Annotated in this window: 62 protein-coding genes, 1 tRNA gene and 1 pseudogene; 14 read left to right on the top strand and 50 right to left on the bottom strand. The window is 67.0% G+C overall.

Going from position 1 to position 45,702, the window contains the following annotated elements:
* Positions 1 to 61 precede the first annotated feature (61 nt).
* From M529_RS36370 to M529_RS50735, 36 genes are all read right to left on the bottom strand, one after another.
* Positions 62 to 595: a hypothetical protein gene (locus M529_RS36370; RefSeq protein WP_021318179.1), complete on the bottom strand. Its 534-nt coding sequence runs from the start codon at positions 593 to 595 to the stop codon at positions 62 to 64.
* On the bottom strand, positions 583 to 1,485 hold the full coding sequence (locus M529_RS36365) for a Mu-like prophage major head subunit gpT family protein (protein ID WP_021318178.1): 903 nt from the start codon (positions 1,483 to 1,485) through the stop codon (positions 583 to 585). Before M529_RS36365 ends, M529_RS36370 begins: the two co-directional genes overlap by 13 nt.
* Positions 1,486 to 1,507: 22 nt before the next feature.
* The gene (locus tag M529_RS36360; protein ID WP_021318177.1) at positions 1,508 to 1,918 is read right to left on the bottom strand and encodes a hypothetical protein; all 411 of its coding nucleotides are present in this window, start codon (positions 1,916 to 1,918) and stop codon (positions 1,508 to 1,510) included.
* Positions 1,915 to 2,979, bottom strand: coding sequence for a phage protease (locus M529_RS47760; protein WP_021318176.1), 1,065 nt, complete (start codon positions 2,977 to 2,979; stop codon positions 1,915 to 1,917). The genes M529_RS36360 and M529_RS47760 overlap by 4 nt, the downstream gene beginning before the upstream one ends.
* Before the next feature lie 113 nt (positions 2,980 to 3,092).
* Positions 3,093 to 4,256: a phage head morphogenesis protein gene (locus M529_RS47755; protein ID WP_021318175.1), complete on the bottom strand. Its 1,164-nt coding sequence runs from the start codon at positions 4,254 to 4,256 to the stop codon at positions 3,093 to 3,095.
* Entirely contained in the window at positions 4,253 to 4,549 is a 297-nt protein-coding gene (locus M529_RS36355) for a hypothetical protein (RefSeq protein ID WP_021318174.1), read from the bottom strand. Before M529_RS36355 ends, M529_RS47755 begins: the two co-directional genes overlap by 4 nt.
* Positions 4,549 to 4,818 (bottom strand): hypothetical protein, encoded by a 270-nt coding sequence (locus tag M529_RS36350; RefSeq protein WP_021318173.1) that lies wholly within the window; start codon positions 4,816 to 4,818, stop codon positions 4,549 to 4,551. Before M529_RS36350 ends, M529_RS36355 begins: the two co-directional genes overlap by 1 nt.
* On the bottom strand, positions 4,815 to 6,485 hold the full coding sequence (locus M529_RS36345; protein ID WP_021318172.1) for a DUF935 domain-containing protein: 1,671 nt from the start codon (positions 6,483 to 6,485) through the stop codon (positions 4,815 to 4,817). Before M529_RS36345 ends, M529_RS36350 begins: the two co-directional genes overlap by 4 nt.
* An 18-nt stretch (positions 6,486 to 6,503) precedes the next feature.
* Complete coding sequence (locus M529_RS47750) at positions 6,504 to 8,024, bottom strand: phage terminase large subunit family protein (RefSeq protein WP_021318171.1); 1,521 nt, start codon at positions 8,022 to 8,024, stop codon at positions 6,504 to 6,506.
* Complete coding sequence (locus tag M529_RS36340) at positions 8,021 to 8,602, bottom strand: phage protein Gp27 family protein (RefSeq protein ID WP_021318170.1); 582 nt, start codon at positions 8,600 to 8,602, stop codon at positions 8,021 to 8,023. The genes M529_RS47750 and M529_RS36340 overlap by 4 nt, the downstream gene beginning before the upstream one ends.
* Before the next feature lie 4 nt (positions 8,603 to 8,606).
* Positions 8,607 to 8,909 carry a VpaChn25_0724 family phage protein gene (locus M529_RS36335; RefSeq protein WP_021318169.1) on the bottom strand — a complete coding sequence of 101 codons (303 nt, stop codon included), beginning with the start codon at positions 8,907 to 8,909 and terminating at the stop codon, positions 8,607 to 8,609.
* Positions 8,909 to 9,283 carry a hypothetical protein gene (locus M529_RS36330; protein ID WP_021318168.1) on the bottom strand — a complete coding sequence of 125 codons (375 nt, stop codon included), beginning with the start codon at positions 9,281 to 9,283 and terminating at the stop codon, positions 8,909 to 8,911. The genes M529_RS36335 and M529_RS36330 overlap by 1 nt, the downstream gene beginning before the upstream one ends.
* Positions 9,276 to 9,701: a hypothetical protein gene (locus tag M529_RS36325; RefSeq protein WP_021318167.1), complete on the bottom strand. Its 426-nt coding sequence runs from the start codon at positions 9,699 to 9,701 to the stop codon at positions 9,276 to 9,278. Before M529_RS36325 ends, M529_RS36330 begins: the two co-directional genes overlap by 8 nt.
* Positions 9,701 to 13,474 carry a PemB family protein gene (locus M529_RS36320; protein WP_021318166.1) on the bottom strand — a complete coding sequence of 1,258 codons (3,774 nt, stop codon included), beginning with the start codon at positions 13,472 to 13,474 and terminating at the stop codon, positions 9,701 to 9,703. Before M529_RS36320 ends, M529_RS36325 begins: the two co-directional genes overlap by 1 nt.
* Entirely contained in the window at positions 13,471 to 13,692 is a 222-nt protein-coding gene (locus M529_RS49255) for a hypothetical protein (protein WP_161626348.1), read from the bottom strand. Before M529_RS49255 ends, M529_RS36320 begins: the two co-directional genes overlap by 4 nt.
* Positions 13,667 to 14,056: a hypothetical protein gene (locus M529_RS49250; protein WP_021318164.1), complete on the bottom strand. Its 390-nt coding sequence runs from the start codon at positions 14,054 to 14,056 to the stop codon at positions 13,667 to 13,669. Before M529_RS49250 ends, M529_RS49255 begins: the two co-directional genes overlap by 26 nt.
* Positions 14,053 to 14,700, bottom strand: a complete 648-nt coding sequence (locus M529_RS36305) for a glycoside hydrolase family 108 protein (protein WP_021318163.1) — start codon at positions 14,698 to 14,700, stop codon at positions 14,053 to 14,055. Before M529_RS36305 ends, M529_RS49250 begins: the two co-directional genes overlap by 4 nt.
* A gap of 60 nt (positions 14,701 to 14,760) precedes the next feature.
* Complete coding sequence (locus tag M529_RS36300) at positions 14,761 to 15,144, bottom strand: hypothetical protein (protein WP_021318162.1); 384 nt, start codon at positions 15,142 to 15,144, stop codon at positions 14,761 to 14,763.
* A 1-nt stretch (position 15,145) separates the two neighbouring features.
* Positions 15,146 to 15,301 carry a hypothetical protein gene (locus M529_RS49735; protein ID WP_021318161.1) on the bottom strand — a complete coding sequence of 52 codons (156 nt, stop codon included), beginning with the start codon at positions 15,299 to 15,301 and terminating at the stop codon, positions 15,146 to 15,148.
* Positions 15,298 to 16,029, bottom strand: coding sequence for a gp16 family protein (locus tag M529_RS47745; protein ID WP_021318160.1), 732 nt, complete (start codon positions 16,027 to 16,029; stop codon positions 15,298 to 15,300). Before M529_RS47745 ends, M529_RS49735 begins: the two co-directional genes overlap by 4 nt.
* A gap of 1 nt (position 16,030) precedes the next feature.
* Positions 16,031 to 16,414, bottom strand: coding sequence for a helix-turn-helix domain-containing protein (locus M529_RS49730; protein ID WP_021318159.1), 384 nt, complete (start codon positions 16,412 to 16,414; stop codon positions 16,031 to 16,033).
* The gene (locus tag M529_RS49725; RefSeq protein ID WP_021318158.1) at positions 16,411 to 16,578 is read right to left on the bottom strand and encodes a hypothetical protein; all 168 of its coding nucleotides are present in this window, start codon (positions 16,576 to 16,578) and stop codon (positions 16,411 to 16,413) included. The genes M529_RS49730 and M529_RS49725 overlap by 4 nt, the downstream gene beginning before the upstream one ends.
* Positions 16,578 to 17,537: an AAA family ATPase gene (locus M529_RS36285; protein WP_021318157.1), complete on the bottom strand. Its 960-nt coding sequence runs from the start codon at positions 17,535 to 17,537 to the stop codon at positions 16,578 to 16,580. Before M529_RS36285 ends, M529_RS49725 begins: the two co-directional genes overlap by 1 nt.
* A 13-nt stretch (positions 17,538 to 17,550) precedes the next feature.
* Positions 17,551 to 19,524 carry a transposase domain-containing protein gene (locus M529_RS36280; protein WP_021318156.1) on the bottom strand — a complete coding sequence of 658 codons (1,974 nt, stop codon included), beginning with the start codon at positions 19,522 to 19,524 and terminating at the stop codon, positions 17,551 to 17,553.
* Entirely contained in the window at positions 19,521 to 19,979 is a 459-nt protein-coding gene (locus M529_RS36275; protein ID WP_021318155.1) for a hypothetical protein, read from the bottom strand. The genes M529_RS36280 and M529_RS36275 overlap by 4 nt, the downstream gene beginning before the upstream one ends.
* Complete coding sequence (locus M529_RS36270; protein WP_021318154.1) at positions 19,972 to 20,358, bottom strand: hypothetical protein; 387 nt, start codon at positions 20,356 to 20,358, stop codon at positions 19,972 to 19,974. Before M529_RS36270 ends, M529_RS36275 begins: the two co-directional genes overlap by 8 nt.
* Before the next feature lie 2 nt (positions 20,359 to 20,360).
* A complete protein-coding gene (locus M529_RS36265) occupies positions 20,361 to 20,603 on the bottom strand; it encodes a hypothetical protein (RefSeq protein ID WP_152522594.1) in 243 nt (80 codons plus the stop codon).
* Entirely contained in the window at positions 20,600 to 20,866 is a 267-nt protein-coding gene (locus M529_RS36260) for a hypothetical protein (protein ID WP_021318152.1), read from the bottom strand. Before M529_RS36260 ends, M529_RS36265 begins: the two co-directional genes overlap by 4 nt.
* Positions 20,863 to 21,582, bottom strand: coding sequence for a TRM11 family methyltransferase (locus M529_RS36255; protein WP_152522593.1), 720 nt, complete (start codon positions 21,580 to 21,582; stop codon positions 20,863 to 20,865). The genes M529_RS36260 and M529_RS36255 overlap by 4 nt, the downstream gene beginning before the upstream one ends.
* The gene (locus tag M529_RS36250) at positions 21,579 to 21,902 is read right to left on the bottom strand and encodes a hypothetical protein (RefSeq protein WP_021318150.1); all 324 of its coding nucleotides are present in this window, start codon (positions 21,900 to 21,902) and stop codon (positions 21,579 to 21,581) included. The genes M529_RS36255 and M529_RS36250 overlap by 4 nt, the downstream gene beginning before the upstream one ends.
* Positions 21,899 to 22,270 carry a hypothetical protein gene (locus tag M529_RS36245; RefSeq protein WP_152522592.1) on the bottom strand — a complete coding sequence of 124 codons (372 nt, stop codon included), beginning with the start codon at positions 22,268 to 22,270 and terminating at the stop codon, positions 21,899 to 21,901. The genes M529_RS36250 and M529_RS36245 overlap by 4 nt, the downstream gene beginning before the upstream one ends.
* Positions 22,267 to 22,596, bottom strand: a complete 330-nt coding sequence (locus M529_RS36240) for a hypothetical protein (protein WP_021318148.1) — start codon at positions 22,594 to 22,596, stop codon at positions 22,267 to 22,269. Before M529_RS36240 ends, M529_RS36245 begins: the two co-directional genes overlap by 4 nt.
* Complete coding sequence (locus tag M529_RS36235; protein WP_021318147.1) at positions 22,596 to 22,901, bottom strand: hypothetical protein; 306 nt, start codon at positions 22,899 to 22,901, stop codon at positions 22,596 to 22,598. The genes M529_RS36240 and M529_RS36235 overlap by 1 nt, the downstream gene beginning before the upstream one ends.
* Entirely contained in the window at positions 22,898 to 23,164 is a 267-nt protein-coding gene (locus tag M529_RS36230) for a hypothetical protein (protein ID WP_021318146.1), read from the bottom strand. Before M529_RS36230 ends, M529_RS36235 begins: the two co-directional genes overlap by 4 nt.
* Positions 23,161 to 24,411 carry a MucR family transcriptional regulator gene (locus M529_RS47740; RefSeq protein WP_021318145.1) on the bottom strand — a complete coding sequence of 417 codons (1,251 nt, stop codon included), beginning with the start codon at positions 24,409 to 24,411 and terminating at the stop codon, positions 23,161 to 23,163. Before M529_RS47740 ends, M529_RS36230 begins: the two co-directional genes overlap by 4 nt.
* A 2-nt stretch (positions 24,412 to 24,413) precedes the next feature.
* Complete coding sequence (locus tag M529_RS50735) at positions 24,414 to 24,686, bottom strand: helix-turn-helix domain-containing protein (RefSeq protein WP_021318144.1); 273 nt, start codon at positions 24,684 to 24,686, stop codon at positions 24,414 to 24,416.
* A gap of 10 nt (positions 24,687 to 24,696) precedes the next feature.
* Between M529_RS50735 and M529_RS36220 the strand changes: the two genes are divergently transcribed.
* The 5 genes from M529_RS36220 (at position 24,697) to M529_RS36205 (ending at position 26,815) form a co-directional block, all read left to right on the top strand.
* Positions 24,697 to 25,395: a helix-turn-helix domain-containing protein gene (locus M529_RS36220; RefSeq protein ID WP_161626347.1), complete on the top strand. Its 699-nt coding sequence runs from the start codon at positions 24,697 to 24,699 to the stop codon at positions 25,393 to 25,395.
* Positions 25,392 to 25,868 (top strand): hypothetical protein, encoded by a 477-nt coding sequence (locus tag M529_RS0124645; RefSeq protein ID WP_161626346.1) that lies wholly within the window; start codon positions 25,392 to 25,394, stop codon positions 25,866 to 25,868. Before M529_RS36220 ends, M529_RS0124645 begins: the two co-directional genes overlap by 4 nt.
* A 67-nt stretch (positions 25,869 to 25,935) precedes the next feature.
* Positions 25,936 to 26,175 carry a YozE family protein gene (locus M529_RS36215; protein ID WP_021318141.1) on the top strand — a complete coding sequence of 80 codons (240 nt, stop codon included), beginning with the start codon at positions 25,936 to 25,938 and terminating at the stop codon, positions 26,173 to 26,175.
* The gene (locus M529_RS36210) at positions 26,175 to 26,498 is read left to right on the top strand and encodes a hypothetical protein (RefSeq protein ID WP_021318140.1); all 324 of its coding nucleotides are present in this window, start codon (positions 26,175 to 26,177) and stop codon (positions 26,496 to 26,498) included. Before M529_RS36215 ends, M529_RS36210 begins: the two co-directional genes overlap by 1 nt.
* Positions 26,498 to 26,815, top strand: a complete 318-nt coding sequence (locus tag M529_RS36205; RefSeq protein WP_021318139.1) for a helix-turn-helix domain-containing protein — start codon at positions 26,498 to 26,500, stop codon at positions 26,813 to 26,815. The genes M529_RS36210 and M529_RS36205 overlap by 1 nt, the downstream gene beginning before the upstream one ends.
* A 523-nt stretch (positions 26,816 to 27,338) precedes the next feature.
* On the opposite strand, the gene M529_RS36200 is transcribed toward M529_RS36205, so the two are convergent.
* Entirely contained in the window at positions 27,339 to 28,238 is a 900-nt protein-coding gene (locus M529_RS36200) for a LysR family transcriptional regulator (protein ID WP_021318138.1), read from the bottom strand.
* 109 nt (positions 28,239 to 28,347) lie between these two features.
* On the opposite strand from M529_RS36200, the gene M529_RS36195 reads away from it, so the two are divergent.
* The 6 genes from M529_RS36195 (at position 28,348) to M529_RS36170 (ending at position 33,417) form a co-directional block, all read left to right on the top strand.
* Positions 28,348 to 28,421, top strand: a tRNA-Gly gene (locus M529_RS36195).
* A 106-nt stretch (positions 28,422 to 28,527) separates the two neighbouring features.
* Entirely contained in the window at positions 28,528 to 29,751 is a 1,224-nt protein-coding gene (locus M529_RS36190; RefSeq protein WP_021318137.1) for an argininosuccinate synthase, read from the top strand.
* A 71-nt stretch (positions 29,752 to 29,822) separates the two neighbouring features.
* Entirely contained in the window at positions 29,823 to 30,476 is a 654-nt protein-coding gene (locus M529_RS50665; protein ID WP_021318136.1) for a methyl-accepting chemotaxis protein, read from the top strand.
* A gap of 125 nt (positions 30,477 to 30,601) precedes the next feature.
* Positions 30,602 to 31,210: an EF-hand domain-containing protein gene (locus M529_RS36180; RefSeq protein ID WP_021318135.1), complete on the top strand. Its 609-nt coding sequence runs from the start codon at positions 30,602 to 30,604 to the stop codon at positions 31,208 to 31,210.
* Between the two features lie 138 nt (positions 31,211 to 31,348).
* On the top strand, positions 31,349 to 32,068 hold the full coding sequence (locus tag M529_RS36175) for a response regulator (protein WP_021318134.1): 720 nt from the start codon (positions 31,349 to 31,351) through the stop codon (positions 32,066 to 32,068).
* Positions 32,065 to 33,417, top strand: coding sequence for a sensor histidine kinase (locus M529_RS36170; RefSeq protein WP_021318133.1), 1,353 nt, complete (start codon positions 32,065 to 32,067; stop codon positions 33,415 to 33,417). Before M529_RS36175 ends, M529_RS36170 begins: the two co-directional genes overlap by 4 nt.
* Positions 33,418 to 33,616: 199 nt before the next feature.
* Here M529_RS36170 and M529_RS36165 read toward each other — a convergent pair whose 3' ends face one another.
* The 13 genes from M529_RS36165 to flgB form a co-directional block, all read right to left on the bottom strand.
* Positions 33,617 to 34,666, bottom strand: coding sequence for a flagellar motor protein MotB (locus M529_RS36165; protein ID WP_021318132.1), 1,050 nt, complete (start codon positions 34,664 to 34,666; stop codon positions 33,617 to 33,619).
* Positions 34,667 to 34,669: 3 nt separating this feature from the next.
* Positions 34,670 to 35,533, bottom strand: coding sequence for a flagellar motor stator protein MotA (gene motA / locus M529_RS36160; protein ID WP_021318131.1), 864 nt, complete (start codon positions 35,531 to 35,533; stop codon positions 34,670 to 34,672).
* Between the two features lie 250 nt (positions 35,534 to 35,783).
* Positions 35,784 to 36,629 carry a flagellin gene (locus M529_RS36155; protein WP_021318130.1) on the bottom strand — a complete coding sequence of 282 codons (846 nt, stop codon included), beginning with the start codon at positions 36,627 to 36,629 and terminating at the stop codon, positions 35,784 to 35,786.
* Between the two features lie 18 nt (positions 36,630 to 36,647).
* Positions 36,648 to 37,982, bottom strand: a complete 1,335-nt coding sequence (gene flgK / locus M529_RS36150; RefSeq protein ID WP_021318129.1) for a flagellar hook-associated protein FlgK — start codon at positions 37,980 to 37,982, stop codon at positions 36,648 to 36,650.
* Entirely contained in the window at positions 37,979 to 38,296 is a 318-nt protein-coding gene (locus tag M529_RS36145; protein ID WP_021318128.1) for a rod-binding protein, read from the bottom strand. Before M529_RS36145 ends, flgK begins: the two co-directional genes overlap by 4 nt.
* Positions 38,296 to 39,411, bottom strand: coding sequence for a flagellar basal body P-ring protein FlgI (locus M529_RS36140; protein ID WP_021318127.1), 1,116 nt, complete (start codon positions 39,409 to 39,411; stop codon positions 38,296 to 38,298). Before M529_RS36140 ends, M529_RS36145 begins: the two co-directional genes overlap by 1 nt.
* On the bottom strand, positions 39,411 to 40,091 hold the full coding sequence (locus tag M529_RS36135; RefSeq protein ID WP_031294995.1) for a flagellar basal body L-ring protein FlgH: 681 nt from the start codon (positions 40,089 to 40,091) through the stop codon (positions 39,411 to 39,413). Before M529_RS36135 ends, M529_RS36140 begins: the two co-directional genes overlap by 1 nt.
* 8 nt (positions 40,092 to 40,099) lie before the next feature.
* Complete coding sequence (gene flgG, locus M529_RS36130; RefSeq protein WP_021318125.1) at positions 40,100 to 40,888, bottom strand: flagellar basal-body rod protein FlgG; 789 nt, start codon at positions 40,886 to 40,888, stop codon at positions 40,100 to 40,102.
* 14 nt (positions 40,889 to 40,902) lie between these two features.
* Entirely contained in the window at positions 40,903 to 41,646 is a 744-nt protein-coding gene (gene flgF, locus M529_RS36125; protein ID WP_021318124.1) for a flagellar basal-body rod protein FlgF, read from the bottom strand.
* 17 nt (positions 41,647 to 41,663) lie between these two features.
* On the bottom strand, positions 41,664 to 42,509 hold the full coding sequence (locus M529_RS36120; protein WP_021318123.1) for a flagellar hook protein FlgE: 846 nt from the start codon (positions 42,507 to 42,509) through the stop codon (positions 41,664 to 41,666).
* 28 nt (positions 42,510 to 42,537) lie between these two features.
* Entirely contained in the window at positions 42,538 to 43,197 is a 660-nt protein-coding gene (locus M529_RS36115) for a flagellar hook assembly protein FlgD (RefSeq protein ID WP_021318122.1), read from the bottom strand.
* Positions 43,194 to 43,586 (bottom strand): flagellar basal body rod protein FlgC, encoded by a 393-nt coding sequence (gene flgC, locus M529_RS36110; protein WP_021318121.1) that lies wholly within the window; start codon positions 43,584 to 43,586, stop codon positions 43,194 to 43,196. The genes M529_RS36115 and flgC overlap by 4 nt, the downstream gene beginning before the upstream one ends.
* A gap of 35 nt (positions 43,587 to 43,621) precedes the next feature.
* Positions 43,622 to 43,987 (bottom strand): flagellar basal body rod protein FlgB, encoded by a 366-nt coding sequence (flgB, locus tag M529_RS36105; RefSeq protein ID WP_021318120.1) that lies wholly within the window; start codon positions 43,985 to 43,987, stop codon positions 43,622 to 43,624.
* Between the two features lie 252 nt (positions 43,988 to 44,239).
* On the opposite strand from flgB, the gene M529_RS36100 reads away from it, so the two are divergent.
* From M529_RS36100 to M529_RS36090, 3 genes and pseudogenes are all read left to right on the top strand, one after another.
* Positions 44,240 to 44,908: a MotA/TolQ/ExbB proton channel family protein gene (locus M529_RS36100; RefSeq protein WP_021318119.1), complete on the top strand. Its 669-nt coding sequence runs from the start codon at positions 44,240 to 44,242 to the stop codon at positions 44,906 to 44,908.
* Entirely contained in the window at positions 44,905 to 45,375 is a 471-nt protein-coding gene (locus M529_RS36095; protein WP_021318118.1) for a flagellar motor protein MotB, read from the top strand. The genes M529_RS36100 and M529_RS36095 overlap by 4 nt, the downstream gene beginning before the upstream one ends.
* A 66-nt stretch (positions 45,376 to 45,441) precedes the next feature.
* Positions 45,442 to 45,702: pseudogene (locus tag M529_RS36090) on the top strand (flagella basal body P-ring formation protein FlgA); the annotation flags it as partial.

The raw sequence follows: 45,702 nt of genomic DNA, 5'->3' as shown, positions 1-45,702 counted from the left end.
GGGCGGGGGTGGCGGCTCATGCCCGCCGACGCGGAGAGGATCGCGTCGGCGGGCACGGCAATCAGTCCGCCGACTTATCCTTCGGCTTGGCGGCGGCGGGCTTGGCCGCCTTGGCCAGGTCCGCCTCCAGCTCGGCAATGCGGGCATTGCGGGCCTCGACGTCCGCCAGTGCCGCGGCGAGCGCCGCCGCGCTGTCCTTGCCGGCATCCTGCAGCTGGACGATCTCCTCGTTGGCTCGGCGCAGCGCGGCGGCCGTCTCGTCGGCGGTTTGCCGCAGTTCGGCCAGTTCCTGCTCCGGCCCAACTGGCAGCGGCACGGCCGGCTCGATCTCGACCGGCGGAGCGGCGTCGATGAAGGCCTGCAGATCGTCGTCGCTCAGTTCCGCCTTCAGTTCGGGGACGATGACGTAGGTGCCGATATCCTGTCCGACCATCACCGTGATCTGAGGGTCTTCCAGCAGCAGGCGGAGCTGCTGGACGGTAAGGGACAGGATCGCCACGGTGAGCGGCACGCCGACCGGGAAGGCCAGGCCGGCGCGGCGGTACGGCGTCTTGGCCGCCGTCAGCAGAAGCGCGCCGCGCATCAGGCCAGCCACGCGGTCTTGAACAGACGCGCGCTCCCTTTCCAGGGGTTGGTTGCACCCGCCGCATCATTCTCGTTGATGATGAGGGTGCGGGCGTTGCTCTCCAGGCTGGGCGGGAACACCAGCAGCGGCGCCTCCCCGGTGAGCAGGCCGAGCGGCCGGCCGTAATCGCCCTTCATGCTGCCGAGCGCAGCCATAGCCGTGGCGTAGTTGGCCGCGTTCAGCGTCTGCTTGCTGCCCCAGGCGAACTGCCAGAAACCGAAGCCGACATTGTAGCGGGCATCGACGCCGTACACGAACTTCTTCCGCCAGAAGGCGTTCTCGTCGTTCAGATTGTCCTTCGCGACGAACTGCGGCTTCTTGCGGTCCTGGAAGATGATCGGCTTCATGACCCGGCTGGTGTCGATCAGGAACCAGGGCGTGCCGGACCCGCCATCGGTGTTCGCGACCGAAGTGACATTGCCGGCCGCGTCGAGCACCGGATGATCGGTGTCGAAATAATATTGCCCGTCATAGCAGGGCGTCGAGAAGCCGGCCTTGAGCAGGCCGTACACCAGCTCGTTGGGATGCGCCGCGGTCGCCCGGCCCATCTCGGTGAACAGCATGTTATACTGGCCGAGATTGTCATCCTCGATGTCGTTGCGCTCGACCTCGATCGTGTCTTCCCAGTCCTTGTTCTTGATCACGTAATCCGATTGGGTGATCTGGTTGAGCACGCGGTCGCCCAGCCATTCACGCATGCCGCGTATCTGGTTGAGCCAGCCATATTCGTTCTTGCCGGTGCTGGACGGCACGACGGTGGCGACTTCCAGATATTGCGGCGGCGCCATGCCGAGGCCGCCGCGGAACAGGCCGGAGAAGGCCGTCCCGAGCAGCTGGAGATTACCTCTGTTCAGTTCCATGTTGTGCGGTTCCTTCTTCGGCTCAGACGAAGCTGACCCAGACGCCCTCGGCGTCCACGTCCACGATCTTGCCGGCGACACTGCGCGTTCCGGTACCGTCGGTCTTCGCGACCGTCTGGTTGTCCACGATGTAGCAGTCGTCGCCGATCTCGGCTTTGGTGATGGCGTCGGCCGACGCGCTGTTTTCGAAGGGGAACACGCCCTTTTCGACGCGGATTTTCAGCGCGCCGGCCGCGCCCGCGCTGTTGTCGACGGTCTCCATGGCGACGCCGTCGGAGATCTGGCCGGTGGCGGTGGCGCCGCTTGTGGCGTTGCCCGCCGCATTCAGCATCACGATCGTGCCAGCGTAGATCTTGGTGGCGGCCATGTCGCGGACGAACTGGCGGCCATCGCGCTGGCGCGTCTTGGCTCGGGGTGTAGCGATCGCGGTCATGCGGCGGCTCCCGTCTGTGCCTTCTTTTCGGCCAGGAAGGCCTCCTGGCTCATGCCGAGGGCGGCGCAGGCGGCGACCTCTTCGGCGGTGAGAGTGTCGGCGTTGCCGCCGCCCTGGCCGTTGCCGCCCAGGGCGGCGCCGGCAGCGACGACCACGGGCGCAGCGCCGATGAAGTCGCGCCAGCCCTGCTCGTTGGTCTTGAACAGGTTGAGGCCCCAGTCCTTCAGCGCCGGGACCAGCTTGCCGCCCTCGATCGCGGCGGCGACCTCCCGCTCGGCGCGCTCGCCTTCCAGCGTGGCGAGCCGGCTGTTGACCGCTGCGACCTGCTCGACCGGCACGAATTTCGCCGGGTCAACCTGGGCGGCTTTCAACGTCGAGACCGAGGCGGCGATATCCTCGACCGATGCGTCGCCGGCCAGCCCGGCGGCGATCGCGATCGCGCTGGTGGCAGGCGTGGCGTCCGCCTTCGCCTTCAGGGTGCTGGCGGCAGCCACGCACTCCTGTTCGGTGGCGCTGGCCGCAAGGCCGAGCGCCGCCGCAATCAGAGCATAGCTCATATCGTCGTCTTCTCCGGAAAGGCCGGCGGCGATCAGCCCCGGCAGGTCAATGGCCCCGACATTGGTCAGCGCCGAATTCTTGAGATAGAGCACCTCGCCGGTGCCGCGCTTGGCCGCGAAAAGCGGGCTGATGTAGCGATATTCCTTCGCCACGATCCTGGCGGTGGCGGCCTCGGTCCAGTCGACCGTGGCATAGATGCCGTCCTCCTCGACGGTCAGCTCTTCCTTCCTGGTCCACCCGGATGCGGGCGCCTCGGAGCCGGCCTGGAGGATTTGATGGTTATAGTCCCAGTTGAAGTCCGCGCCGCCCAGCCACTTGCGGGTGGCGGCAACGACCTGCTCGGCATGGGCACGGTCGCGCAGGAGATAGGGGCCGCGCCCGTCGCGCATCTCGATCGTGCCGATCGGCAACAGCTTCACGCGCCGCGCGGGCGCGCCGTCGACCAGGCCGACTTCGGCAGCCGCCGCCGCGACGATCTCATGCTGTTGATTGCCCCGCTTCATGCCGATGCAATGGCACGGCTTCAGGGGTTCGATGACCTCAACTGGTTGAGGCGATACAGGGCCTCGGCCCCGCAACGTTCATTGCAGGTCCAGACCGTCCGCGCCAGAGGCTTCTAGCGCCCCTGTCGCGATGTCCAGCGCCACCCGTCACGGCCGATGTCGACCAGGGTGCTGATGCCGTTCGCGGTGCGGCGGTAGCGCCGCATCAGCAGCGCGCGGCCGTCCTCGCCGGTCACCCACACCCAGCGGATATCGTCGGCCTTGACGATCGCCGCGGCGATCCGGTCGATCGCGACACCGGCAGCGCCGCCAGGTAGGCGCACTTGGCCGCCCGGCGCGATGAACCAGCCGCGGCCGACCGACAGCGGCCAGCCTTCCTTGTCCTCCCAGATCGCCTCTTTCCCGGCCGCGATGCCGAACGCCTTCAGGAAGCGGTCGATCAGCGCCTGCTGCGCGCCGCTCGGCTGGGCGGCGGCGCCGACATCCTCCGGTCCTCCATTTCGATCGTCGCCGAAGCTCTCGGGCAGAGGGGCCGGCGCCAGGCCGCGCAGATATTCCTTCCCGACATTGTAATCCCAGCCCTTGCCCAGGCCCTTCTCGATCATCCCTGTCTCGCCCGTGCGGCTGTTGGTCCAGGGCACCAGGTCATTGGCGGGCGGCGGCTTCGCATCGACGGTCACGCCCATGCGATCGAGCATGCGTTGCGAGCGGGCGACGACATCGCACCGGCATTCCCAGTCGCAGGGCGGCGTGTGCGTGTCCCACCAGGGATGATCGACGGGCAGGCGGACGCCATCCCAGTCGTGATGCTCGGGCCGCTCTCGCCCGTCCATGACGGACGAATATTCCAGGAAGGGAAAGGCCTTCTTGGTGCGCTGGATGCGCTCCCACTTGCCAGCGGCATAGGCGGTGCGGACATTCGCGCGAAAAATGGTCTTCAGCCGGCGCGGGCTGCCGAGCTGGACCAGCTCGTGCTGGCCCGTCTTCGGGTCCAGCATCGTCTTCCTGCCCCACCAGCCCTTGGCCTCCAGCTTCGGCCGCAGTTCTTTCTTGAAGGTCTCCAGCGTGATGCCTTCGCGGATCGCCTTGTCCACCGCCTCGCGGATGTCCTCCAGCACGTCGCGCGACATCGCCTTGGCGACGGTGAACCAACGGGCATGCTCCTCCCGGAAGACGTCCTGCCAGCTGAAGCCGATGCGAAAGCCCTTGGCCCGGAAAAAGGCGATCGCCTCTTCCGGCAGGACATTGGCCGGGGGCAGTTCCTCGGGGCCGCTCACCAGGGCGACCTGTAGCTGCCGTCGATGATCCGGCGCAGCAGGGCGCGGGCGGTGATGTCGGTACCGCCCGCCGCCCATAGATCGTCCAGAGCCCACTCGACCGTCTCGGGATCGCTGGCCGCCACCGCCTGGGCACGGAGCGCGTCCCAGGTCGCCAGCCGCCGGTCCATGGCGACGGCCTCATTCGTGCGGATCTCCAACGAGAGCGTCATCCGCCCGATGATCAGCCGCCAGTTGTTGGAGACGACCGTCGCGCGATCCATCGTGGTTGCATGGGACTTGAAGAAGCGCATCAGCTGGGCTCCGCCCCCAGAGCTTGCCGCGCGGCCTCGATCTCGATCACGGCGCGCCTCACTTCCTCGGCCATGATCGAAAAGATAGACGGCTTGTCGCGCGGCGCGATGGCACAGTGGACGCGCATCAGGTCTTCCGCGATCGTCGCCTCTATTGCTGGCGTGCGCCGCTCGACGCCTCCCACCGGCAGCGTCCAGCTTTCGATGGTCAGCGCATCCATGGCCTCGGCCAGGTGGGCGAGTGCGTCGCCAACACGAGGCGCGCTCACTCTCCCGGCTTCCCGATCAGCCCCGCGATCCTGGCGGCGAAGCCGGCGCGCTCGCCGAGCTGCGCGATCGCAGCGACGTCCATGTCCATGATCACGTCGCCGACGCGGGTGGCGAGCAGCTCGCGAACCTCCTCCAGGCTGGCGGCCTGATCCAGCAGCTCGTCGATCGGCGCCAGCACGGCGTCCATATCGGGCTCCCAGCTGCCGAGCATGTCGTCCACCAGGCCGTCGATCGCGTCCGGCTTCCTTTCCTGCGCGGCGGCGGCGACGTCCTGCTTCCGACTGGCCTCTGAGGGCGTTTTAAGAGGGCCTAAGAGGGCGCGTGGCGAATTTTTCGGTGCCAGCGGACCTTCGGGGTCCTCCTGCCCTTCCTGCGGCGAATTTTGGGCAGGCGCGACCAGCAGGGGTTCGCCGGGTTTCGGCTCGGGGATGCCGGTGCGTTCGCGCCAGGTCGAGACGGCGATCGGCACGCCCATGCGAACGCCGCGCTCGGTCGCGTCCAGGAACTCCTTCACGTCGACCGCGTCGGGCCTGCCGATGATGATCTGTGGATAGCGCCTGCGCGGGCCACGGTTGAGCAGGACCATCGGCATAGCCAGGTCGCGGGTCAATGTGGCGCTCAGCTCCACCGCGTCGGCGTCGGCGATATCGTCGCGTACATCGCCGTGCAGGTTCGCCTGGCCGGAGCCGAGGCCGCCGGCCTTGGCGTCGGAGCTGCTCGTCTGGCCCAGCACGACCTTGCTGACCGCATCGTCGATGTAGGTCAGCATCCCCTTGAACATATCGGGGTTGGCCGCGGCGCCACCGCTCTGGATGAATTCGATGACCATCGACTGCGGGATGACGGCGCCGGCATCCGACCCGATCTGCCCGACCGCCTGGGCCAACAGACGAATATCGTCCTCGCTGGTGCCGTTCTGATATTTGCCGACGCGAAGCGGCAGGCCATAGACCTCCAGGAAGGTCATCCAGTCCTTCAGTGTGAAGTTCGCGAAGAGATAATACCAGGCAACAACGCGGATCAGGCCGCCGCGGATCGGCAGGCCCGACTTGGCGGACGTCTGATGCACGATGAACTTGTAGGGCGGCAGCGGAGCCGGCTCGCCGCTATGGCCATCGATGCCGCCGCGCAGCAGCAGCTGCTCTCCCGTCACGCGGTCATATTCGAAGAAGCGCGGATCGCGTCGCTTCAGCGCGTCGGGCAGCCACTGCTCTCCGGTGTCCCAGATGATCTCGGTCGCGCTGACCCCCTTGCCCAGCGCATCGAGTATCTCGATCAGCTCGGCCTGCAGCGTCAGCCGCTTCGTCCAGTCGCGCACCAGGGCGGCGTCGCCCTGTTCTTCCTCGCTCTCCCCGGCCGCCTCCACGCGGACGGGCAGCTGCGCCACCGCCCGCTTCCGCACGCCCAGCACGCCGTTGTAGTGCGGATATTTCTCCTCGACCTCCTCGGCCAGCTCGTGTTGCGCGGTGGCATCGCCCTCCTCGGCCGCGCGCAGCAGCCCGCCGAGCTTCGCGGGATTTAGCCCCTGCGCCGGATGGCCGGACCAGATGTTGCGCACGCCCGACATCGTCGGCCCGCCGATCTCGCGCGTCAGCGTCTCGACGGCGGCGCGCAGCGGGCGCCCGCGCGTGTCGACCAAGGGGGAAGGGACGAGGTCGTTAGCCATGCGTGGATCTCCGAAACATCACCAGGCGCCTTTCTGAAAGCGCCCCTGCGCCTGCGATCGCGCGCGCTCCGCCATGCCGCGCGGCGTGTCGTCACCGCCGCCATGCGCGGCATCCCAGCTCGTCTTGGGCACCGATTGGTAGCGGATCATCTGCGCTTCCACGCCGAGCGCGCGCCACATCAGCGCCGCCGCCCAGAAGCGGTCGGCGTGAATGGTGCCGTCGTTGACGATCCGGACGGAGCCGCTTTCCTCGCTGCCCACACGCTTGATCGCCATCAGGTCGGCGCGAAGCTTCGGGTCGCCGGCCGGGATACGGATGCGGCCGACCTGGAAGGCGGTGGCGAGGCCGAGCGCAAGGTCCAGCCTGTTGGGGCCGGTCAGCAGCACGCCTTCCACCCGATAGGTGCCGTGCAGCGCCTGCAGGTCCTCGACCACCTTCTCGCCCATGCCGGTCTGGTCGATGCAGGCGCGCAGGACGCGGCGATCGGCAAAGCGCGCGTTGAACCAGGCATCCTGGTGCGCGAAGGTCTGGCCCACCTCGTCATAGACGTCGCGAACCCAGGCGACATCGCCGACCAGCTCGGCCCCCCATTGTATCTGGCCGTCCCGGCGCCGCGCCACGTCGCGGCCGAGGCCATAGAGACCGCCCATGTAGAACTGGCCGTCGCCGGCCTCGGCATGCTCGGCGCGGATGATGTCCTCGATCGAGATCAGCGAGCCTGATCCGACCTTGGGAATGCAGTCCAGCTCCTCGGCCGCATCGTCGCCATAGGAGGCGCGGATATTGGCTTCCCATTCCTCCTTCGGCTCGATCGGGACGCCCTTGGCCTTGGCGACCAGGGCGACGCGCTCATAGAGCCCGTCCGCCATCGCCTGGGCGAAGGTGATCGTCATCACCTTTCCGCGCCGGGTTCCGGACTGAACTTCGCCGATCAGCTTGTTGAAGGGGTTGCCGATCCCGTCATGGGTGGACACGACGATGACCTGGCCGCCCCAGATCAGCAGCGCCATGGCCGACTTCAGCACCTCGTCCACATTCTTGTGGAACGCCGCTTCGTCGATGATGACGATGCCCTGCTTGCCGCGCAGTGCGCGCGGGACGCTGGGCAGCGCCGTGATGCGGAACCCGCTGGCGAAGCGGATCGAGAAAGCCTTGATGCCCTCGTTGGGGCCATCGTCCAGGACGATCTCGCCCTGGTCCACGACCGCGCAGTTGAAGGCACGCGCCCACATGGCGCACACCTCGATAAACTCCAGGGTCATGTCCTTGTCATAACCCATGTACCAGACGTTCTGGCCGCCGGCCGCCATCGACGCCGCCGCGCGCAGCACGGCATGGGACGCGAGTCCCCAGGTCAGGCCGATACGCCGGCTCTTCTCGATGACCAGGAGCGAGACGCCGGTCATCAGCAGTGCGTCGGTGCGCGCCTGGTAGCCCAGCAGGACGCCGCCCTTGGGCAGCCGCACGATCACGGACTCCGCCGCCGCGCGATCGGCGGCCCGCTCGCGCCTGGCGATTTCCTCCGGTGGCAGCTTCATGCGCCCAGCACCGCCGTCGTGATCGCTTCGCGGATCGCGGCGACGCCGTCCTTCGAAAGCCCCTGCGCCCGCGCGGCGGTGACCGCCCGCTCGGCCGCTTCTGCCGTAGCCTTCGCGGCGGCTTCCTTGCGGATGCGGAAGACGTTGTCGGTGTTGGTCTTCTTGGCGCTGGCCAGAGACTGCAGCGACTGGGACAGGAATCGCACATCCTCGGGGCCGAACATCACCGGCTGCCCGTCGCCATCGTCATTGGTTGCGGTCGTCAGGCGCAGGATCATGGAGTGCATCAGCTCGATGTTGAGGTCGGCGACGCGATCCTCCGGCGCATCGCCGACCTGGGCGACGAGGGCCTGGGCGACCTCGCGGCTGTGGCGCAGCTGCGCGCCGATCTCCTCCAGGCTCTTGACGTGCCGGCCCAGCGCCGACCGGGACACGTCGCCCTGGCCCAGCTGCAGCAGCTTCTTGCGGATCTCGTCGATCGTCCAGCCGTGGTCGATCCGCAGCTTGCCGATAAGGTCCTTGATCTCTGGGTCGAGCCTGTCGATCGACGACGGCCGACGGCGACGGGGCGGCGGCATCGCCTTACCCCTTCGGGCTGGGGCGCTGGATGCCGGGGATGGTCGACCGACCGGCCGCCAGGTCGCCGCCTCGCTCGGTCAGGGTCGCGACGATCACGCCATCCATGGGCGTGATCAGCGTCACCGCGCCGACCTCCTGCAGCCAGGACAGGTGCGCGCGCATCTGCGACCTGGTGCAGCTCAGCCCGAGCGACTCGACTGCCGTGGTCAGCACGCTGTCATTGGCCGAATAGGTCGGCTGACTGGATAGCAGGCGCAGCACCGACAGCCTTACATGGCCGTCATAGACGTTTGAAAACTCGCTCATCAGCGGCCTCCCAGCCCCTTCTCAATCAGGTAGTTCATGATGATCGACAGATTGCCTTCGACGCGGGTCATCGCTTCACCCCGAGCCTGGTGCTTCACCTCGATCAGCTCCTTGAGGGCGTTGATGTCCTCGCGGGTGACGCTCTCGCGCTCGACCTGGTCGACCTTGTTGCCCACCTCCTTCACCTCGCTCTTGAGATCGGCGACGGTGCTGCCAAGGCTAGCGACCTTGCTCGCCACCGCGCGCAACTCGGTCTCCAGCTTGCGGGTGGAGACCGGATTGGCCTGTCCGCCCTTGCGCGCCTGCACGAAGCCGACGAAGACGATGCCGCCGATGATCGTGGCAATGATGACCCACTCGAAAATGCTAGACATCGCTGCCCCCCTTGATGGTGAAGACGGCGGCGACCCGTCCGAAGAAAGCGCGTGCCTGCTCGCCGATGACTTCGAGCACCGACAGGATCGAGAAGCTGAGCCCGATCGCCATCACGAAGGTGAAGAGGATTCCCGGCCGCCGCTCGACCACCCAGGCGAGCAGCAGCAGAGCGGTCAGCGCGGTGACGCACGCCGTCTGCCAGACGTTGAGCGGCACCGGCCCCTTGGGCGCGATCGGGCGCGCCAGGACGACGCCCAGCACCGCCAGGATCGCCGACACGACCGGCACGTCGATGCCCAGCATTGCGACATGCACGATGGCCTGGCCGGTCGGCGCCTGCGCGTCGTGCACCCCGGCCGCGACCGCAGCCGACGACCAGACCGGCATGAAAAGGGCGGGCGGAATCGCGAGGCGCATCAGCTCACCCTCACAGCTTCGATGTAATCGGCGTCGGGCGTCACGAGCGTGCCGCGGATGACCTTCAGCAATCCCTGGCTTCCGCCCTTGATGATCCAGCCTGGCTTGGCGGGATCGATCGAGAATGTATCGGCGAAGGCCAGCGGCGCACTGTCGCTGCGTAGCAAGTCGGTGACAGGCAGGTGGCCGCGCGTTTTCACGCGGCCATATTCGCCCGGATAGATGTCCTCCCATGCGACGCCGGCATAGCGCGTCGCCGGATCGGTCGCGGTCATCGCGCGCACGCGCCGGTCGTCAGGGTCGTGCGCGAGTACCATCCCGCGCCGGATGACGACCGCCGAGATGTTCTTCAGGTCCGCCTCCTCGTCGATCATCCGGGGGCGGTACAATTCGCCGGGCGCGAACAGCGTCGCGGTCGCGAAGCTGCCGATCGCTGCGTTGATCGTGGCGAGGATGGTGCTGTTGCTGACGTTGGTCATGTCGGTGGAAAAGACCGCCGTCGCCGACGCGGCGCCCACCGCCACGGTCAGGGACTTGGCATCGGTCGAACAGTCTCCCAGCAATTCCCCCATGGAGCTGTTGGCCGGGCCGGTGCCCGCGGTCGCGTTGCCGCTCACCTCCTGGTCGCCATAAGCGAAGGCGGCGGCCCCGCCGGCCGCGGCGCGCCCGTGAACGACCGCCCCCAGCAGCAGGTCGGCGGCGGCCCCCGAAAAGGTGAAGCCTTCGCCCGCTGCCGTCGACAGGCTGTCAAAACGCAGGGCGCGACCGAAGTCCGATACGGTGAAGATGGCGGGCGTGTTGGAATTGCCGTGGATGCCGATCTCGGCATCGCCCGACAGCTGCTGATCCGGCGCGTTCTGAAACCACTTGTTCGCGAGGTAACGAATGTCGCCGTTGAGTGTGCAGCCCTGGATCAGCAGCGGACAGGAGAGCATGGCGCCATAAGGTTCGACGATGACCGCGTAGCCCTGGTCTGCCGTATCGTTGCGGGCCGTAATCGTGCTGTTGAGCAGGCGCACGACCACCGGCTTCGTGTGGCCGCCATTGGTGTGGTAGAGAAAGCCAGCGTAGAAGCCGATCAGCTCGCTGTTGGTCACGTCCATGCGCGATCCCGACGATGATCCGAAGCCGATCGCGCAGGTCGATTTCCAGATAGCGCCAGGGTCGCCGCCATGGGCGGCCTGCCAGGCGCGCGCGCCTTCGTTGCCAAGATGCTCCAGAAGGCAATCGTCGAAGATCTGCTGGCTGTCCCGGATAGCGGTCCCACTGTCGCTATGCACGACGTAGCGCGCGTTGCGGCACTGCATCTTGATGGACCGGAAGATGACCGGGCGATCCGCCTGAAACACCGAGTTGGCCTCGATGTCGCTCGGGTCCGCGTCATCCGGCTGAAGCAGTTGAAGCGTCGTGCGCTCCCGACCCTTGCCGTAAAGCACCACGTAGGGCGGTAATTCATAATTTGGCGTGATGTCCCACACCCCCGCCCCGATCCGCACCAGCAGCCAGTCCGTCGGCGACAGGGTCTTTACGGACTCGACCGCCGCTTCGATGGTTGTGAAATCGCCGCTACCGTCCTTTTCAACCGTCACGACGAAGGGATAGTCGTAGTGCGGGTCGAATAGCTGCAGCGCCTTTTCCGCCGCTTTCAGCCGCGTGTGATTGAAACCCCAGCAAAGGTTTTCGGCATGGGTGACGTCATCGTCGTCGATGAAGAACTGGGTATCGATCCACTCGTACCACATTTCTTCGGACACGTTGCTGCTGCTCGACAGCTGCACATAGGGCTGCATCCGGACGTCGCCGGCCTGATGCGTCCATTCGAAAATGCAGAGGCGGTAATCGGTCCCCAGCCGTACGGTCCTGACCCGCTCGTCTGTCGGTCGACGCGGTCCCCCCGTGGTCAGGACTTGCGTGACCTGTGTCAGGGTGCGCGCGAAATTGGGCGACGTCCTGATCAGGCCGGCGGCCTTGATCTTCTTGCCGACCAGGTTGACCTGACTGTCAAGGTCGAGTGACCGCTGGACCTGGGTGAAGGCTGTCGCTCCGGATTTGCCGGGCGGCACGGTGACGCCGATCTGGCGGCCGCGGGCGTCAAGCCGGCGGATCGCATCGCCGCCTTGCGACGAGGCATAGACATAGTCCAGATCCTGGCCGGTGGCGACGTCGCGAACCGCCGCCTGCCGCACATACTCGGCTTGGATCAGGTCATTGTATCGGGCCGGCGACATCGCCGCGGTCGCGACGATGCGAAATTCCAGGCGCTTCAGTTCGAAGGACCGGTTGAGCGTGTCGCTCTCGCTGTCGTTGTGGGACAGGAGCACATCCAGCCGGCGCACGTCATAGGCCGGCAACTTGACCCGCGCCTCGATCTGGCGGCGGCCGTTGGCATCGGTATAGGCGTTTATGAGGACCGTCGTCAGGTTCGCAGAGACGCCGCTTTCATTGACCGCCTGGACCAGCGGCAGCAATCGCCGCTGGCCCACGCCATAGTTGCTGCTGGCGGCGACCTCGAACCGGATGCCAAGCGACTGTTCTCGCAGGTCGCCGCGAATCGCCTTGGGCACGGCCCATTCCCAACGGCCGTAGCTGTTGGCGCCACTCTCATTGGCCGGGATGCTCACGCCCATGCGCCGCCCGCCGGCATCGAAGATATAGGACGCGCCATTGTCGGCTATGCCGGTGCCGACGAGGTCATCCCATTTCGGCCCGATCAGTCGATCGGTCTGGGCCATCGTCAGGCCTGCGAAGATCGCCAGTTCCGACGTCCGCTCGCCGGCACGCCGCGCGCCCGATGCGGCCAGGCGCACGTCGGCGGCAATGATCCGGAATGTCTCCGTTGCTTGCGCCGATCCGCCGCCCGACGAGCTGGCCCGCGCCCCAAAAAGCAAGGCATCGGACGGCACGGTGCCGCTCATCTCGATCGTCCGGCTTGTGCCGGACTGCACGTCGGACAGGACGGTCGTCTCGACGTCAGGCGTAGCATCCGTTTCCGTCACGGCGCGCAGGTTGGGCGTGATCTCGCGCCCATAGCCTGCGGTGGTGACAGCGAGCAGGCGCACGATCACCTCGCGCCCGCGCGCCCAAGGCGGCACTTCCCATCGCGGCTCGGTCTGAGACTGCAGGCCGTTGTAACCCGCCGGGATCGACCAGCCCATGATCCGCCCCATGGGGTCGGTGATCGCCGTTGCGCCGCCATTGGCTTGGCCGACCACGGGTGATGTGTCGGACAGGATGGAAACGCTGGTGGTCTTGTCGTCCACCGACTTTGTCGAGGGAAAGCTGAAGACGGGTGTCGCGGTCGTTCCATCGTTGCGATAGGCGGTCGCCTCCTGCGAGGCCGGTCCCAGCGCCTTGAAGATCGTTCCAGGGGTCGTGGCGAGTCGGCCAAGTTCGGCGGTCTCGAAAATCGGATCGTTCGCGAGTGCGACGTCGCGGGCCAGGCGCGCATCGTCGGCGATCGCATCGACATCGCCGATCATCCCGTCGACACGCTCGTTGAGGTTCCGCACCTGGACGGCCCGCGTTACGATTTCGGCGCCGAGCTGGCTGGCGACCGCGTCGGTACGGCGCACGCTGCCTTCGACAGCCTGGTTTACCGCCTGCTGCGCCGCCTCGTCGCCCGCCGCACGCTCGCCGGCCACGTTGTCGACGGCGTTCGCGGCCTGTTGGGCGTTGCTATCGACCGCCTGAGTGAGCTGGTCGATCCGCGCCTCCAGGGCGGCGAGGCGCTCGGCCAGCGCTGGGTCGGTAGTAGGACCTCCGAACATCGTCACGGGCAGCTCACCTCCATGCCACGATCGCGATGCCAGCGGCACGCGCGCGCGAGCGCGTCGCGGCAGCTGCGCCCGGCGAGCAGCGCGTCGCGATCGAAGGCGAGGCCGGCGCGGTCGAACGCCGCCCAGGCCGCATCATCGGCGCCAACCGCGGGCAGCTCCGGCGCGGCGGGCTCGGGCAGGCAGGCCAGGTCATCGGCAGGCGGGTGTGACGTCACCACGGGCGCGGGCCTGCTGCTGCAGGCGGACGCAAGAATAATAGGCGCGGCGAGCAGCCAGCGGGTCCACGGTCGCGTCCACTTCATTGTCGGTGATCCTTTCGAGGGCATCGGCCTCGGCCTCCAGCCGGGCGTCGTCGGCGCGGCGCTGGGTGGCTGCCTTGGCATCGGCGGCGCGGTCGGCCTGGGCGGTGGCGGCGGCCTGGCCCGTTTCGTGGCGGCGAATGACGGCCCGGTCGTAGAGCGCCTTGCCCAGCCACAGCAGCAGGATCGCCGCGATGATCAGCAGCCCGACGGCGAGCTGACGGGCGCGGCGCTGGGGCAGGCCGGCCGACATGAACCAGGCGGCGATCGCGCCGATCATGCGTCGCGCCCCAGCTGCTCGGCGCGGTTCAGCCAGCCGTTGAGAAAGCGCCTTTGCGACGGGTCGGCGGCGACGATCGCGCGATATCGCGCCTTGGCCGCCGCGCGATAGGCGATGATGACGGCCGGCATGCGCGCGGCCGGACGGGCGATCACCGTGTCGAGCGCCGCCCGCGTCTTCTCGCCCAGGTCGCCGTCGACCTTCAGCGGCGGCAGGGCGATCCGGTACTTGCCGAGGCACGCGTTGAGCGCCTGCTGCAGCAGCTTCTTCGCCGAGACCAGGCCGCCGTTGACGCCCTGGTCGAACAGCATTTCGCCGACCGGGCGCGGGAAGCTGTCGGCGTCGAGCCGCAGCCAGAAGCAGCGATGGAAGAGGAATTTCGCGTCGCCAGGGGTCAGCAGGCGAACGTCCACGCCGTCGATGTCGCCGTCCATGTCCAGGTCGAAATCGGCGCGGCCGTCGCCGTCCAGGTCGACCTTGCCTTCCGCGACCAGGAAGCGGAGCGAGATGCCGAATTTCGTGGTGCCGCCGCGATCGACCGGATCGTCGACCAGGCCGCCCTCGATGCCGAGCACCGCCTTTGCCGCCGCCGCATAGCGAGGGCTCCAGCCCTCGGCGATGATGTCCTGATTTTCCCCGCTCATGGGGGAAGCTATGGCCCCGACGCAGCGGATCGCTGACCTCAACTGGTTGAGGGCGAAGGCCTACCTGATCCGGGTGTTGAACAGGTCCAGCTGGCCGCCCCGCTCCTCGGCGAGGATTTTATAGACCCCGGCCTCCGTATAGTCGGTCGCCAGCGCGATCTCCTGCACGGTCATCTCCGTCGTCCGGCGCAGCTCCAGGACCCGCTCCCGACGCGACAGCCCCTTGGGTAGCGCAAGGACGGTGCGATGGAAATGGTCTGCGATCTTCGCGGCGCTTTCAGGCCCGACGGCGACGGCGATCGGATGATGTGCGCCGATCGTCGCCGGCACGTAGAGGCGGGTCCCGCCCAGCGCACGGCAGAGCTTCTCCGTCGCCTCGACGCCGATCACGTCGGCGACGGCCTGGAAAATATCCGATCCGTGGTAGGAGCCGGGGCCGCGCATGTCAGAAGCACAGCCCCAGCAGCAGGCCCGCGACGAAGGCGAGCAGGCAGAGAGGCAGGGACGGGCCACGCCGCCGCGGCGTCGACTGGACCAGCGGCAGCGATTCCCAGGCGAGATGCTTGTGCGCCTGCCGGCCCGTGAAGACGCGCCGGCTCATGGCTTCACCTCGTCAAAGGCTTCCGCGCCGCCCTTCCTGCGGAGCAGCTTCCCCAAGCCGTGGGCGATCCGGTCATATTCCTCCGTCTCGAAGCGCGCCTGGTCCGGATCGCCAAGCCGGCAAAGCTCCCAGGCGGCCTTGCCCAGCGCCCAGTGGGTCGGCGCCAGGCCGGCCCGCTTCAGCTTGAAGAGGATCGCCTCGCACAGCCGGCCCTTCAGCGCGTGGACATGGTGCACCTTGGCCAGGCCGGCGAGCGACTGGTCCCAGCCGTGTCGCTCGGCCATCGCCTTCAGCCCCTCGACCAGCCGGTCGCCCTGCGACTGGTTGGCCCACTGGAACCGCTCGCATCCCATTTGACGGCGGGCGAAGGCCTCCAGCGCCGGTTCGGACGTCTCCCGCACCGCGCAGAGCAGGCCGAGCGAGATCCACATCGCCCGTGCCTTGCGCGCCAGCGGATGGTCGGCGCGGGCGGTCCCGCGCTTGCCGGGCACGGGCTTCGCCGTGGCGCGGAAGCCCAGGCGGGTGAATTCCTGCACCAGCGCCTCCAGCTGGGCGACATCGCAATCGGCGGCGCTGATCCGGCCAGTCACGCGGTGCATGACCGCGCGGTAGCTGTCCTCGTCCAGGCCGAGCTGCTTGGGCGCGATATGCACCTTCGCGATCAGGGCGCGACGCTTGGTATCGGGCGCGAATCGCGCGGGGGCGGAAGTGCGTGCGGCGGCAGCCATCTCAATCCTCCTCGAGGTCGCGAAAATGCTGGAGCAGCCGGTCGGTCAGGCACCGGAAGGCGGGATCGCTCTGGCGCAGCTCCTTGGCGCGGCGGCGGGCGTTGTAGATGGACGAATGATCCCGTCCGCCGAAGGCCCGCCCGATCATCGGGACAGAGCCGCACCGCAGCTCCATCGCCAGCCACACGGCCGCCGCGCGTGGCCGGAAGTGCTCGTAGCGGCGGCTCGGGCCGAGAATGTCGGCGCGCCGCACGCCGGTCTGGAACGCGACCTCGCCGATGATCTCGGCGACGCGACGACCCGGCGCGAAGGCGGGCACCGGCGCCGCCAGCTGCGCGACCATCAGGTTGAGCGCCGAGCGCACGGCCATGTCCACCGCGCTCATCGCCCGGCTCCCAGGCCGAGCGTGCCGCCGACCAGGGCGACAATGACGACCAGCGCCTGGACCAGGCTGATGGCGAGCATGACGCGCTCGCCCCGCCCGATCGGCTCGCCGCTGATCGGGTTGGTCAGCAGGGCATGCAGCCCCTTCGCGATCAGCCGGCGCATCAGCGCAGCACCCGGATTTCGCGGTCCTCGACCGCCCAGCGCACATGCGCCAGCTCCAGCTTTCCGCCGTCCTCCGACGCGGCCATGCTGGCGTTCTCGATGATCTGCCGGATTTCGCGCAGCGCGCCGGAGCCGGGCATCAGCGCCACGTCCATCAGCAGCTTGCGGATGCCAGGGTCGAACAGTTTCCAGGCGTCGCAGAAGGCGGTGACATCGCCTTCCTCCGGCCGGTCCTGCACGATGCGCTTGGAAATGCGGCTGTTGAGCCGCGCCAGCGCATCGCGCTCCCGCCCGGTCGTCAGCCGGCGGATCAGCTCGACATTGCCCAGCAGGCAGATGCCGAGCCCCGTGCTGTCGCTCCAGGCGCGCAGCTGCTCCAGCGCCTCGATCGTGAGGTGGTTCGCCTCGTCGACGATCAACAGCGCGCGCTTCTTGCGCAGGAAGCGGACGATCTCCGCGCTGATGATCGAGGGCCAGTTGCGCGGGCTGCCGACGCCGATCGCGACCTCGACCTGGCGGATCATGGGACCCATCTTCGCCGACACGGCGTCGCTGGTGATCATGTAGGCCGGGCTGACCCGGCCGAGGAAATCCTCCGCCGTCTTGGTCTTCCCCAGGCCTGGGCTGAAGCCCCCGGCCGTGATGCGGCCCGTCGCGGCGATCGCCAGCAGCTCCTGGATGCGAAGCGCTGTCGGCGTGTCGAAATAGCCGGGATCGGTGGGGATGCCCTCCAGCTTTTCCTCGCGGCTCTGCTCCGCCTGGCGAAACTTGAAGATCGTCTGCGCGATGTCGTCGTTGCGGCCAGCATAGGTGCCCTTGCAGAAGGGCTGGAGCGTCCCTCCGGGTATGCCCACCAGGTCGCCGAATTCGCGCCAGGACAGCTTCTTCATCGACTTGTAGCCGTTCGCCCAGTCGCGCATCGCCGCGACGTCGACGGGCAGGGTCTCCACATGGATCATGGGTCTTGTCCTCCTATTTCTCGATCAGGCGCAGCGCGGCGCGGCCGGCGAGCTGGTCGAATTTGCGGGCTTCAACGGCCCCCTGAGAGGGCTTTGAAAGGGCTTTGAGAGCGGCGTTGCCGCGGAACCGCGTGGGCCGGACGACGGCGGGTTCCGGCACTACCGTCGCCTCAGTCTCGATGCGCATCCGGGCGGCGATCTCGTCGGCCGACAGCAGCTGCTCGATGTCGCGCGCCTTGCGCACGGTCTTCTTCAGGTCGGCGCGCAGCTTCGCGCTGCGCCTGGCGGCGGCCATGTCGTCGAAGCGGGAGGCCTCCCAGCGCGCGGCCGTGCACAGGAAATTGCCGGCATTGTCGTACACATGGACCGGCAGGCTGAGGTCGTCGGGATCGAAGCGGACGGTCAGCAGCTGCCCGGCATGGCGGCTCAGCGCCTCCGTCCAGTAGCGATTGTCGGCGATCTGGACGAAGCCCGACTTGCGCTCGGCCCTGATCTGCTCGCCCGTCAGCAGGGCGAGGCGCATGTGATCGGCCGTCGCCTTGCCGACCTGCGACACGGCATAGCTCTTCGCGAAGGTCTCGGCGAAGCTGCCGCCCCGCGTCGTTTCCGTCTGCCGGCCCGTGCGCTCATTGTGGATGCGCATGCCCTGCTCGACGATTTCCAGGAACAGGGCGAGCGGCACCGCCTTCTCGCGGTAATTTTCCGGCTTGTTGTCGACATGGTTGCCCGACCAGGCACCCGCGCAGCGCGGGTCCTTCGCGATCATGTCGGCGACGTCGCGCCAGGCGCGCTCGATCGGCTTGGACTGGCCGGAATAGGGCTGGGTCCAGCTGATGCCGATGCCGAGCGAGGGCAGCAGCCCCAGCGGCTCTTCCTCGCGGACCTTGAACCGGAAGCGGTTGAGGACGCCGCCGGATATCCACTTGGAGGCGAAGGCGCGGCCATTGTCCATGGTGCAGCGCTTGGGAATGCCCCAGCGCTTGAACAGGTCGGCGAAGGCCAGGCGGGTGAGCAGCGCGCTTTCCGTATCGCCCACGCGCCAGGCCAGCATCATGCGGCTGTAGATGTCCTGGATGCCGACCATGATCGGCCGCTCGATCACGTCCCGGCCGTTCGCGTCCTTGCCGAAATTGACGAAGACGTCGAACTTGTGGCCGTCGATGTCGACATGCTCCATCGCGTGCAGGTGGGCGACGGTGCGCTGCTGCGCCGGGACCATCGCCTTGACCGCGTCCATCCCCCTGCGCAGCGCGATGACCAGGCGGGGATCGACCTCCCGCTCCAGCTTGCGCAGCATCGTCTTTTCGCAGGGCAGGGTGATCCCGCGCGGTGCGGCATAGAGGTGGACGGTGCGCCAGTAGCAGCTGCTGAAGGTGGGGCGCTCGGGCCGCAGATAATCGGACTTCAGGAATTCCCAAGCGCCCGCATCGACCTCCGCCTCCTTGCCGCCGCCCTTGCGACGCGGCGCCAGCGCGGGCAGGCGATCGTGGCCCGGCACGCCCTTCACCTGGACCAGCCAGTTGTAGATCGTGCCGGCCGTGACCTTGTGCTGGCGTGCGGCGGCGTTGACGGCGGCGGTGCGCGGCATGCCGGTCGCCGCCAGGGCCTCGACCATGTCGATGATCGCCGCGCGGCGCTGGGCTTCCGCCTTCACCTTGTCGCTCTGCATCTCGTACCACGCCCAGCCATGGGCCTGCCGCGCGATCGACACGGCGTCCTCGTCATTGGCCGGAAGCCACGCGATTCCCCGCTTCACCAGCTCGGCCTTGGCCGCGTCGGGCAGCAGCTGCAGATGATATTCCAGCCCGCCGCCGCGTCCCTTGCGCGGGCGGGCCATCGGCACACCGTTCCCGTCGACGCGCAGTGCCCAGTTTTCCCTGTCCGCCCGCTCGTTGACCTTGCGCTTGCTGCCCGGCAAGCCCGGCAGTCCAAGCTCTGCCAGCTCGGCCGCCGTGAACCAGTTGCGCCCACCCCCCGTCTCGATCATTTGCGGCGATTCCTCTTGATGGTGGGGTGAAGGCGCTGCAGCGATTTCAGCCTCTGCTGAAGCTCGGCGATCTCGCTGGAGATGTGGCCGACCTCGGCCGCATAGATTTCGTCACCGACCAGCAGCGACGCGCCGATCGCGCGCAGCTCGCGGTCCAGCAGGTCGAAGCGGTTGGTGACCGCGACCAGGGCGAGCATGCGGGCGAAGCTGATATTATATTCGGCCTTGCCGGGGCTGGCGTAGTGGTTGAGCATGTGGGCGCTGATCTCATCGGCCAGCAGCACGGTCATCTCGGCCGCGATCACGGTGCGGTCCCGATCGTCATGCTTCAGGATTTCCGCCACCGTCCGCGCGATTCGCGCGTCCATGCCCGCAAGCTCCGCCGGCAACGTCGCCGGCTTGGGCGCGTCGAAGGTGAAGGCGAACTGGTCGGCAGGGGCGCGGGTCTTAGGCATCGGCCCCCTCGGCACACCGGAACGGGAAGCCCGCCCGGTCGGTCTCATAAAAGGTGTTGACGATGGCCTTGTCGTCTTCGAACGATCCGCCGATGACCAGCGTCACGGCCCAGCCGGTAGGCGGGCCGAACCGCTCCAGCAGCCAGAATATGGCGGGCGTGCCCGGCGCATAGATGCGCTCGACGCCGTCCGCGCCCTCGCCCATTGTCGCCTCGTGCATGATCAGGGCATCGCCGCGCCGTAGCTGGGCGATCTCCCTCCGCGACATCGGCCGCAGCATGCTGTCGTCGCGCTGGGCGTTCAGCCATTCCATGACGCGCGAGGCCATGTCGGGCGTGATCTCCAGCGGAGCGGCCTTGATATTCGATCCCTCGGCCATCCTCAGTCCCTCATCATCCACGGCGATTCCCAGCGGGCGAAGTCGCCCTGCTGCTGCGTTGGGTCGGTCATCATGTCGGCGGTGCGCTCGGCGACCTCGGCCTGCGCGCGATGGCGCAGCGCGGCCCGCGCCTCGGCCTTGCGACGGCGCAGCTCCAGGATGGTGCAGCCCGCCTCCATCGCCTCGACGAATTCCTGGCGAGCGCGGGCGAAGCGTTCTGCGTCGGTTGCCGGGGGCGCCATCATGCCGCCTCCCGCCCGTATCCGCGCGGCGTAGAGGGCCGCAGCATCAGCTCCCAGCCCTGGAATTCGCCGGTGCGGAACCGCGCGAGGGGCAGGCAGAGCCGCAGGTCGGCGCGATCGTCGGCGGTGCCATGCTGGCGGATGCGGACGCAGTCGGCATGCCAGGCGTGCCAGCCCGACCAGCCGAAACTGATGCCGTTGGCCTCCCGCTCCGCGTCAAGGTCCGCGTCACGGATTGCTGCGGCGATATCGGCGATGATCGTCATGCGGCGGCCCTTTCCTCCAGGGGTGGAAGCACGCCCACGCGCATGAGGTCGAAGGCGCGATCGGCGACCTTCTGCTCGGCGCTGCGGGGCGGAATGAGGCGGATGATGGTGTCCGGCTTGGGAATATGCCGGTCCCACACATACCAAGCGTAATCGGTGATCCCACGCCGCCAGGCGGTGGGCTTGCCGGTCCTGGGATCGCGGTCATGCAGCGCCGTGCCGGGCGGCATCGACGGGCGGTCGCAGAACTCCAGTATCTCGGCGGGCGGGAAGCGTTGGAAGAAGTCGAAACGCTTCTCTCTCACGCGCCAGCCGATCGGCAGCAGCGCGCACACCTTGCCGGATGCCAGCGACAGCGCCTGCCGCACGAAGCGATCGGCTATGTCGGGCTTGCAGCCATAGGGCGGGTTGAACACGATGCTGAGAAGCGCCCAGCGCTCCAGTATGTGCGTCTGGTCGCCGAGGAAATCGTGGGTCCCCATGAACAGGTGCGGCATGCCCAGCGTCTGCGCCGACCAGCGGTCGACCAGGTCCGTGCCGACCGCCGCGACGCCCGCCGCCGCGAACGCCTGCGGGATGGTGCCCAGGCCGCAGCACGGGTCCCACACGACATAGTCGCGGTCGAAGGCGACCATCTCCATCAGCGCGCGGGACGTCCACGTCTGCTCGACATACCAGTCCTGCGGATGCCGCTCGGGGCGCGTGGCGGCGGTCATGCCCGCGTCCATTCGATTTCATCGTCGTTGCCGACGAGGTCGCGGAGATAGTCTTCCCAAATGATCAGCTGCTCGACGGCCAGGTCGACGCCGACCTCGACATGGGGACGGTCAGCGTCGATCTCCGGCACGCGCAGGCCGACAGCGTCCCCAAAATCGTGCAGCACGGACTGCTCACGGACCTGGTCGAACAGGAATTCGATGGCATCTTGCCCCAGTGCCGTACAGACGTGGATTGCGCCGTCTGGCACCGGCTTGTCGCCGATGAACTCAATCAGCCCGCTGGCCCAGACGATCAGTTTCTGGCGATCGCTCTTCACAGCATCCGCCCCGAGAAATAGTTGAATTGCTGCGGCTGACCGCCCTCGATGTGCGGGCTGGCGAAGTCTCGCGCGTCATAGGCCACCGTCGTCATCGCCTCGGCCGATGTCGGCCGCACGGTGCGCAGGTACTCGCGGCAGTCCTGATAGGCCTGCTGGTACTCACGGTTGAGGCGATCCTGCTCCAGCCGCGGCGCGCGCGCATAGGCGGTCATCGCCGCTCGCCAGGCCGACCAGAGCCGGTCGCGCAGCGCCTTAGGCAGGCTGAAATAATGGCCCTTGCAGAACAGCTTGCCTTTGCCGATCCGCACGTCGCAGCCCTCGGCGGCGCAGTGCACATCCAGCTTGGAAAAGGTACGACGCATCATGCGGCATCTCCCCGGTTGAGATTGTCGAGCAGGCGGCGCGCAGCGCGTTCGACGGCACGCTGCGTGCCGCGGGCGTCGATCCAGCGCTGGCAATTCAGGACGTCGGCAACGTCGATCCAGCAGCCCGCGTGATCGGTCACGATTACCTGCGGCCAGTCGAGCACCGTGCGCTGCATGATGGCGCGCATCGCGCGGATGATGTCGATCGAGCGGGGGTGCGGGATCGCCTCGTGTTCCAGCCGCATCGACAGCGGCTCATAGACGATCACAAACAGCTGACCGGTCGCATCGCGCGCCAGGTCCAGATGCCATTCAGTGCGCGACATCACCGCCTCCCGATGAAAAGCTCGATCGCGAAGCGGCCCCACTGGAAGACCAGCGTCCGTCCCTCGAAATCGTCGATGGATGGATCGTCGGCGTCGTCCAGGCCGACGCTGGACGCGACGGTGATGCCGACGCGCGGCAGCCAGCTCGGCCAGCGGCGCCGCTGCGGATGGTCGCCGATGCCCAGCTTGGCGGTGATGTCCTGGCAGCTCTTGCACATGGAGATCACCGACACGCCGAACTCATGCTCCATGTCCGCCTTTGCGCTGGTCAGCTTGTTGCAGATGATGCAGGGCGCCTGTTTCACAGCATCGCCTCCCGCAGCCGCTCGATGATGTCATCGAGTGCCAAGCTCGACAGGTCGGCATGGGCATCGCACAGCGCATTGGCGGCGGCGTCGGCCTTCTCGTACCGGGGGCCTTCCTGCATGCTTTCGGGGATGCCGTCGCGATAGGCTTCTTCGTCGGAGGCGATATCGGCCACGATGTCGGCCTGCGTCTCGATCTGCTGCTGGATATCCTCCAGCATCGCGATCACGCCCTCGATCTCCTTGCGTCGGACGCGGTTCACTTCGCGCCTCCAAGCCCGAGCTTCATGGCTTGGCGGCGGCGTTCTTCGGCATAGTTTGGCGCGACCATCGGGTAATCGAGCGGCAGCGACCAACGGGCAATATACTGGCCGGGCTGGAGGCCATGGGCAGAGCGCAGATGCCGCTTCATCACCTGATGCCGCTCGCCGCATTCTAGGCAGGCGATGTGATCGGGCTTCACCGATTGGCGGATCGGCACCGCCGGTGTCGGCTTTTCCTCCGCCGGAGCGGGAGGCGGCGTTTCCGCCCCGATCCGGGCGTCCAGCGCCTCGCGCAGAGCGACGAGAGCGGCGGGCTTGAAGGTTGCGACGATATCGCCCGCGATCTGGCGCTGGTCGCCGACGGAAAGGCGGGACAGGTTCGAGATCGCGTTGTTCATGAACTTGGTCGCGCCCGTGGCCGGCGCCGGCTTCGGCGCCGACAGGCCCAGCCCCTCCAGGGCCTGCGCCAGCGTCATGTCGGGCGCTTCGATCAGCCCCTCGATGATGGCGCGTCGAGCCTCAGGCGCATAGGATGCGATCTCCCGCAGCGCCGAGGCGTTCTCCCCGACGAGCGGATGCGTGGCGAGCCCGCGCCAGAGGTCCGGAAACGGCGCGATCAGCGCGCGGTGAAGGGCGAGGTCCTTCTTGACGCTCTCGACCGACATGCCGATCGCCTCGGCGATCTCCGCCCGCCATCCATATACGCGGGTAAAGTTTACCCCCGCATGCTCGGCCTCTGCCTGGTTGAGATCATCGTCCCTCTCGACGCTGGCCGCCTTGGCCTTCATCGCGCTCCAGCGGGCACGTGCTGCGATTTCCTGCTGGCTCAGACCCTCGTGCTGGTCATTGACGCGAGCTTCCGCCGCATCCGCAAGCGCGCGCACGAAATTGGCGCGCTCCAGCGGGCTGCGGCTGCCGCGCTCGATATTCTCGGAGGCTTCGATCCGGCGCAGCGCCTTTTCGTCGCCCGACACGACGATGGCATCGATCGCGCGCAGCTGCTCTAGCCGGGCGCCTTCCAGTCGATGAAGGCCAGCGACCAGCGTCCACGGCTTTGCCGCGCGCGGCCCGTTCTTCCTGATCTTGATCGGCTCGTTCTGGCCGTCCTCGACCATCAGCCGGCCGATCGCCGCCGCCTTGACGGGCCAGAAGGCGCCGAGGCGCTCGCCAATCTCGATGTCGGCGACGGGAATTTGCAGCACGACGTCGACCTGCGCCGGCTCGGCTGTCTTGGGTGCGGTAGCCATATCTAGCGCGCCCCCTCATTTTGGCGGTGCGCTGCTACCTTTTCGGAGGTATTGTCCCGAATATGGGATTTAAACCGACCCGGAAAGAGCGCCTCGACAGTGCTGTCCAACTCCTGCGCGATTGCATGCGCGGTCTTCGCTATCGCGCGCCCACGAAGAACGTCGCGCGTGGACTGCGGGGGCAACCCGCGCGCCACCTCGAAAGCTGCCATGGAGCCATGACGCTTCCTGATCTCAGATTTTATGTCCTCGCGATGAGGAGCTTCAGCTAGCATGTCCCAATCCTTGAGCGACAATCAGATGAGTTGGGACAATATTTCCCGAAAACGGGAAATGCAACCTGAAAGTGGGATTGCGGGGTTCGCGGCTCGTTATGGCGCGCGTTTGAGCGAGCTTAAGCTCACGGATGCTGAGATTTCCCGCCAGACGGGCATCCCTTCATCGTCGCTCTCGCGCTATCGGAAGGGCGAAGGTGTCCCGAAAGCGGAGCATCTGTTTCCGTTATCGGATGTTCTTAAGGCGGACGCCCGATGGCTGGTCAGCGGGGTAACGGCGCCCGCTTCAGTGATAGATGCCGAGGACGCAGAATGGGAACAGCTTCCCTTTTTCGATCTTCGTGACCTCTCGGACACGGGGAAGGGGCGCCCACACTATTGGACGCCTTTCCGCAAGGACTGGCTCAATCGCGCGCTGGGTACATCGGTCGACCTTTACCTGGTCCGGCTGCTGTCTGATTATCACAGCCGGACTGGAGACCGCGATCTGACGGAAGGTGACCTGGTGTTCTGCCGTGAGATAACGCCGGTTGAGCTGCAGGACGGCCATGTTGTCATCTGGCGCCGGGAGCAAGGACTGAAGGTCGCCCGCTATTCGCTGCGCCCACGCGAGCGCGTCGAGGAAGATGTCATCACGCCGGAGGAAGTGGGCGACGACCAGTTCGTTCCCGTCGCGCGAATCCTCGGCAAATATCTTCAGAGAGTATGACGATGCGCCTGCCGTTCCTCATTGGTTGCGCGGCCCTTGCTGCCTGCGGTCAATCCTCGCCGGACCCCTCTGTCCGTGCTGAAGCACCCTTCGCGATGAACAAAATCGCGCAGGCATCATTTGACCAGGAGGCGAAGCCTAGAATGGCTCAAACTAGACAGGCCACTGCCGGGGAGACGGAGGATAAGCGTAAGGGTTTCCACTGCCTCAGCTCGTGGGATGGTTCCAATAGGTCATTGGTTTCGCAGGTGAAGGAAGGCCTTCGCAACCCTAGCTCATTCGAGCATGCTGACACTGAGATCGGGCCGGAGGTCCGCACGGGATTTCACCCTTTGAAGATGAAGTATCGCGCAGAAAATGGCTTTGGAGGAATGAACGTCGAGGAGGTCGTCGCGGCTGTAGATCACGAGACCTGCAGGGCGACCATCATCACCTCGGTCGAGCAAATGAACGCGCTGCTTCCGGCAGCCTGATTGACTCTTTTGTTCTCCTAATGTTCTCATTCATTCGCCGACCCGAGTCGGCGGAAGGAGGACAATCATGGAACACCCAAACCCAGCCCAGTTCGCTCAACAGCGCCAGCCCTTCGGCACCTGGCTGCTCGCTCAGATCAAGCGCGACGACCAGGTCGGAGAACTCGCCAGGGTCGCATTCACCGATCCGCGATTCCCGAAGGCGGGCGACTACAAGGCGGTCTCGAAGCATCTGAACAGCGTCAGCGCATCGGTCGAGATGCACGAGGCGCTGGACGAAGCCGAGACGGATTGGCTCGCCCTGTGATGGCACTGCGTCGTCGCGACCCGGCCTTTTGCTTTGGCGTGGCCGGCATAGCCAAGGCGCCATGGCGCCCCACGGAAGAACAGGCGCAGGTCGATGCGATCGATGCCGGCTTCGCCAGCTGGGATGAGCATGCGCCGGAGCCTGGCAAGAGCCGGCGCATCTATCTTCATCCGCTCGCCGAGATATGGACCACGCACGATCTGGTGCCGGTACTCCCGCGAGCGGTCGATCCGCCTCGATCGGCGCCGGCCGCGACTGACGACATGGAAGGGCTCTCCCGGATCGAGCGGATCATCGCCAGGCGCGAAGGAAGGATACGCTGATGGCTCGCAGCCGACACAAGGGCGCCACGCCCGTCGACAAGGCCAAGTTCTACATTCCCTATGGTCCGGGCCATCCGGTCGAGGACATGATCCGCACTGGCTCCGACTGGTTCTACGCCTGGCACTCGCAGAACGGCTTCAATCTCGACCGGCTCGCTAAGGTGACGGGCATAGCCATGGGCCGCATCAACGCGCTGTCGCGCGGCGACGTTGTCCGCGAAAGCGAGGTCTCCGCGCTTGCCGCCGCCTATGGCGTCCAGCCGTCCGACATCATCGCCTCGCTGCCCGGACCCGAACACCTGGTAAGGGGGAAATGAGGGGCGAGTGGCCGGCGGAAAATTCGGCCCAGTTAGGAGCGGGCAGCTTCCGCCTGCCGATCACGGCCGTGGCGCCGAAAAGCCGAAATTCCGCGCCTTTTGTGAAAGTGGGACCTCTCGACGAAAGTGGGACCCGCACGGTCCCACTTTCCCATTGCGATTCCGTCGTCAGCGGCGGACGCGACCCGCGGCTCTGTCCCGATTAAGAGGGCAGGAACGCCCGTTTAGAAGCCTTTTAGAGGCATCGGCGCCGCCACCTTCGTAAAGGCTCTTAGAGCGCGCCGACTCCGAAAGCTCTGGTCCCAGCATATCTAAAACCGCGATCATTCTAGACACACCGGGAAGCGCCCCAGGCGAAGGCCCAATTTTTGATGCGCCCTGCGGAAAGCCCCGATTTCCGTGGGTTTCGTCCCACATAATCCCGCAAGATGCCGGTTTATCCCGCCTTTCGGCCCAATTTTTGGAGCCCCAAACCCCTCTAAAACCTAGTGTCCCCTTTCACGTGGCGAATACGGCCCGACGTTCAGAGGAAAAGATAATCGGCGAGCGCATGCGCCGGGGCGTCGTCCTCCAGTCCCGGGCGCATCGCCTGTCGCACGGTGACGGGCGGAAAGGGCGAATCGAGCGCGAGCCGCCGCACGCCTGCCATCCGTCCCAGATCCCGGCCCATGGGGCCGAAGGCGGCGAAAGTGCCTGCGCCGTTGCGCAGCGCGTCGACGATGTCGAACAGGGTGTCGGTCTCCAGCACTGGCGGGGGAGCGTCCAGCCCGCCCTGTTCCAGCGCGGCGTCGATGATGCGTCGCAGGCCGTTTGAGCGGTCCATCGCCAGCCGCGGCGTGATCGCCAGGTCGCGCCGCGACACGCTGTCCAGCCGCGCGACTGGATGGTCGGCCCCGGCGTAGAGGCTGATCTGCTCCGACCAGGCATAGCGCGACGGAAAGGGCGGCTCCCCAAGCGTATAGAAATAGGCGATATCGGCGCGGTTCCGCCGCAGGGCGGTCGATGCCTCCTCGGCGGTCTGCACCGTCAGGTCCAGCGTGATGGCGATGTCGTCATTGGCTTCCTCGAACGCCGCGAGCGCCTCCTGCAAATGGCCGAAGACGGGAGCCGGCGCCGCCAGCATAATCGCCTTGCGCGCCGGGGCCGTGGGCGCAAGGCGCTCTTCCCGGGGCGACGGCGGGGCAGGCGGCTCGTCCATGTCGAGCAGGGTCAGCGCCTCGGCGGTGCGGCGCCCGGCAGCGGTCAGGCGCACGTCGTCGCCCTCCTCCGCGAACAGACGGTAGCCCAGCCGCATCTCCAGCGACCGGATATCGCGCCGCACCTGCTCCTCCGACAGGCCCAGCCCGACCGCGCAGCGCACCATGTTCCCCGACGCCGCCAGCTGCGCGAAAATGTCGAGCTGGCGCAGGGAAGGCGTGGTCATGATGCCTGATAGTCGATCGGAGGCGCGGGGTTAAGGCCGATCTTCGCCCGCGCCTCACATGCGATATTGACGAAGCACCGCATATGATGGCAGTGCGCTGCGCCTGCGGGCGGGTATAGCTCAATGGTAGAGCACTAGCCTTCCAAGCTTGTGATGCGGGTTCGATCCCCGCTACCCGCTCCAGCCTCTACCTTGCTCAGACTGGACAGCCGCGGTTGCGCTCCGGGCGCTTGCCTGATACCCGCGCGCCCGTCATCCGCCTCCTCAACAGGGAAGAGTCGCTCCACCCATGTCCACGCCCGACAAGATCAACCGCATCGTCCTCGCCTTTTCCGGGGGGCTGGACACCAGCGTGATCCTGAAATGGCTGCAGCAGACCTACCAGTGCGAGGTGGTGACCTTCACCGCCGATCTCGGTCAGGGCGAGGAACTGGAGCCCGCGCGCGCCAAGGCGCGCCTGATGGGCGTCAAGGAAGAGCATATCTTCATCGACGACCTTCGCGAGGAATTCGTGAAGGACTATGTCTTCCCCATGATGCGCGCCAACGCGCTCTATGAGGGGCTGTACCTGCTCGGCACCTCGATCGCCCGGCCGCTGATCGCCAAGCGCCAGATCGAAATCGCGCGCCAGGTCGGCGCCGACGCCGTTTCCCACGGCGCGACCGGCAAGGGCAACGACCAGGTCCGCTTCGAGCTCGGCTATTACGGCCTAGCCCCCGACATCAAGGTCATCGCGCCCTGGCGCGAATGGGACCTGACCAGCCGCACCCGGCTGATCGAGTTCGCCGAGAAGCACCAGATCCCGATCCCGCGCGACAAGCGGGGCGAGGCGCCCTTCTCGACCGACGCGAACATGCTGCACACCTCGTCCGAGGGGAAGGTGCTGGAGGATCCGTGGGAGGAGACCCCGGACTTCGTATATTCGCGCACGGTGAATCCGGAGGACGCGCCCGATGCGCCCGAATATATCACCGTCGACTTCGAGCGCGGCGATGGCGTTGCGATCAACGGCGTCGGCATGTCGCCCGCGACCCTGCTCGAAACGCTCAACGACTATGGCCGCAAGCATGGCATCGGCCGGCTCGACCTCGTCGAAAACCGCTTCGTCGGCATGAAGTCGCGCGGCATGTACGAGACGCCGGGCGGCACCATCTATCACCTCGCTCATCGCGGCATCGAGCAGCTGACGCTCGACCGCGGCGCTGCGCACCTCAAGGACGAGCTGGCGCCCAAATATGCCGAGCTGATCTACAATGGCTTCTGGTTCTCGCCGGAGCGTGAGATGCTCCAGGCCGCGATCGACCACAGCCAGGAAAAGGTGACCGGCACCGTCCGGCTGAAGCTCTACAAGGGCGGTGTCTATGTCGTCGGCCGCAAGTCGCCCTATTCGCTCTACAGCGAGAAGGTCGTGACCTTCGAGGACGATGCGGGCGCCTACGACCAGCGCGACGCGGCGGGCTTCATCAAGCTGAATGCCCTTCGCCTTCGCCTGCTGGGACGGCGTGACCGGTAACGGTCGCGCGGAGCGTAGGTTAGCGACCCGTTAACCTTACGGCGATATGCCTCCGAAATGGAGGTACTGGAATGCAAGGAATTGAAGTCGAAGCTGATTCATTCTGGCGCGCGATCGACCGATCGACTGCCATCGTCACCTTCGACTGCAATTGCTGCCTGACCGGCGCTAACGACAATTTCCTCAACCTGTTCGGCTACAGCTTCGAACAGGTTGTCGGTCGCCATCATCGGCTCTTCTGCGAGCCCGATTATGCTCGCTCCGCCGACTATCGCGCCTTCTGGGACCGCCTGCTCTCGGGCCAGTTCGACACCGGCGCATACAGCCGGCTGGACGCGCAGGGCCGGGAGATATGGATCCGTGGCAGCTACAACCCGATATTCGGTGACAATGGCGAACAACTCGGCGTCATCAAGTTTGCCCATGACATCAGCGAGGAGCGGCGCGCCATCGCGGCCCGCGAGGATGCGGAGCAGCGGTTGCACCAGCAGGAAAGCCACCGCCGCGCTGGGGTCGAGCAGGTGCTGGCCGAAGTCAGCGCCATCGTCGATACCATAGCCGGCATCGCACGCCAGACGAACCTGCTTGCCCTCAACGCCTCGATCGAGGCGGCGCGGGCGGGGGAGGCGGGGCAGGGCTTTTCCGTCGTCGCCGCGGAGGTCAAGAAGCTGGCGGTCGATACGCAGCAGGCCACCGCCCGCGCACGCGGGATGATCGCCGCCTGACGTCGGCCGATTACACTTTGCGACACATTCCCGCGTGACATGACAAAGTTGCGGGACAAGTCTTGCCGATAAGTGGCTCCAGGGACGGCACCGCCGTCCGTAAAGACACTGGAAGGAAGACTGGAATGATCCGCAAATTTTTTGGCACGGTAGCGCTGGGATCGCTGTTCGTCGGCGGCCTCGCTGCCTCGCACCTCGCCTTCGCCCAGCCTGAAGGGCCGGGTGGTGCGCGCGGCATGCGCGGCGGCCCGATGATGATGGCTGATGCCAACAAGGACGGCACCATCACCAAGGCGGAACTGACCGCCGCGCTCGACGCCCGCTTCGCGAAGATGGACGTCAACAAGGACGGCAAGCTGACCAAGGAAGACCGGGAGCAGGCGCGCGCCCAGCGGCTCGACGCCCGCTTCGCTCGGCTGGATGCCGACAATAGCGGCCAGATCAGCAAGGCGGAGTTCACCGCCGCTGCCAATGCGCGCCAGGACGGCGCATCCGCAGGCAAGCGCTGGGGCGCCCGCCGCCACGGGGGCCGGCCCATGGGCATGATGGGAACCCGCCAGGCGATGGCAGACGGCACCGTCACCCGCGACGAGTTCATGGCCCGCCCGCTGGCGATGTTCGACAAGGCGGACGCCAACCACGACGGCAGCGTGACGGCCGACGAGATGAAGACCGCACGCGACGCGATGCGCAGCCAGTGGCAGAACCGCAAGGCGGAAAAGCCCGTGAGCTGACAAGGAAGTGGTCGCCGCCCCGCGCTGTTTTCCTCCCCCTGGACAGCGCCGGCCGGCGGCGGCCCGTCATGGAAGGGCGAAGGCTGCCCCCGCCTTCGCCCTTCCAACTCCCGCCAAGGCGTGACAGAAAAGCCTCCTATGAGCGAACGTCCCCATCTGCTGCTCGTCGATGACGAGCGCTCGATCCGCGAGCCGCTGGCGCAATATCTCTCGCGCAACGGCTTTCGGGTGACGGCGGTCGACAATGCCGCCGACGCGCGGCTGCGCCTGAGCGCCAGCGCCATCGACCTCGTCGTACTCGACATCATGATGCCGGGCGAGGACGGGCTGTCGCTCTGCCGCCATATTCGCGAGACCAGCGAGATCCCGGTCATCCTGCTCACCGCCAAGTCGGAGGAAACGGACCGGATTGTCGGGCTTGAGATGGGCGCGGACGACTATGTGCTGAAGCCCTTTTCTCCGCGCGAGCTGGTCGCGCGGATCAAGGTCATCTTCCGCCGCGTCGCCACCGGCGGGCAGCGGGTGACCGCGCCCGACGGCGCCACCTACGCTTTCGCCGGCTGGCTGCTCAAGACGCAGGAGCGCACCCTGGTCGATGCAGAGGGGGTAGGGCTGCCGCTGTCGACGGCGGAATACAACCTCATGATGGCCTTCGCCACGCGGCCTAACCAGGTGCTGAGCCGCGACCAGCTGCTCGACATCACCCAGGGGCGGGAGGCCAACGCCTTCGACCGCGCGATCGACAACCAGATCAGCCGCCTGCGCAAGAAGATCGAGCCCGATCCCAAGAACCCGACGCTGATCAAGACGGTATGGGGCGGCGGCTACACGCTCGCCGCAGAGGTCCGCAAGCTGTGAGGCGACTGCGCCTGTGGCCGCAGAGTCTGGTCGGCCAGATCATCCTGCTGGTCGCCATCGCGCTGTTCGTCGCGCAGGCGATCAACTTCGCCTTCCTGCTGCGGGAACGCAACCGGCTGGAGCTGACGGGGCAGACCGCCCCGGCGGTCTACCGGATCGTCGACGCGCTCGACAATCGGCCGTCGCGCCCGGAAAAGGCCGACAGCGACCGCCCCCGCGCGCGCTTCGTCACGGGCACGCCCTCGCTGACGGGACAGCCCCGCCCCGACGTCGCGCGCCGCGCCAGGGCCATGTTCGAGGATATCGGCCTCCGCATCCTCTCCGTGCGCGTAGCGCAGGACGACAAGCCGCTGCCGCTGCGCCGCTGGGAACGGGTCCGCCTGCGCGCCTATGGCGAGGTGCGCCGCGAATATCAGCCCACGCGCCTGATGATGGCGGCCGAATTTGAGCCCGGCAAATGGGTGGTGACGCAGGTACGCACCGGCGGCCCGCCGCCGCGCTTCGGCGGCTGGCTGATGGGGCAGACGGTGATCCTTTACGTCATCGTCCTGCTGCCGCTGCTCTGGGTCGGCCGCCGGCTGGCGCGGCCGCTCAAGCAGCTGACCGGCTCCGCGCGGCAGTTCGCCGAGACCGGCGCGGCCGACCCGGTGGACGAGCGCGGCCCGGGCGACGTGCGTGAGCTCACCACCGCCTTCAACGCCATGCGCTCGCGCATCTTCGCGATGCTTAACGAGAAGGACCGCATGCTGGGCGCGATCGGCCACGACCTGCGCACCCCGCTCGCCTCGCTGCGCGTCCGGGCGGAATCGGTGGAGGACGAAGGCGAGCGCGCCCGCATGTCCGAAACGATCGACGAGATGAACCGCATGCTCGAGGATATATTGTCGCTCGCACGCGCCGGGCGGAACACGGAAACGGCGCAGAAGGTCGATCTCTCCTCGCTCGCGGACGCGGTGGTGGAGGATTTCATCGAGCTGGGCTCGCCCGTCGACATGGAGGATGCCGACCGGGCCGTCGCCAATGTCCGCCCGCAGCAGATCCGCCGCGCGCTGCGCAACCTCATCGAAAACGCCATCGTCTATGGCGACCGCGCCCATGTGCGGGTGGAGAAAGAGGAGGCCGAGGTGCGGCTCGTCGTCGCGGACGAAGGCCCGGGCATCGACGAGAGCCGCATGGCCGAGATGATGGAACCCTTCACCCGCCTGGAAGGCTCGCGCAACCGTGAGACCGGCGGCGCGGGCCTCGGCCTCGCGCTGGTCCGCGCGATCATGGCCGAGCATCATGGCGAACTGCGGCTCGCAAACCGCGCCGGCGGCGGGCTGGAGGCGAGCCTGGTGCTGCCGGCCTGAGTTCCCCATCGATTCCGGATTGCCCTCCACACCGTCGTCACCCTGAACTTGTTTCAGGGTCCATTTCTCCGGATCAAGCTACCGCTCCCGGGGGAAGGATGGATGCTGAAACAAGTTCAGCATGACAAAGGGGCAATGATGGGAGCCCCAGCCGACACTATCCCATGCCAGGCATCACAAGCAACGGCACCGCCATGTCTCAATGCTTGCCCGGCTTGTTCGACGTCCCCGGCGCCGTCGGGTTGATCAGCGCGGCTCCCGCGGGAAGGCCGGTGCCGCCCATGTCGAGCCTCTGCGCTTCTTCCCTCGCCACCCGGCGCGGCTCGTCGCGTTCGCGGATCGCCGCCTTCGTCTCCGCGTCCATGCCGCTGTCGTCGCCGGGCGTCCCGCCACGCGTCCAGCCCAGGATGATCGACATGCGCCGGTTGCGCGGGTCATAGGCGTCGCCCTTCACGAAAGGCTCGCGGTCGGCGACGCCCTCGATCCGGGCAAAGCGCTCATTGCCCACGCCGGTTTCGGCCAGCGCCTTGCGCGTCGCCTCGGCGCGGGCGGAAGACAGCATCCAGTTGTTCATCGTCCGCCCCGCCGCATAGGGCAGCCCGTCGGTATGACCGCGCACGATCAGCGGGTTGGGCATGGTCTGGACGACCTGCGCCACCTCGGCCACCAGCGCGCGGGCCTGCGGCACCAGCCGGTCGGTGCCCATCGCGAACATCGCGAAATCGGCCTCGTCGATCAGGTCGATGCGCAGCCCCTCGCGCGTCTCGGTAAAGCGGACGTTCTTGCGCAGCTTCGCCATGCCCTTGCGGGTCATGCGCGCTTCCAGATCCTTCTTGATCGATTCGAACTTCTGCCGGTCGGCCGCCCGCATCGCCTTGCCGCCCTGGTCCTTGGTGCCGGTGGCGTCGCGCGGGATGGTGATGGACAGCGTGCCCTGGCCGCCGGTGGTGGGATAATTCTCCTTGGCCATCAGGCTGTCGCCGCCCATCAGGCCGGTCGCGCCGGCGGACGCCATCTTCAGCTCCACCAGCGTCGGCGTGAAATAGTCGGCCAGCGCCTTGCGCTGCTTCTCGGTCGTCGCGCCGAGCAGCCACATCAGCAGGAAGAAGGCCATCATCGCCGTCACGAAGTCGGCATAGGCGACCTTCCAGGCGCCGCCATGATGGCCGCCATGCCCCTCGACGACGATCTTCTTGACGATGATCGGCCGGGGCTCGGGCTCGTTCGCCCCGCGCTTCTTTTCCGCCATGGCTTATTTGCCCCGCATGCCGTCGAACACTTCGGCGAAGGCCGGCTGGTTCGCGTGGGTCAGGCTGGAACGTGCGGCCTCGATCACCAGCGGCTGGGGATGGCCGTGCAGCGACGCAATGATGATCTGCTTGACGACATGGTACATCGCGCCGTCCGCCTCAATCACGCTGCGGCAGCGGTTGGCGAAGGGGTTGACCATGCCATAGGCCAGCAGCACGCCCAGGAAGGTTCCGACCAGCGCGGACCCGATCATCGCGCCCAGGATGGCGGGGGGCTGGTCGATCGACCCCATGGTCTTCACCACGCCCAGCACCGCCGCGACGATGCCCAGCGCGGGGAGGGCGTCGGCCAGCCCCTGCAGGTTGTCTGCCGGCCGCAGCGCTTCGTGATGGTGGGTCTTCAGGCTGTTGTCCATGACCTCCTCCACCGCATGCGGATCGAGCGTGCCGGACGACACGACGACCAGGCGCAGCGTGTCGCTGATCAGGTGGATCAGCGTCTTGTCGCCCATCAGGCGCGGATATTCGGTGAAGATGGTGGAACTGGCGGGATCCTCGATATGCGGTTCCAGCGCCACCGGCCCCTCGACGCGCAGCGTCTTCATCAGGCGGCTCACCAGGAAGATGCAGTCGAGAAAGTCCTGCTTCTTGTATTTGGGGCCCTTGAACACCTTGCCCAGGCCGCCGGCCAGCGCCTTCAGGTCGGCGCCCGAATTGCCGATGATCAGCGCGCCGACGGCGGCGCCGCCGATGATGATCATTTCGTGCGGCAAAGCGTGCAGCACCGGGCCGATGTCGCCCCCGGTGAAGATGAACCCGCCGAACACCATGCCCAGAAGGACGACAAGGCCGATGACTGCGAACATGGATATCCCCGAAATTCTGCCCTTGGGCGTCAACTTGTTGGGCGTCGCCAGCGACGCTTCGTCAGTTGGTTAATACGGCTTGGTTAGCGGGTGGTTTAGGACGGCGGGATTTTTGTGGGTGAGCCCATATTTCCCCTTCGTGCTGAGTAGGGGCTGAGCTTGTCGAAGACCCGTATCCAGGCATGCTTCGATACGCCCCTTCGACAGGCCCAGCGGCACCTCAGGACGAACGGAACGGGCCGCCCCGTCCTCAGCTGATCAGGTCGAACAGCGTCTTCTGGTTGATCCGGGCAAAGGCGGATTGAGCCGCCTCCAGCTGGAGGAGCTGGCTCTTCACGGTGGAGATCACGGTGGGGAGATCGGTGGATTCAAGCCCCTGGCGCCGCTCGTCGAGATCGAGGTCGACGTCGGTCAGGCGCGTGCCCACGACGTCCAGCCGGTCGCTGCGCACGCCCTGCTTGGCGCGTTCGACCACGACATGGTTCTGCCCGGCCTGTACCGCGTCCAGCGCGTCGGCGATGTCGCCGTCCTCCCCGCCTTCCAGCGCGGTGATGCCCTGATCCAATATGCTGTCGATCGACATCTTGTTGCCCCCGACGTCGACGCCTTCGGACACGTCCTGCCGCGTGCCGACGACCGCCAGGTTGAGGCCGCGGCTGACCGGGACGAGCACGCTCTGCCCGTCGTCGAACACCGGCACGCCCTGATAATCCTTCTGATTGAACAGCTCGCCGATCGTCGTGCGGATCGTCTTCATCTCCTCGACGATGGCCGCGCGGCTGGTATCGTTCAGCGCGCCGTTGCGGGCCGACGTCAGCAGTTCCTGCGCGCGCACCAGCAGGTTGTTGACCTCCTCCAGATTGGCTTCGGCATTGGAGGCGCGGGTCGTGCCATAGCTGACATTGGTCTGCCAGGCGGCCTGCTGCGCCTGTGCGCGGCCGATGTCGGACACCTGCACCCAGGCCAGCGAATTGTCCGACGGCTTGTTCAGCGTGATGCCCGTCGAGATCGCGGTCTGCCCGTCGATGATGCTCTTCGACAGCTGCTGCTGGCGCCGGATCTCCGCGAGCATGATCTTGTTGGTGATGCCGACCATGGTTCAGCCCTTTTCGTGTCAGATGATCTGCAGGATGGAATCGACGGTTTCCTTGGCGATCTGGAGCACCTTGGCACAGCCCGAATAGGCTTGCTGGACGCGCAGCAGATCGGCCGCCTCCATGTCCAGGTCGACGCCGCTCACCGCCTCGCGCGCGGCGACCGCCTGGTCGTTGCGGCCCTGCGCCGTCGTCTGCTCGTCCTTGGTGGACGCCAGCAGGTTCGCATGGGTCGAAATCAGGGCGGTCCAGTTCTGCTCCACGCTGCCGCTGCCGCGCAGGGTGGAATTGACGGTCAGCAGGTTGCCGTTGGGCGTGCCGTCCTTGGACCGGGTCGCCAGCGCCTTGGGGTCGGTGACCAGCGCCTTGATCGTGGTCGCGTCCGTGCCCGACAGCAGCGGCTCGCCGCTCTTGCCGTCGTCGGTCATGCCCTGGCCATGCCATTTGTTGAGGTCGGTCACGAACTGCTGCGCCAGCGCATCCAGGCTGGCGCGGCGTTCCTTCACCGTTCCCGCCGCCGCGAACAGGCCGCCCAGCGTGCCGTTGGCCGGCGCGGGCAGGGCGGTGCCGTCCGCCGTCGCCAGCGCCAGCGTGCCGTCGCTATTCTGGCTGACCGCGACCGAGGTGGCCGTGATGCCCGAAACCAGCATTGTGCCATTGAAGCTCACCTGCGCGGAATCGTGCGCGCCGAAGCTGATGTCGACGTTCAGGTTCTCCGACAGATCCTGCAGGGCCGCGTCGCGGCTGTCGAGCAGCTGCGCATAGGCCGACGTCCCCGGCTGCGCGCGCAGCAGGCTGTTGTTGATGTCGGCCAGGTTGGAAAGCGCGCTGTTGATGGTCTGGACCGAATCCTTCGCTTCGGTGTGGATGCCGTCCGACAGCTGCTTCAGCTCCGCGGCGGTCTGGTTGAACGCCTGCGCGACGCGGTTGATGCTGTCCAGCGTCGTCACCCGCAACGACGTATCGGACGGGCTGGCGGCCAGCTTGTCCATGTTCTGGAACATGCCCGTCATCAGCTGGCCGATCCCGGTGCCCGTGTCGTTGAGCGCCGTTTCCATGTCCGACAGCCAGCGCAGCCGCGCGGTGGAACTGCCCAGCGCCATGCCGGTCAGGCGGACCGAGGCGTCGAGATAGGGATCGCTCGCGCGGTCGACGCTGCGCACCTGCGTGCCGCCGAAATTGGCCCGCGCGACATAGGTCGCCATGGTGGAGGTGGACGATCCCGACTCGATGGTCGACACCGACCGGCGCGAATAGCCGGCGGTGCCGGCATTGGCGATATTTTCCGAGATCGCGGCCATCGCGGTGCGATAGGCGCGGGTACCCGATGCACCGATGATGAAAAGGTCGGTCATGCACCCTCCGCCGGGTTAGGCCCATCGGGAGCGACAGGCGGGGTCTTGTCGCCGAACTGCTGGAGCAGCATCTGGGCGATGCCTAGGCTCCCCTTGTCCGCCATGGCGTCGGCGGTGCGCGCGTCGGCCATGTCGCGGAACTGGTCGCTCGCGCTCGAATCGAACAGCCCGTCGCCCAGCGATGCCGATCGCATCGCGCCGATCATCTGGCGCAGGAAGATCGCCTCGAACTGCTTTGCAGCAGTCTGCAGCGCGGCCTTGCTGTTGGCGCCGCCTGTCTGCGCCTGCGCGCCCGGGATCGTCGATATCTGCATCACAACACCACCAGTTCGGCTTTCATCGCGCCCGCCTGCTTCAGAGCCTCCAGGATCGCGACCATGTCCGCCGGAGAGGCGCCGATGGCGTTGACCGCCTTCACTATATCGGCCAGAGACGCGCCACCTTTAAAATTGACCATCGGCCGCTTCTCCTGCTCGACCGAAATGGAGCTGGATTGCTCCAGTGCGGTCTGGCCCTGGCTAAAGGGCGCGGGCTGCACGATGCGCGGGCTTTCGTTGACGCTGACCGTCAGCTTGCCATGCGCCACGGCCGCGGGATGGATCTTGACCGCGCCGTTGATCACGACGGTGCCGGTGCGGGCGTTGACGATGACCTTGGCCGGCGCGTCGGCGGGGGCGATCTCGATATTCTCGATCATGCCCATCATCAGGATGCGGTCCTCGGCGCCGGGCGTCGCGTCGATCGCGACGGATACGGCATCGGTGGCGCGCGCCCGGCGGTCGCCGAAGGTGCGGTTGATGCCGTCCGCCACCCGAAGGGCGGTCGTCAGGTCGGCCTCGGCCAGGTTGAAGGTGAGCGTCGGCGCGGTGTCGAAGCCGGTGGCGACCGCGCGCTCGACCGTGGCGCCGCCCGGAATGCGGCCGGCGGAGGGAATGTTGACCGACACCTGGCTGCCATCGGCGCCGGAAACGCCCAGGCCGCCCACGGCAAGGTTGCCCTGCGCCATCGCATAGATCTCGTTGTCGGCGCCGCGCAGCGCGGTCATGATCAGCGTCCCGCCGCGCAGCGACTTCGCCTTGCCCAGCGCCGAGACGGTGACGTCGAGCCGTTGCCCCGGCTTGGAAAAGGCGGGCAGGTCGGCGGTAACGAGCACGGCCGCCGCGTTCTTCAGCGCCGGGTTGATCCCCTGCGGCAGGGTCAGCCCGAAGCGCGAGACCACGCCCTTCATGCCCTCGGTCGCATATTGCAGGCTGTCGTCGCCCGTGCCGGCCAGGCCCACGACGATGCCGTAGCCGGTCAGCTGGTTGGGACGCACGCCCTGGAAGGTGCCCAGATCCTTGATCCGCTCGGCATGGGCCGGCGCGGCGACCAGCGCGAACAGGGGAAGCAGGAAGCGGAAAAGGCGGATCATGGCGGTCCGGGTCTCCATCAGAAGGGGCTGATCATCGAGAAGAAGCGCTGCAGCCAGCCCTGGCGGCTGGCGCGGGCGATCTCGCCCTTGCCGGTGTAGATGATCTTCGCGTCGGCGACGCGGGTGGAGGCGATGCGGTTGTCCGGGCTGATGTCAGCCTGGCGGACGAGGCCGCTGATCTGGATGAACTCGTCGCCGCGGTTGAGCGTCAGCGCCTTCTCGCCCTTCACCATCATGGTGCCGTTGGGATAGACGGCGGCGACGGTCACGGTGATTTCGCCCGACAGCGCGTTCGACTGGGTCGCCCCACCCTTGCCGGTGAAGGTGTTCTGCCCGCCCATCGCGACGTCGCTGGCGGAAAACAGCTTGGACAGCGGTCCGGTGCTGGGCGGGGTGAGGCCGAGATTGCCGTTGCGGCTGGTATCGGCGCTGTTGCTCTTGGTCGCCTGCGTCCGCTCCACCAGCACGATCGTGATGATGTCGCCGACGCTGGTGGCGCGCGCGCCGCTGGTCAGCGGGGTATAGCCCATCGACGCCTGGAAGATCGACCCGTTGGCCTGCGGCACGGGCGGCTGAGCCATAACCGTCGGCGCATAATATTCGCGTTCGATATCGCGCTTCTTCTTGCCCGCGATCGCCGGGGAGGCGGCGAAGGCAATAAGCGCGAGAGCCAGCAGCGGCGTGGAGAGGGTGCGCATCATCCCCCTCACATCTGCTGGTTGACGTACTGGAGCATCTCGTCGGTCGCCTTGATCATCTTGCTGTTGACCTCATAGGCGCGCTGGGTCTCGATCATGTCGACCAGCTCCTCGACGACGTTGACGTTCGATGTCTCCAAATTGCCCGAACGGATCGAGCCGCGACCCTCCAGGCCCGCGACACCCACCTGCGGCGTGCCGCTGGCGGCGGTCTCGGTCAGCAGGTTGCCGCCGATCGGCTGGAGCCCGGCCGCGTTCATGAAGCTCGCAAGCTCGATCTGGCCCAGCTGGGTCGGCTCGCTCTCGCCCTGCAGCGTGGCGGACACGGTGCCGTCATTGCCCACGGAGATCGACGTCGCGCCCTCCGGCACGGTGATCTGTGGGATCAGCGGCAGGCCATCGCTGGTGACGACCGTGCCTTCGGCGGTGACGCTGAAATTGCCTGCGCGGGTATAGGCGATGGAACCGTCGGGCCGCTGCACCTGGAAGAAGCCCGATCCTTCGATCGCCATGTCCAGCGCATTGCCGGTCTGCTGCAGGTTACCCTGCGTGTTGATCTTGCTCGTGCCCTGGAGCGCCACGCCCGATCCCAGGTTCAGGCCGGTCGCGAACTTGTTCTCGCTGTCCGAATTGGCGCCGGCGGCGATCATCTGCTGATAGGCCAGCGTTTCGAAATCGGCGCGGTCGCGCTTGAATCCGGTGGTGTTGACGTTCGCCAGGTTGTTGGCGATCACGCGCATCTTCGTGTTCTGCGCGTCGAGGCCGGTGCGGGCGACGTGAAGGGCGGCGTTGCTCATGTCTCAAATCTCCATCACGCGTCGAGGCGCATCAGCGATGCGCCGCCGTCGTCGAGCTGCTTGGCGGTGTCGATCATCTTGACCTGGGTTTCCCAGGCGCGGCTGGCCTCGATCATCTGGACCAGCGCCTGGGTGGCGTTGACGTTGGACCCCTCGATGGATCCCGAAGTGACGGTGGCGAGAGGGTCCTGCGGCAATGCGCCGCCATTCGCCTCGCGGAACAGGCCGTCGGTGCCCTTGGCGATGCTCGAACCCACCGGGCTGACGAGCTTCAGCGCGTCGATCCGCTGCGGGTTCGCAGCCTCGCCGCCCTGGGGAACGCCCCAGATGCTGCCGTCCTGCGCGATCGTCACACTGTCCAGCGGGGGCAGGGTGACGGGGCCGCCCTCGCCCAGCACGGGCAGGCCGTCGCCGGTGGTCAGCAGGCCGCTGTCATTGACCTTCAGGTCGCCGCGCCGGGTATAGGCCTCGCTGCCGTCGGGCGCCTGCACGGCGAGCAGAGCGTCGCCGTTCAGCGCCACGTCCAGCGGATTGCCGGTCTCCGTCACGGCGCCCTGCGCCATGTCGGCGGCGATCACCTGCTCCGACGCCTGCGCTCGCGTGTCGAACGTGTCGCCCTTGATCCAGCGCGTCTCGGCATTGGCGATCTCGGCGCGAAAGCCGGTGGTGTTGACGTTCGCGAGGTTGTTCGCGATCGCCGCCTGCCGCGCCATCGCGCCGCGCATCGCGGTAAGAGCCGTGTTGACGAGCCGGTCCATGGGTCAGTCGTCCTCTTTTAGGAACGCAGGTTGACGATGGTCTGGGTCAGCTGGTTTGCCGTCTCGATCGCCTTCGCATTCGCCTGGAAATTGCGCTGGGCGGAGATCAGGGAAACCAGCTCCTCGGTGATGTCGACATTGGCGCGCTCCAGCGATCCGCTGTTGACCGCGCCGAACATGCCCTCATTGGCGGTACCCAGGATCGGGTTGCCGCTCGCGACGGTGGAGGTCCAGTGCGCGTCGCCCTGCTGGCGCAGCCCTTCCAGGCTGTTGAAGGACGCCATCGCGACCTGGCCCAGATAGACGGTGCTGCCATCGGCGTAGATGGCGGAGACCAGGCCTTCCTTCGACACGCCGACGCTGGTCAGCTGCGCGCCGTCAGCCTCGCCCTTGAGGGTCGTGGGGATGTTGAGGTCGGCCAGGTCGCCGGGGCCGGTCGACGCCGTTGGGGCGGGCGACAGTGCGCCGGTGTCCGGGTTGACCGGGAAGACCTGGATGCGCGCGCCGGTCGTGTCGACGGCGAAGCGGTCATTGTCGACGGCGAACGCGCCGTTGCGGGTGTAGCTGACGGTGCCGTCCTCGCCCTTCACGGTGAAGAAGCCCTCGCCGGTGATGGCCAGGTCCAGCGTCTTGTCGGTCGTCTCGATCGTGCCCTGGGTGAACTGCTGGGCGATGCCCTGGATGCGCACGCCTTGGCCGGCGACCTGGTGGGTGGTCTGCATCGGCGCGGCGGCGAAGATGTCGCCGAACTGCGCCTTGCTCTTCTTGAAGGCGGTCGAATTCACGTTGGCGACGTTGTTCGAGATCGCCGACAGGTCCGCCTGGGCGCCCTTGAGGCCGGAGAGGGAAACGTAGAAGGACATGGCTGCTCCTTGAGCGAAAGAAGGGGGGTCAGGCGAGCTTGAGCGCGTCGGACGGGCTGTAGCTGCCGAGCGCGGTGATGAGCTTGGAGGCGCTGCCGTCGGCGGGCGATTGCACCGCGGCGACGGTGGCCCAGGTCGCGACCTGGCTGGGGGCGGCGCCGTTCACCTTCACCTGCAGGGCGGAGGTGCCGACAGTCTCGCCGGCATCGTTCTTGCCGTCCCAGTAGAAGGTGACATCGCCCTTGGGCTGCGCGCCCAGGTCGATGGTCTTGACCGTCTTGCCGCTGCCGTCGACCAGGTCGATCGACACCGCCTTGGCATCGGCGGGCAGGGTGAGCTGGCCGGCGTAGAAACCGCTGGCGTCGGGCACGGCGATGTTGCTCTTGACCAGCATCGACTTGCCGATCCAGCTCGCCGCGTCGCCCAGCCGCGATCCCGTCAGCTCCTGCTTGATCGACTGGAGCGTCGTGTTCATCTCGGCGATGCCGCTGGAATTGGTGATCGTCGCCATCTGCGACACCATCTCGGCATTGTCGACCGGGTCGAACGGGTCCTGGGTCTGCATCTGCGTGGTGAGCAGGCGCAGGAAATCGGCCTGGCCCATGGTCGACTTGCCCGTGCCGACATTGGCGTTCGGGTTGTAGACGGGCAGGCCGACGCTGTCGGTGGTGTATGTGGCGGTGGTCATTTGCCGATCCTTATGGTTTCGAGCATCAGCGATTTGGCGGTGTTCAGCACCTGGACGTTGTTCTGGTACATGCGGGCGGTCTCGATCATGTCGACCAGCTCGGCATTGCTGTCGACCGCGGCTTCCCACACATCGCCATTCGCGTCGGCCAGCGGGTGATTGGGGTCGTGGCGCTTGACCGGCTGGGCGTCGGTGCTGACAACCTGCGCGACCTTGACGGTGGAAACGCCCGGCGCGTCGGTGACCGACTGGAACACCGGCTTGATCGCGCGATAGGCTTCCGCCGCGCTGCCGGCGACATTGCCGGCATTGGCCATGTTGGACGCGGTGGCGTTCAGCCGCACCAGCTGGGCGCTCATGGCCCGGCCGGCGATGTCGAAGACGTTCATGGGAGCATGGTTTGAGGAATTTGGGCCGCTCATGCTCATTCTCCCTTCAGCGCGCGGGTGATGGTGTTGAGCCGGCCCTCGAGGAAGGAGAGGGTCGTGCGATACTTGACGGCATTCTCGGCGAAGAGCGTCTGCTCGGTGCTGAGTTCGACCGTATTGCCGTCGAGGCTGGGCTGGAGCGGGACGCGAAAGCCCATCGCGTCGTCGACGGCCTTCTGCACGCCGCCCTGCGATCCCGCCTGCGCGGTGGCTTCCTTGAGCGCCGCGTCGAAATCGATGTCGCGCGCCTTGTAGCCGGGGGTCGATGCGTTGGCGATGTTCGACGCAAGCAGGGACAGGCGCTGCGAGCGAAGCGCCAGCGCCTTTCCATGTATGCCGAACAGTCCGTCTTCCATCGACATTCCCGTCAGTCCCTTTTTGCCTTTCGGCCCTAAAATTCCTGTCCCGCCCGCCGTTCTGATGCCTGATGGCGCTGCGTCGGGGCGATCCGGCCAGAGATCAGCAAGAGCCGTGCCAATTTCGGATGCTGTGGCCCCGGAAGGCATGGAAGGACCGGAAAAGCGGGCTTTCGCGCAGGCGGAAGCGCAGGGCGGCAAATTTTTGCCGGCTGGCGGCAGCCCCTTGCCGCCTGTCCGGCCGGGGGACTGGAACATATGGTCGATCGTCTGGCGCATCTCTTCGATCCGCTGATCCTGCTGGGGATGCTGGCGGGGATCGTGGCGGTCGCCCTCTTCCAGAACGGCGTGCGCGGCATGGGCCGGGGCCTTGCCGCCCTCGTGCCGCTGCTGACCGCCGATCCCGCGAAGGACCGCGACGCCGCGCGCGCGGCGATGCTGAAGATCGACCAGGTGGCGCAGCTGCGCGGCCTGTCCTGCACCGACCGGGTCAAGACCACCCACGTCTTCCTGACCGAAGCGGCCCGCCGCCTCGCCAATTGCGAACGCATCGACCAGTTTGAGTTGTGGGCGGCCCAGACCCTGGCCGACCGGGCCGATCGTCACGCGGCCGCGCGCAACCTGTGGCTCTCGATCGCCGACGCGGCGCCGGGCCTCGGCATGGCGGGGACGATCATCGGCCTCGTCGGCATGTTCGCGGCGATGGACGATCCCGCCGCCCTCGGTCCTTCCATGGCTGTGGCTCTGCTGACCACCTTCTATGGCGTCGTGATCGCCAACCTGATCGCCGCGCCGATCGCCGCGCGACTGGCCGACCTGTCGGAACGCGAACTCGTCTGGCAGCGCGAAGTGGTGACGCGGATGCTCGCCATCGCCCGGCGCGAGCGGGCACCTGCCCGGCGCGCGGCGATCCGCGAGGTCGCGTGAGCGGCGCGGTCGCCCGGCGCAACCGGTGGGCTGTCAGCTTCGCGGACCTGCTGTTGCTGCTGCTCGGCTTCTTCATCCTTCTTCAGGCGAACGGATCGAAACGCGATGCCCTGCTCGCGCAAGTCAGCCGGCAGTTCGGCGGGCATCCGGCCGCGCCGGACGTGGCCTTTCGCGCCGCCGACATCTTCGTGCCCGGCGAAGCGCTGCTGACCGACAAGGGCCGGCGGCAGGTCGCCATGGCCGCCGCCCGCCTGCGCGGCGGAACCGGCGCGATCACGCTCCGCAGCGAAGGCACGGACGGCGGCCGCCAGCGCTTCGACCGCTGGGATCTGGCCGCGGCGCGGCTGGGCGCGGTGGCGCGCGCGCTGAAAGCCGGCGGCATACCGGAAGGCCGGCTGGCGATTGCCGGCCTCGGCGAAGACGGCGCGCAGCGGCATCACGGACAGATGATTTACATGGCACGATAATTGCTTCGGACAGGGTGAATGTCTGTCTTCCGGAGCAAAGCCGTGACTCGAACCATCGTCTTTCTTATGGCCGCCTCGCTCTCCGCCTTTGCGGCGCCGGCTTTTGCGCAGGCCCAGAAATTCGAGAATCTCGACCGGATCGACAGCATCGTCGCGATGACCGTCGGCGCCAATATCGGCGAGCCGGGCGGACCGATGGCGCCGGTCGACCGCCGCCTCCGGCTGGCCGCCTGTCCGACGACCCCGTCGGTCGAGGGACCGGTGTTCGGCGCGGCGATCGTCAAGTGCGACGCGCTCGGCTGGCGCATCCGCGTGCCGCTGAAGGCC

Origin of the sequence: Sphingobium ummariense RL-3, from assembly GCF_000447205.1 — a bacterium.
Classification (GTDB): Bacteria; Pseudomonadota; Alphaproteobacteria; order Sphingomonadales; family Sphingomonadaceae; genus Sphingobium; species Sphingobium ummariense.
The sequence above is the reverse complement of the archived record's forward strand: the minus strand, read 5'-3'. Positions and strand labels throughout refer to the sequence as shown.

Bases quoted from the DNA above. Each gene is read 5' to 3' on its own strand.
- flgK (WP_021318129.1), bottom strand. From the start codon at position 37,982: ATGACCGACCTTTTCATCATCGGTGCATCGGGTACCCGCGCCTATCGC.
- flgF (WP_021318124.1), bottom strand. From the start codon at position 41,646: ATGGACCGGCTCGTCAACACGGCTCTTACCGCGATGCGCGGCGCGATG.
- M529_RS47740 (WP_021318145.1), bottom strand. From the start codon at position 24,411: ATGGCTACCGCACCCAAGACAGCCGAGCCGGCGCAGGTCGACGTCGTG.
- M529_RS36145 (WP_021318128.1), bottom strand. From the start codon at position 38,296: ATGCAGATATCGACGATCCCGGGCGCGCAGGCGCAGACAGGCGGCGCC.
- M529_RS49250 (WP_021318164.1), bottom strand. From the start codon at position 14,056: ATGATCGGCGCGATCGCCGCCTGGTTCATGTCGGCCGGCCTGCCCCAG.
- M529_RS36285 (WP_021318157.1), bottom strand. From the start codon at position 17,537: ATGATCCATGTGGAGACCCTGCCCGTCGACGTCGCGGCGATGCGCGAC.
- M529_RS36180 (WP_021318135.1), top strand. From the start codon at position 30,602: ATGATCCGCAAATTTTTTGGCACGGTAGCGCTGGGATCGCTGTTCGTC.
- M529_RS36340 (WP_021318170.1), bottom strand. From the start codon at position 8,602: ATGCCGCCGCCCCGTCGCCGTCGGCCGTCGTCGATCGACAGGCTCGAC.
- M529_RS36175 (WP_021318134.1), top strand. From the start codon at position 31,349: ATGAGCGAACGTCCCCATCTGCTGCTCGTCGATGACGAGCGCTCGATC.
- M529_RS0124645 (WP_161626346.1), top strand. From the start codon at position 25,392: ATGACGATGCGCCTGCCGTTCCTCATTGGTTGCGCGGCCCTTGCTGCC.
- M529_RS36330 (WP_021318168.1), bottom strand. From the start codon at position 9,283: ATGTCTAGCATTTTCGAGTGGGTCATCATTGCCACGATCATCGGCGGC.
- flgC (WP_021318121.1), bottom strand. From the start codon at position 43,586: ATGAACGTCTTCGACATCGCCGGCCGGGCCATGAGCGCCCAGCTGGTG.
- flgG (WP_021318125.1), bottom strand. From the start codon at position 40,888: ATGAGCAACGCCGCCCTTCACGTCGCCCGCACCGGCCTCGACGCGCAG.
- M529_RS36120 (WP_021318123.1), bottom strand. From the start codon at position 42,509: ATGTCCTTCTACGTTTCCCTCTCCGGCCTCAAGGGCGCCCAGGCGGAC.
- M529_RS36275 (WP_021318155.1), bottom strand. From the start codon at position 19,979: ATGCCTAAGACCCGCGCCCCTGCCGACCAGTTCGCCTTCACCTTCGAC.
- M529_RS49725 (WP_021318158.1), bottom strand. From the start codon at position 16,578: ATGCGCCGGCTGATCGCGAAGGGGCTGCATGCCCTGCTGACCAACCCG.
- M529_RS36240 (WP_021318148.1), bottom strand. From the start codon at position 22,596: ATGTCGCGCACTGAATGGCATCTGGACCTGGCGCGCGATGCGACCGGT.
- M529_RS36215 (WP_021318141.1), top strand. From the start codon at position 25,936: ATGGAACACCCAAACCCAGCCCAGTTCGCTCAACAGCGCCAGCCCTTC.
- M529_RS50665 (WP_021318136.1), top strand. From the start codon at position 29,823: ATGCAAGGAATTGAAGTCGAAGCTGATTCATTCTGGCGCGCGATCGAC.
- M529_RS47745 (WP_021318160.1), bottom strand. From the start codon at position 16,029: ATGGCTGCCGCCGCACGCACTTCCGCCCCCGCGCGATTCGCGCCCGAT.
- M529_RS36205 (WP_021318139.1), top strand. From the start codon at position 26,498: ATGGCTCGCAGCCGACACAAGGGCGCCACGCCCGTCGACAAGGCCAAG.
- M529_RS36265 (WP_152522594.1), bottom strand. From the start codon at position 20,603: ATGATGGCGCCCCCGGCAACCGACGCAGAACGCTTCGCCCGCGCTCGC.
- motA (WP_021318131.1), bottom strand. From the start codon at position 35,533: ATGTTCGCAGTCATCGGCCTTGTCGTCCTTCTGGGCATGGTGTTCGGC.
- M529_RS36335 (WP_021318169.1), bottom strand. From the start codon at position 8,909: ATGAGCGAGTTTTCAAACGTCTATGACGGCCATGTAAGGCTGTCGGTG.
- M529_RS36305 (WP_021318163.1), bottom strand. From the start codon at position 14,700: ATGAGCGGGGAAAATCAGGACATCATCGCCGAGGGCTGGAGCCCTCGC.
- M529_RS36255 (WP_152522593.1), bottom strand. From the start codon at position 21,582: ATGACCGCCGCCACGCGCCCCGAGCGGCATCCGCAGGACTGGTATGTC.
- M529_RS36300 (WP_021318162.1), bottom strand. From the start codon at position 15,144: ATGCGCGGCCCCGGCTCCTACCACGGATCGGATATTTTCCAGGCCGTC.
- M529_RS36190 (WP_021318137.1), top strand. From the start codon at position 28,528: ATGTCCACGCCCGACAAGATCAACCGCATCGTCCTCGCCTTTTCCGGG.
- M529_RS36140 (WP_021318127.1), bottom strand. From the start codon at position 39,411: ATGGAGACCCGGACCGCCATGATCCGCCTTTTCCGCTTCCTGCTTCCC.
- M529_RS36270 (WP_021318154.1), bottom strand. From the start codon at position 20,358: ATGGCCGAGGGATCGAATATCAAGGCCGCTCCGCTGGAGATCACGCCC.
- M529_RS36260 (WP_021318152.1), bottom strand. From the start codon at position 20,866: ATGACGATCATCGCCGATATCGCCGCAGCAATCCGTGACGCGGACCTT.
- M529_RS36280 (WP_021318156.1), bottom strand. From the start codon at position 19,524: ATGATCGAGACGGGGGGTGGGCGCAACTGGTTCACGGCGGCCGAGCTG.
- M529_RS49730 (WP_021318159.1), bottom strand. From the start codon at position 16,414: ATGAGCGCGGTGGACATGGCCGTGCGCTCGGCGCTCAACCTGATGGTC.
- M529_RS49735 (WP_021318161.1), bottom strand. From the start codon at position 15,301: ATGAGCCGGCGCGTCTTCACGGGCCGGCAGGCGCACAAGCATCTCGCC.
- M529_RS36115 (WP_021318122.1), bottom strand. From the start codon at position 43,197: ATGACCACCGCCACATACACCACCGACAGCGTCGGCCTGCCCGTCTAC.
- M529_RS36345 (WP_021318172.1), bottom strand. From the start codon at position 6,485: ATGGCTAACGACCTCGTCCCTTCCCCCTTGGTCGACACGCGCGGGCGC.
- M529_RS36325 (WP_021318167.1), bottom strand. From the start codon at position 9,701: ATGCGCCTCGCGATTCCGCCCGCCCTTTTCATGCCGGTCTGGTCGTCG.
- flgB (WP_021318120.1), bottom strand. From the start codon at position 43,987: ATGTCGATGGAAGACGGACTGTTCGGCATACATGGAAAGGCGCTGGCG.
- M529_RS50735 (WP_021318144.1), bottom strand. From the start codon at position 24,686: ATGCTAGCTGAAGCTCCTCATCGCGAGGACATAAAATCTGAGATCAGG.
- M529_RS47760 (WP_021318176.1), bottom strand. From the start codon at position 2,979: ATGAAGCGGGGCAATCAACAGCATGAGATCGTCGCGGCGGCGGCTGCC.
- M529_RS36355 (WP_021318174.1), bottom strand. From the start codon at position 4,549: ATGCGCTTCTTCAAGTCCCATGCAACCACGATGGATCGCGCGACGGTC.
- M529_RS36210 (WP_021318140.1), top strand. From the start codon at position 26,175: ATGGCACTGCGTCGTCGCGACCCGGCCTTTTGCTTTGGCGTGGCCGGC.
- M529_RS36135 (WP_031294995.1), bottom strand. From the start codon at position 40,091: ATGCGCACCCTCTCCACGCCGCTGCTGGCTCTCGCGCTTATTGCCTTC.
- M529_RS36245 (WP_152522592.1), bottom strand. From the start codon at position 22,270: ATGATGCGTCGTACCTTTTCCAAGCTGGATGTGCACTGCGCCGCCGAG.
- M529_RS36200 (WP_021318138.1), bottom strand. From the start codon at position 28,238: ATGACCACGCCTTCCCTGCGCCAGCTCGACATTTTCGCGCAGCTGGCG.
- M529_RS36100 (WP_021318119.1), top strand. From the start codon at position 44,240: ATGGTCGATCGTCTGGCGCATCTCTTCGATCCGCTGATCCTGCTGGGG.
- M529_RS36155 (WP_021318130.1), bottom strand. From the start codon at position 36,629: ATGGTCGGCATCACCAACAAGATCATGCTCGCGGAGATCCGGCGCCAG.
- M529_RS47750 (WP_021318171.1), bottom strand. From the start codon at position 8,024: ATGAAGCTGCCACCGGAGGAAATCGCCAGGCGCGAGCGGGCCGCCGAT.
- M529_RS36365 (WP_021318178.1), bottom strand. From the start codon at position 1,485: ATGGAACTGAACAGAGGTAATCTCCAGCTGCTCGGGACGGCCTTCTCC.
- M529_RS36360 (WP_021318177.1), bottom strand. From the start codon at position 1,918: ATGACCGCGATCGCTACACCCCGAGCCAAGACGCGCCAGCGCGATGGC.
- M529_RS36165 (WP_021318132.1), bottom strand. From the start codon at position 34,666: ATGGCGGAAAAGAAGCGCGGGGCGAACGAGCCCGAGCCCCGGCCGATC.